Source organism: Actinomadura physcomitrii (assembly GCF_008923205.2).
Taxonomy (GTDB): domain Bacteria; phylum Actinomycetota; class Actinomycetes; order Streptosporangiales; family Streptosporangiaceae; genus Spirillospora; species Spirillospora physcomitrii.
This window is the reverse complement of sequence record NZ_WBMS02000028.1, coordinates 46931-104006: the sequence shown is the minus strand read 5'-3', so window position 1 is coordinate 104006 and position 57076 is coordinate 46931. Positions and strand designations below refer to the sequence as shown.

Below are 57076 nucleotides of genomic sequence, written 5' to 3'. Positions count from 1 at the left end.
AGGAAGGTGATGAACACGGGCGCCAGAATCGCGGTCTCCACGACGGCGTTGCCCGCATCCCGCCCCCGGTTCCTCCGCGTGTTCACGCTGGCCCCGGCGTGGTGAACCGCTCACGGGCACCGCGTACGGTCCTGGACACGGTGATGTCGACGCCCGGCAGCAGCGACGGGGCGTGCCCGGTGACCCGTACGACGATGGTGTTGGCGCCGGACACGGTGGCGGTGAGCGTTTGCAGGACGGGCTCGTGGCGGGCGAAGGACGCGGCGGCGGCGCGTCCTTGTGTGAAGGTGCCCTGGCGGGCGCGGGCGACGCGGAGCCCCTCTTCGGCGGCCGACTGCGCCACGTCGCGGGCGACCGACACCATCACCGCCTGCGCCAGCGCCAGGAACAGCAGCCCGACGGCCGGGAAGGTGATGGCGGTTGCGACCGTTGCCGATCCCGCGTCCCTTCGCCGCCGTACTCGGCGGGGCCTGTTCACGGGCCGGTGGAGCCGGGGATCTTGTTGATCCAGCCGTGCACCTTGCTGGAAACGGCCATGTAGACGACGAAGGCCAGCCCGGCGAAGCCCGCGACGATGATGATCGTCTCCACCACCCCCGAGCCGCGGTCTCCCCGGTCGCGCAAGGCGGCAGCGAGGCGGAGGCCTCGGTCGTGGACAGCGAGCGCGGCACGGATGGCCACAGCGTTGAGTGTGTTCATGATCCCCCGATGTGTGAAGGCTCCGGCGGCTCAGCCGGACGCCAGGAGTTTGGAGAAGAACGGGAAGCCGACCAGGATCACGAAGCCGAGCATGAGCAGGCTGGTCGGTACCCACATGGCGGTGGTGCGGGAGTTGGCCTCGGCGCGTGCGGCGGCGGACGCCTCGTGTCGCATTGAGGTGATCTTGGCGACCAGGACGTCATGCATCTTCGCGCCCTCACTGCCGGCGATCTCGGCAGTGTGAGCCAGGTCGATCAAGTCGCGGACGCCGATCTCTTCGCCGAGCCGGGCCAGTGCACGCCAGGGTTGTTCCTGGCCGTGGCGGGCCCGCGTCAGCGCCTCATGCACACGCTGGAACGGCCATCCATCGGTGATCTTCGCTGGATTCTCCAGCGCGGCGTTGAGCGCAGCGCCGGCCTCCCGTTCCAGGACGACGAGCTGCAGGTACGAGGTGAAGGCGTACCGGAAGTCGCGGCGACGCTGACGAGCCAGTGATCGCACGTTCCAGTCCGGCGCAAACCACAGGACCGCAGCCAGGATGAGCCCGGTCAGCAGCGGGAACGTCCACGGCAGCGAACCTCCGGCCGCAGCGACCAAGCCACAGAAGACGGGCGGTACGGCAAGCCCGGTGACGAGTAGCGCCAGCTTGTCGAGCATGAAGCGCTCGACCGGACGGCCGAGCAACGCCAGATCGGTGCGCGGAATCGCGAGCGCTCCGGCGGGACGCGTGAAGCGCTCGGTCAGCCATCGTCCGACCCGGTCGGCGGTGTCCGGGGAGTCAGCCGGAAGGGGGCGAAGCAGCGTGGGTTGGATACGGGCCAGCGCGGCGTCCAGGCGGGGAGGCGCAGAGCTCAACTCGCGTACGAGCACGATGAGGCCGACGGCACCCAAGCATCCGGTCAAAGCAGCAGCGACGGTCACAGCTCTGCTCCCGCCGAGGTTGGCATCGGCTGGGTGGTGTGCATGAAGCGCGCGCCGGTCGACAGGACCGCCAGCCGCCGCATCCACCACAGGCCGGCCCCGTAAATCGCCGCGACGACGGCCAGGACCGTCTGCCCCAACGCGGTGCCATAGGGATCGGCGAACGTCCGGGAGGACGCGAACAACGCGCTCAAGCCGACGACGGACGCCACGATCACGATCAGTGTCGTGCGCAGTCCGGCGCGTTCTGCCTCGACGTCCCGGCGCACCAGCACCTCGTGCTCGACGGCGTCGGCCAGCAGGCTCAACGCTTCCCGCGTCCCCGGTCCACGACGGTGGGCGGCCAGCACCAGCGCGCACGCGATCAGATCAGCGATCGGATCGTCCAGCTCGTCAGCGAACGACCGAAGCGCGCGCTCGGTATCGGCATGGTTGTTCAGCCGCTCGGCCAGCACACCCACCGGCCCGCAGATCGCCTCCGGCGCGATCCGGGCACTGTCGGCAAGGGCCTGCTCCAAGCCGCGGCTGGCGCCCATCATCTCCGCCAGCCGCCGCGACCACTGCGCCAACGCCTCCAACCGCGCGATACGACGCTGCGACTCACGTCCGGACAGCATCGGTGGCACCGCGTACGCGCCGGCCCCAGAGGCAACGGCCGCGACAAGCCATCTCGTCACAAGCAAGACCACCAGAACGAGTGCGGCTGCGGCGAGCATGCGGTTACGGCGCCCTCGCCACGCGGATGAGCTCCGAAGGGCTCGCAGTCGCGACGGGGGACGGGTCGGCTGTTCTCGGGTGCTGCCTCCCCGGAATCCCGCCGCTATCGCGAAGACGGCCCCGGCGGCGCACAGGCCGGCGAGGACGGCAAGCAAGATCATCACAACCAGCCCCCGGTGGTCGTGGTGGACCTGAGCGATGCGGGATCGAAGCCCTGCCCCGCCAGCTCGTCCAGCAATGCGGTACTGATGCTGCCTCCCGCCGGCGTGGCACGCCCGTCGGAACCCGGCGCGAACACCAGGTTGCGGGTCGGCTCGGTCGAATCCGCGGGCGGGCCGATCTCCATCACCTGGGACACGAACCGTTCGTTGCTCGCCTGGTCGCGCTGCAAGTAGACGATCAGCGGTTCGGCGAGCCCGAACATCAGGTGTACGTCGTCGGCGTCCAGGCCGAGGTCGGCGCGGCGTCCGAGCTGGACGACGCGGCTGAAGACGTGCTCGGGGCGGTGGACGTGGAGTGTGCACATCGAGCCGCGCGCGCCCGAGTACATCACCTCCAGCATCGGCGCGAGCTCCCCGTGCCGGGCCTCGCCCACGATCACCCGATCGGGGTTGAGCCGCAGGCACGCCGGCACAAGATCTTGAAGTCGGACCTCGCCCGTCCCTTCGGCGTTGGCTTGGCGGGCCTCCAAGGCGACGACGTCGTGGTGGCGGTGCGCCAGGCGCGGGTCGTCCAGGAAGAGTTCGAAGTCGCTTTCCAGCGTGATGATCCGCTCGTCGGGCGCGGCTTCGTTGGCCAGGGCGCGGACGAGCGTGGTCTTGCCGGTGTTGACCTCGCCGCACACGATGATGTTGCGGCGTGCCTTGATGGCCGCTCGCAGGAACTGCTCCAGCGGCTCGGTCAGAGTGCCGAGGCGGGTGAGCTGGGGCAATGTGACGTCCACCAGGCGGTGCACGCGGATCGCCAGGTGCGGGTGCCGCGACACCCAGCCGACGACCGCGAGCCGCACGCCGTCGGAGATCGCGACGTCCAGCAGCGGCGAGGCGTGCGAGAACTCTCGGCCGGTGTTCCCGCGCCGCGCGAGCAGCTGCACCCATTCGATGAGGTCGTCATCGGTCTCGGCGACGGGCGGGCCAGGCCTCTTGATGCCGTCGGTGTAGGTGACCCATGTCTGCCGGCAGCCGTTGACGACGATGTTCTCCACATCGGAGCGTTCCAGGAACGGCTGCAACGGACCGAGGCCGAAGCGCCGGTCGAACACCAGCCGTGCCAGTTGACGCTGTTCCTGCGCAGAGGCGATCCGCCCCGCTCCCGCATGTTCGTGCGCCCACGCCTGTACCTGGGCGTCGATGAGCTGGCGTGCCCGCACTCGGTCCACACCCTCTCCGAGCACGTCCACCAACTGCGCCGATATCTCCCGCAACGCAGCCCACATGTCGAGTGCGTCCTCGGCCGACCGTTCTCGGAAAGCGGTCCCTAAGGAAGCCGGAGGGACCTGTTGGAGGGGCTGTGGCCTCATGGACGTCCAGCCCGGCCTGCTCACTGGCGCCCTCCCGTAACCGCCGGGACGGCCTTCCCTGGAACACCCTCAGCGGTGGACGAGCGCATCCGCCGGCCAAGGCGGCCCAACAGGCGCATGAGCAGGGAACCCTCGAAGGACCAGCGCGGCCGTGCGCCATCGGAAAGGACACGAGCGTGCGCCGGCGAGTACGGGAGCTCGCCCAGCACCGGAACGCCAAGAGCCCGCTCGACCTCAGCGGCATCGTAGGGGCCGTCCGCGATCAGGCACAGTCCCACTGTCTTGCGGTCGCTTGGCAATTCCTTCAGCGCGTCCAGCCGTGGTGCGGCCGCGTCGACCTGAGAGAGCGTGGGCTTCAGCACCATGACGATCCCGTCAGCAGCTCGCAGCATCTCGGTCGGTGTGTCCGTTCCGCCGATCTGCCCCAAGTCCGCGACAACGTCGCCGTCCCGAGCAGCCGCCGCTTCGGCCAGCCGGGGCCACAGCGACTCCAAACGCGCCCCGTGCCGCGGATCGCGGACACCGTGCAGCAGCTCGACCCGGTCGTCGTCCACGATCGGCACGACGTACTCCTCGAGCGGAACGGGTCCGGATCCCGTGCCGACGGCCATCGCCAGCCCCAGCAGCCCAGGTCCCGCAGGCTGGCGCATGCGGTCGGCCATGAAGCCGGGCAGGACCCGCCGGCCCATCGGATCGCATTCGGCCAGGAGCACCCGGCCAGGCCATGTCAAGGACAAACCCAGCGCCGTGGTCGTGGCCCCTGGGGATCCACCAGGTGAGATCACGCAGTACAGGGCCACCTTCACCCGTTCCTTCCGGTCACGACGAGTACGACGAGCCCGGCCGCCGCTTGGCGGGCCACCGCGGAGCTATCGGAGTCGTTCACCTGAAGTGACACCGACATCGCGCCCTGCTCGTCCGGCCCGTCCACCTGGTCCACCACTGCGGGGACGTCCCGGAGCCTGGTCACCTGACGGCTTTGCGCACTGGCCTCCTCCGAAGGCTGGTCCTGGGACCCGGTCGTGAACACCACCCGGACCTGCCAGCCCGGCGCCAGCCCAGGCGGTACCGTGCCCGACTTCAGCGGGACGGTCACCAGTGCCTTCCCAGACGGCGGGCTCTGACCTGCGGCGAGCTGCGTGGCGGCCAGCAGCGATCCCTTCCGCAGGCCGACCGCCGCCCGGCGACCGACGACCTCTCCGAGCTGGTGGCCCGGAACCGTCGCGACGGTGGAGTCCACCGCCACCTTGGTCACGGCCAGATCGGCTTTGGCGATCTGGCGGTTCATCGGGACGTCGCGCGCAAGCCGCACCACCGCGACCCGGTTCCCGGACGCCTCTACCAGGTAGACGTTCGCGATCACGGCGATTACCACGAGCGAGACCCCGAAGGCGATCCATCCCGGCCGACGTTGACGCGCCAGCCGCCTCGACGGCACCTGCGTCCGGCCGCCTGACTCCTTCGGCAACCTCGGCTTGTCCAGCGTCCTCGTACTCGCCTTCACAGCACTCCTCATCCATACAGCGCCTGCGCTTCGGCGACTCGCAACCGGAATGTGGTCGACCGGCTCAAGGGCGGCAGCACACCACCCGACCCGTCTGAACCCCGCCACGTTCCGCCCCAGGTCACCGTCACCCGCACCCGATACGCATGGCCGGGCTCGTGCAGCGACGACCGCGAAAAGGTGTAGGAGCAGTTCGTGCGCTGGGACGCGGCCGGACGCGCCTTGTCATAGGCGGTACCGCGCCCAGAGCAGCGGACGGCCGGCTCGCCGTTACCCGGGTCGACGGTCATGCTCCGCGGCCGGGCGGTCACCTCGACCCAAACGCCACGAGCAGAAACGCGGCCGTTCAACGGATGCCAGTTCGTCACCCAGAACCATTCCGGTAAGCCCACCAACCCGTGGCGCCCACGAGGCGGAGCCGTACGCACCACTGGCGCCGGAATCGGCATTCGAGCCCACTTCGCCAACGCCAACTGTGCCGGCGATGGACCGTGTCTCCTACCGCTCCCGTGCGGTCGCGCCGGCTCGCAGACCTGGACGTTGTCGCTCAGCGTGCGGCAGTCGTGCGATTCCATCTGGTCTGATTCCTCGACCGGGTGGTGGCTGGATTTCGGCTCCGAGCCACCGAAACTTGGAGCGTTCCCGTCGTCACTTGCTCCGAACTTGTAGCTGTAGATGTTGGTCGTCGGCGGAATCGGATCCTGAGGAGGTGGCGCGAAAGGGGATGTCAGGGCACTCGTGAAGAGGAGAAGAGCAGCATTCAAGTCAGCAACCTTCCCCGAGTTCGATGGACTTGCTGACCCGCCAGTTGCCGTCGCTTCCTTTTACGAGCAGTGCCTTGGTGTGGTCTTCTCTGATTCCGCGATTGACTTTCTTGTGCGTGGCGGCATTGATGAGCCCTGCGTTTCTGGTGTCCTGGCAGTCGAGAATGGTCGCATTGTTGCCGTCGACTTCGACACTCGTCACGTGCGGGATGACTTTTCCGTAGGTGGTGAGATGCTGCCTCTTCATCTCATCGATGCGTTTCAGGACTCGCGAGAGTTGTGGCTCGGCCATCAGAGTTGAGAGTTGCTGCCTTCGCGTATCGCTCGGCAGGGAGTCCGCGCGGTCGAGCATTGCGACGAAGTTCTTGTAAGTCGACTCCGCTGCCCTCTCATCAGCGCTGGCCGATGCCGTTCCGGCTGTTGTGGGTTCGGTCGGCGATGGGAGGGCGACGGCCTCCTGGTGGCTGCTGCATCCGGACAAGAGCACGATGGCGCTTGCCGCGCCAATCCAGCAGAACCGAGCTGCCATCTGTCGACCGATCCAGAGCAAGTCCCAACCTCCCGAACCTTGATCATCGGCATGCGCTCTCGCGGGCCGCTGGAGCGGCGCCACGATTGTGACATCGAGCGATTGTAAGGGTGAATGAAGGAGCGCTTCTTCAAGTCGCACTGTCGCGAGGGTAAATCCCCGTATATCTGAGTCCACATCTGGCGACTTGTGGCGCGAATTGCTCCATATGCCCTTGATGTGAAGGGGCCTCGGGAACGCCTTCGGATCACATCCCCGCGCTGGGAACGATGGTCTCCACGGAGACGCGCCCAGCCCTGATCGCGGCGGCGAGCTCGGCCTCGGCGGCCTGCCGGCCCGTGTACAGCCGCCATGCCGCTACGCCCTGGGCTTGCGCGAGGTCCTGGACGGACCGGCCCTTCAGCCGTGTCGTGACGATGAGTTCCGCATCCGCGGAGGTGATGACCCCTTGGCGAGCCGCGTCCCACACCAGAAGGGCCGGCTCGACCTCGGTGAAGGCCCTGCGGTCGGGCAGCTCGCACGGGTCCGCGGGCAGCTCGCGCATCGCGCGGCATCGGGCGCGCAAGGCTCCCTTGCGCGCCCACTTCAGCAGGCGGCCCACGATGTGCGGGCTCTCCAGATCGACGCGCGCCAGCTGCGCGACGAACTCGGTGAGCATCTCCGACACGATGTCGTCGATGAGCTGGCTCGGGCTGATTCGGATGACCTGCGCGGCCGTGTTCTTCAGGCCCGGCATCGCCACCCCGACGCACCCGACCACCCATGCCGGATCGCCAGCCCGAGCCCGACGGACGAGCACGCGCCAGACCGCGTCCTTCAACTCGTCGGACGCGTCCGGCGCCAGAACCAGCTCTCGGAGTTCAGCCAGATCCACAGTCCGGGCGGGCAGGCCGTGCCCTACTGCCTGCCCGTCCACGGCCAGCGGGCGCGGACCCGTCGTCAGCAGGTAGAAGGAACGCTGCGCCACGTTGAGCGCCCGTCCGGTGCGCACCCCCGCGGCCGTAGCGGCGAGGTTCTGGTCGTGGTTCTTGCGGTTGGTCATGACGCCCCCGAAGGTCGTGACGATTCGATGGCGTCAGGTGTCCTCGGGGGCGTGAGCACCGGATGAGCGCTCCATGAGCAGGAGGCGGTGCTGACGATGTGCTCATGGAGTGTTCAGATCCACTGTGACCTGCATGAACACGGTCGGCGGCAAGCGTCAACGCCGGCCAGGTAAAGCCGCTCACGTGCTCAGATCGTCGCTGACCTGCGTGTTCATCGAGCCCGAGATTCCTTGGTAAAGGATCTCCGGCGGATCCCGTTCTGGGAGCCGGGCGCGCTGCCCACAGGATCGGGCCGGTCCTGCGCGCCGAGCGCAGATGCGGGCAGCGGACTGCAGCCTCGTCGCCTGGCGACTTCTATCGGGCGATCCGGCCGCTGCGGTGAGCGCTCATCGGTTGTCTTCGTTGGCCGCTCTTGTAGTGCTGATCGTCACTCTGTAGCGGCGTGCGGCTCCGGCCGCCAGCAACAAAGCAATCCCAGTGAACCCGGCGACCCGCGCAAGGAAGGTCGGCGTACTGCGAGCCGTGTCACATGACGCGTCGATGCCCTGATTCATTTGTCCGACCAGGCCGCCGATGTCGTTGATCGGCGTGTACGAGTCCATGGTTCGGTGCGGCCGCAGCGCGGAACCACATGAGAAGGGGACGCCGTTCACGGTGTAGTGGACCGGCCAGAGACCGAGGATGAACGCCAGGGCCACGACGGCCAGGCCAGTGAGGGCGAGCAACATCGACAGCTTCACGCATGGATCCTCTAGCCAGACTGCCGCGTCTTGATACCGCAGGCCAGAACGGGCCACCAGGCCAAGCAGGACATGGGGCTCGCCCTACCCCGACTCCCTTCGGAACTTCAGCCGGGACGGTGGGCTACTGACGAAACGCTTTGATCAGCGACAATGCGAACCCCCCGCACCACCGGATTCCACGCTAAGCAAGATCATCTTCCACTTGATAGCCCGGAGCCGTCTCCGACTGCCTCTCGGACTTGTGACTGTCGCTGCTTAGCGGCTTCCCCAGTGCGGCCAGCTCCGGCGCAGAGCCGCCGGCGAGTCCTGGAGCCGTGGCCACAGTCGCAGGCGGTAGTGGTCGGCCGCGGGGGTGTTTGTCGACGGGTCGCCGAACCCGCGGCCGGAGACTCGCATGCGGTATCGCCCCGCCGGCAGGGAAGCGCCGCTGATGTGTTCGGTGCCACCAGAGGGCTCGAAGGTGATGCCGCCGGTCGGGGCGTCGAAGTCGAGGTCGACCTCGTTGTCCCACTCGCTGGTGTCGGCCGGTGGCTCACCGGTCCAGATTTCCACTCGCATCGGGGTCTTCCAGTTCCACTGACCGGGTGTGATCAGATCGACCAGTCCCCGAGAGGCCCCTACATACCGCCTGGAGTCCTTGGCGTCGGCCAGTGCTTCAAGGTACGGGCTGGTATTTGGATCATCACCCCAGTCGACGTGGGAGTAGATGTAGACCTGACCGTGGTCGGCGGCGACCGCCAGGTCCTGAGCACTGATCATCTCGGCAGCTGATGTCACGGCATGAAGATAGAGACGGCCAACGACGGCCGCGGCGCAGACACCGATAAGAGTCGGCGCGGATGGCGGACAGCGCACCGAGAGGGTCTATAAGGGGCTGGCCAACGGAAGGCGTGTTGGACCGCTACTGTGCCGCGCATGACCGGCCTGAATGATGCTGATCGCGAGTGTGTCGAGGTGTATCTGCTGACGTTGCACGAGCCCTATGAGGAGGAACGGCACCCGGTGCCGATCAACGCCACGATCGTGCACGCCGCCACGCTCCTGCATCCGTCGGTGCCGCAGCCCGACGGCGGCCGCATGTACCGGTGCCTGACCGAGTTCCCCGGCCGCAGCGCCGGTTGCGTGGTGCCGCTCTCGACGCTGACCTACGAGCTGAACGGCGGTCGGCTGTGGGGCGCAGTAGGTGATTGGGAACGGGTGACCGACGCCGTGGTGGCCCTCGCGCGTGCCGACCGGTGCGATGCGATGCCGCTGGGATTGCCGCAGGTGTCGGCGGCACTGCTGGCCGGCGGCCCGCACACCACGCTCACGATGCACCACCCGGACGGGACGGGCACCGAGTATGGGGGCGCCGACCGCATGGAGCGCCTGCGCGAATTGGAAGGGCACGTCCGAGCGTTCGTGGCGCGGGCGCCGTTCTGGCCAGGAGATGGTCTGGTGGCGCCGGCTCCGTTCGCCGGACCGAGGCCCTACCGGCCCTACCGGCCGGACGCGCACGGGTGGCGCTGACCCGTGATCCGTCGGGCCGGGGCGCTCCTGCGCGCCTGTCCCTCCGGTCCCAGCAGTCACAGAAGACTGGCTTCCGTAACGACAACGACCCCGGAGCTTGCCGCTCCGGGGTCTGATTCGTCACTGTGGGGCTACGACTTTCGTCTGTATCCCAGAGTTGGGCGGTGGGTTCCAGAGAGCAGCGGAATCCTCATCGCGCAGGGTGGCGACCCGATGCGCTACCTCCTCCCGAGCCCAGTCTTGTCCGGGTGCCTTACGGATGTAGGGGCTCAAGCCGGTGATCTCGCGGACCTGGATCAGAGTTGGGAATTCGTCCCACGACCGGACGTCCCATCCGTAAGTGTCGGTGAATTCGCGGAGTTCTTGCTCGCTGTGTCGGTTGAAGTGCCGCCGCATGTAGTGCGGCTGGATCAAGTCCCATTCGCGCGGGCCGTGCGCGACGTGGTCCCAGTCGCCAAGGACGATGTCACCGCTGCGAAGTCGGATGAGGTTGTTGGAGTGGGCGTCGCCGTGGATCAAGCCGGGGCTGAGCGGGGGAGTTAGCGTTGCCCAAGCGCTACGCAGTTCGTCGATGCGGTTCGTCAGCCATGACCGGTCTTGCGGCGTCATTCCGTCCGGATGTTGCTCGATAGCGGAAGCAACGCTTGCCAGCGGGTCGGTCAGCCGGCGCAACTCCAAGGGAGGGGCGGGCTGCCCGTGCAGAGCACGCAATATGCGCCCCAGTTCGGCGCCAGTGCCCGGAGGTTCTTCGACGGCATCGAGGAGTTGCCACACGGATACGATGCGGTCCTCGACGCGGAAGGGGAGCAGGTCGTGCGGCTTTACGCACGGGAAGTCGCGCTGCGCGAGCCATCGCGTTACTTCTACCGATTGCCGGATCCGATCGAACGCCTCGGGGCTGCCGGCAATTCGAACAAGTAGTCGCGCCGCAGGCAGCGCGATGGCGGCGTTGCTGTGTTCATGCAGCATGCGGGCGTCGTCCACAGATGCGCCGCACAGGTCAGCGACTGCTCGCACTATCGTCTGGACGCCGTTGGGCAGTGCCTGCATGGCGGCTACCGTTCCCGGCCTTCCTGGGAGCATGCCGCCAGCACCGGCCGCGCAGCCTCGCGCAGTCCGGCAACAGCCGGGTGGCCTTTGTGGGGCTTGAGTGCAGCGAGCATCTGGTTGACCCGGACGCAGACGCGCCGCGAGGAGATCTGCGACGCCAGCGCCAGCATCTCGTGTCCTCGGGCGCAGGCCTGTTCGATGTCCAAGCTCTGTGCGTGGGCGATCGAGAGAACGCCCAAGGTGAAGGCGCGGGGACGCGGGTCCGCGCGTACCGACAGGCTCTCCTCAGCGGACCGGACGGCGTCGCGCCCCATGCCGAGGTTCACGTAGCAGCGGGCCTCCTCATGCCGCAGGTGTCCCCAGCCGTAAGCACCCATCCAGCTTGGTTCTTGTGCGCTTCCGGCCCGCTGGTAGGCGTCCCAGACGTCGCCGAGAATCCGCTGAGTTCGGGCGCGATCGCCGGTGAGCGACCAGGCGAGCGCCGCCTTCGTGGTCAGGAACGCCCGGCTCAGCGGCGGCGTGGCCCGGGCGATCCCGACCGCGCCTTCGGTGTAGGCGAGCGCCTGCTGCACGAAGCCGGCCTGCTGTGCCGGCCTGGTCGCCAGCGCGGCCTGGTGCATCTCGTGCTCGCCCCGGCGTGACAGCACCCATGCGGTCAACGACGGGTCGCCGGACTCGTTCGCCATGCTCGCGGCCCGGCCCAGCAGCATCAGCGAGGCGTCGAGGCGATCGGTGTCCAGGTTCATCGCCGAGACGCGCATGGCGAACTCGGTGGACACGGCGAACAGGCTCCGGCGCACGGCGTCAGGCGCGTGGCCGTGCAACCGCGGCTCGATGACCTGGGTCAGGTAGTCGGTGGCCTGTCGGCGGATGCGCGTCCCTCCGAACTGGCGGTCGGACGTTACGAGTGCGCTCAGCATGCCCCGGATCGCCTCGACATCTCCCGCGCTGGGCTTGGGCGGGTCCGGAAGCTCGGGGCCGTCCTGGAACAGGTCGTCCTCGTCCATGTTCAGTGCCCTGGCATACAGGATGCGATAGCGCTCGGTGATCCGGACGACATCGCCTTCCTCCCAGCGCTCGATATAGCGGCGCAGGCTGCGGATGCTCGGCATCTTGTGCGGATGGTCGGCGGCGTCCCGCAATTCCTGCGCCATACGCGATATGTCCCAGCCCAGTGCCCGCCGCGCACGGCGCATCCGGGCTCGCACCTGTGGGGTCGTCTCATAGGCCATGAGCGTGCACCTCGCCACCTACCAGCCGCTGGGTGAACGTGAAGATGTCGCCAGCTGTCGAACATTGTCGGCTAGAGCCACGACGACCGCCACGAGTTCACTAACGGTGACCCAATCGTCACCAGAGCAGGGAGTGGTCGCGTGCATCCACCCTCGGCGAACGCAGGCCGCCCCGAGCGCCGCGTCGAGCCGCCTGGCGTCGCGAGGCACAGAGCCCCGGCGACGGGCGTGATCGGCCTCTTCCCTTCCATGCCGGACGACACCTCGTTCGACCTGCCAGCGGTTCCGGACGCGGAGGCGCCACCGGAGCAACTACGCCAAGTCCTACTGCAGCGCTTGAGGAAGCAATTTCCTCATTTGTGTGCCTGGTACGGAGAGGCGACGAGGCACTGGTGGGCCATGCTCGGTGGCCGGCTTGTCGAACGGGAGACGGCGGCTGCTCTCGCCGAGACCATCGCTCGATGGCGGGCGGGAGATGCAATCGAATGAGCCCACCCACAGGCCGGACGTGCTCGGCCCAAGCAGGTGATCGGGCGGTCGAGCACTCCGGGCCACGGCGTCTCGACCGGCCTGCTCTGGGCTGCCCTGGCGCGCTGGTAGCGGGCCACGGCGTGCCCGTCCGAACCGTTCCGAGATTCGCGCATCCGGGCTCGGGTCCCTCCCAGAGTCATCCACACCCATCCTGATGAAGGCCACGACCATGTTCACCGAAACCTCGGACACCCTCGTCCTGGAACCGACCTCGCAGGCTCCTGAAGCGGCCCAGCGTTTCGTTTCGGCCCACATGAAGATGTGGGGCCTGGACGACTTCGACGGACGCCTGGTGGCGTCAGAGCTGGTGACGAACGCGTTCCTGCATGGTGCCGGCGCCATCGTCGTGCGGCTGTTTCGGGAGGAGACCAAGGGCCTGCCCACGGTCGAGGTGAGTGACCAGGGCGCGCGGCTTCCTACGCTCCGCCAAGAGAACTACGCGGCTACCTCCGGACGCGGTCTGCTGATGGTGGCTGCCGTCTCCGCTGCGTGGGGTGTGCGCCCGCCCCCTGCCGGCGGGAAAAGCGTCTGGGCGCTCCTAGCGATTTGACCGTACAAATCGAATCACTCATCTCTACCCCGTCCTCTGGACGGGTCAGGTTGATTAATCGGTGTAGCTCCCATTGCCCCTTGCTCGCGAGGCGAGATCACAAAAGGCGCACCCGATAGCGTCGACTTGACGGACAGTAGCGAGCTGAGCACTAATCAATGTACGCCCGTCTGCCCTGCGGCTGGGAGACGGGAGGGCAACAGCAAAGGCGAGAAGGGAACAACGTGGCAACGAGAAATTGGAACCTGTGCTCGGCAGCAGAATGGATGTGGGGGCCGGAGCCGATGCGGTGGCGTCGAGTGTTCTCGGGCCGAGCAGACCAGGTGAGCTCCGCACGACAGCTGGCGGCGGCCCTGTTCGCGGGAACCGGGCGCGAGGAGGACGTGGCGGTGGTGGTGGCTGAGCTGGCCAGCAACGCGGTCCGGCACACGCGGTCGGGTTACGACCGGGGCTGGTTCGGGCTAGAGGTCACGCTGCAGGACGTGGCCTACATCGCGGTGACCGACCTGGGGGGCGGCTGCATCCCGACCATCCGCTCGGAGCAGCCGGGCTGCGAGCCGCGGGTGAACGGGCGAGGGCTGCTCATGGTCTCCCGGCTCGCGCTGTCGGTCGGCATCCACGGCAGCCCGGAGACCGGTCATACCGTCTGGGCGGACCTCGACCTGCGCGGCGGCTCCACCGCCTCGCCAATGCAGGAGACGCCGCTGGCCTCGTGAGGGAGGGCCCAGCCTGGGGTTAGCAGGCTGGCCCCTCGAGGACAGAGTAGAGCAGGCCGCAGTGAGGCCGAGGCCTCGTCCGCACACCCGGTGCTTGCCGGGCGGCGGGCGAGGCCCGTCCCTCTTCATGGCGCTTTGCCCGCTCCAGGGCCCGCGGCGGCGGTCGAACGGCGTCGCGTCTTTTCGGGGTTCTGTTCGGTCTTCTTCTCGGTCTTCTCCTCGGGGTTCTGGCTATGACAAGAAGGGTCGAGCAGCCGGATTGATGCAGGTCAGCGCGCTGTTGCATCTTCTGTTCGTGAGCCCGACTCGTCACCAGGGACGACTCCTGGTAATAGTCCGCGCGGGTGTGGTCGACGGCATGACGCAGCTTCCCTCCCAGGCTCTCCACCTGCTGATGGGCCGGCCGTCTCCCTGGTCATACCTGCATGCATGCCGGCTCCCTGGATGCCGGCTCTCGGCAGCGCTCGCGCTCGGCCTCACCTCAGTTGCGCGAGTCGCGGGGGTGCGGCGGTCCTGGATGATGTCGCCTCGCCGTTCCGCCGCCTTTTGCTGAGACGTATTCGCCGGAAGATTGCGGTACGGCGCGGTGATCGGCGGTGGGTGCGGTTTCGTATTGTGAAATAAATGTTTGCGGTTGCTTGGGTTTGGGCGCGGGTGGTCGTGATTGGTTACATCGTTCAGCCGTCGAGGTGATTAAAAAAGTGGCCGCAGGTGCTTGCTCATCGTTGCGGTGTCGAGAAATGGTCGAGCTCCCGATGAACGGGAACGGCGCCGAAACACGGTCGCCGGAACGAATGGAATGGGAGTCGAAATGGCCGCGAAGAACATCACCACCGGAACGGCGACCGGGAAGGCGTCATTGGCGCGCAGGGGGCGGCTGACGATGTGGCGGGTACGTCCCGGCGGAGCGCGCCCGGCGGGGGCGGCTGGCGCGGTGTGGGACGCGCTGACGGCCAACCCGGGGGCGACGGTAGGAACGATCGCGGCGATGGCGGGTGTCAGCCGTGCGACGGTGGCGCGCACGCTGACCGCCCTGGAGGGCGACGGGCGCGCGGTGCGGACGCGCGGCGGTCGCGACGGCGGTAAGCAGCAGCCCGACACCTGGCACGCGACCGACGCCACCGGGCCCGACGCCACCGGGCCCGACGCGACCGGGCCCGACGACGCCGCGCCCGCGAACACGGAAGCCGACGCGGCGCCGACCGGCCCCGCCCCGGACGTGTCCGCCGACGGGCCGGAGGAGGTCCCCTCCGGCGGGGCGAACGGTGGCGGCGGCACGGACGCCGAGGAGATCGACGCCACCGCCCCCGGCGCTGCGACCACGGACGCGGATGGTGGTGAGGACGCGGAAGCAAAGTTGGACCCGGCGGCGGTCGCGGAGGCGCGGGACGCGCTGACGGCGTTGCGTGACGGGGTCACGGCGGCGCTGGCGGCGCTGGAGGCCGGGGACGGGAACGCGGCGCTGGTGGCGGCTGAGGGTGCCTACAGCGGTTCCGGGCTGGTGCGGCGGTTGGTGCGGGCGGCGGCGCGGGGGCCGGTGCGGACGGCGTCGGGGCGGGTGCGGTCGCAGCCGGGTGCGATGCGTGCGAAGGTCGCCCGGCACCTGGACGCGCACCCGGATGCGGCGTTCACGCCGCATGAGGTGGCGAGGGTGATTGGTCATTCGGCGGGGGCGGTGTCCAACGCCTTGGACCGGCTTGCCGAGGCCGGTGAGGCCGAGCTGGTGTGCGAACGTCCCCGCCGTTTCACCACCACCCACCGCGCCGCGTCGGGCGCCGCCAACTGCGCGCCTCACACCGCCGGGCGCTCTGCGAAAGCCGCCGCGTCCGCCGCGCGCTGACCGCCCACCAACCGCCACGGGGGGGCGCCCTACCGCCTGCCCCCGCACCACCACCGCAGCCAGGAGGTATGTGATGACCACCGTTCCCGCTACCGCGTCCACCACCGCCCCGCCGATCACCGGCCCCGCGTCTACCGCCGCCGTAGCGTCCAGCACTGGCTCCACCGTGCCAGGCGCCGCGCCCGCCGCGTCGCCGTCAGGCGGTCGCCTGGGGCAGGGGGAGCTGCGGCGCCGGGTCGCCGGTGTGCTGGCTGACCGTCCGCAGACCGTGTTCACGCCGGGTGAGATCGCCAAAGAGCTGGGGCGGTCGGCGGGTGCGGTCGCGAATGCGTTGGAGACCTTGGTTGGGCGCGGGCAGGCTGAACAGGTGTCGGGGCGGCCGCGCCGCTACGGCGCCACGTCCACCACCCGGGACGCCCTCACAGGCAGCAACGGCACCGGTGCCGGGACGCGGCGGTCGGCGCGCACCGCGCCGACCGCCCCCGCGACCGTCGCAAGCACCGCGACTGGCAGCCCGGCACCCGGTGCCACGTCCAGCGTCGGTAGCGGTGCGGGGGCGGGTGGAAAAGCGGCGGCGCGGTTCGGGCGGGGGCCGGTGGTGCGTCCGAACGGTCAGACCTACCACCCGCGCCGGTTGGCGGACCTGCCGGACGTGGCGGCGCTGCGGCGGTTGCGTGAGGCGTCGATCGCGGCGCTGCTGTACGGACCGCCCGGCACCGGGAAGACGTCCCTGGTGGAGGCGGCGTTCCCGGACCTGATCACGGTCGCCGGTGACGGTGACACCGCCGTCGCCGACTTCATCGGCGAGTACACCCAGGCCCCGGGCGGCGGTTACGAGTTCGTCTACGGGCCCCTGGTCACGGCGATGACCGAGGGCCGGTGCCTGTTCATCGACGACGCCACACTCATCTCGCCGAAGGTGCTTGCAGTGGTGTATCCGGCGATGGACGGGCGCCGCCAGATCACAGTGAAGTCCCACAAGGGCGAGACGATCACCGCCAAAGAGGGCTTCTACGTGGTCGCCGGTCACAACCCGGGTGTACACGGCGCCGTCCTGACGGAGGCCCTCGCCTCACGGTTCGCCGCACAGATTCAGGTGTCCACCGACTACGACCTCGCGACCACGCTGAAGATCGAACCCCGCGCGGTGCGCGTCGCCCGAAACCTTTCCCGCCGTCAGGCCTCGGGTGAGATCGGGTGGGCGCCGCAGCTGCGCGAGCTGATCGCCTTCCAGAAGATCACCGAGGTACTCGGGGCCGAGGCGGCGGTCGCCAACCTGCTCGGGGTCGCGCCCGAAGAGGACCGTGACGCGGTCGCCGAGGTCATCAGCTCGGTCTACGGGCGCGCCGTCGCCCCGCTGGCCCTCGGCCGCCAACTCTGACCCGCACCACCCGCCCACGCACGCCGCGCCCGCCCAGGCACCCATTCACCACTCACCAGGGGGAACACATGACCGCGCACATCGTTACCGCACCCGCTACCGGCCCGACCACCACCACGGCAACCGGCCCCGCACCCGCCCCGGGCCCGGGCGCCGCCGCCCCGGCGCCCGGCGCCGCGCCCGCCGGGGGCGGTGTGCGCGGGCAGTGGCTGCGGTTGTCGGCCGCGTTCACCGACGCCGTAGCCGACCTCACCGACCGCGAAGACCTCACCGTGCAGTGTGCGCCCGGGCTCGGGCGCGGCGCGCCGGGGTGTTTCGTGCCCGCGCTGGCCACCATCGAACTGGACGGTGCGCACCTCCGCCAGCGGCCCGAGACGTGCGACCCCACCCGCCCCGCCGATCGGGCCCGGTACGCGGCGCTGTGGGGCGTGCTGGTGCACGAGGCCGCGCACGCCACCCACACCCGCTGGGAACCCCAGACCGGCGCGCCCGCCGCTGCGATCGACGCGGCCATGGCATTGGAGGAGTCGCGGATCGAGGCGGCGCAGGTACGGCGCCGTCCCGCCGACCGGCCCTGGCTGCGCGCCTCAGCCACCCACCTCATCCTCAACGACTTCTTCGCTCCCACCACCTCAACCCGCACCCACCCGGCGCCCGCCGCCTCGACCGGTGCGACCGGCACCCCCGGCCCTGCCGCCGCCTCTGCGAGCGCACCGTCCGCTAGTACGCCGTCCGGTGCCGGGGGTGCCGCTGCGGGGGCGGCGGTGTCCACGCCGGGGGCCGCGATGACGCCGTGGAACGCCGGACGCGCCGCCGCGCTGCTACTGGCCCGCACCGCCGCCGGAATCCTCACCACCGCCGAAACCGCGAAGCTACGCACAGTCGTGGTCGAGGTGCTCGGTGAGTCACGGCTCAGCGCGCTGTCGGCGCTGTGGCACATCGCCCACACCACCCCCGACACCGACGGCGAGGCGATGCTGGAACTCGGGCGCCGGTGGTGCCGGATCATCGGCACCCGCCCCGATCACCCCGCACCCACCCCGCCACCCGGCACGCCCGGCGCCTCCGGCGACCCCTCACCTCTGGTCAAGGCGGTCGGCGACACTCTGATCGCCGTGCACAACGCGCGCGACACCGCCGCCACCGCACCCGGCACCGCACCAGAAGTCACCGCTACCGACCGAGGAGAAGAACGCCGGCAAGAGAAGAACGCGCGCGAACAGGCGCAGCGGGCGGCGCGGCGGGTGTTCGCACCCAGCACCACCCCGACCACCGGCGTGGCGCCACCGCCATCACCGGCACCCGCACCCCCACCCCCGCCGAACAAGCCGCCGCCCGCCGTCTGGCCCGGCAACTGCGCGCCGCCGCACACCGCGACCGCGTCACGACCCGCACCACCTCCCCAACCCCGCCCGGACGCCTTAGCATGCGCGGCGCCCTCGCAGCCGAGGCACAGCGCGCCGCCGGGGCCACCCCGACCGCCGAACCCTTCACCCAGACGATCCGCCGCCACGTGCCCGCCCCGCCGCTACGAGTCGGGATCGCCTGCGATGTGTCCGGATCCATGAACGCCTTCGCCGCTCCCGTCGCCTCCGCCGCCTGGATCATCGCCCGCGCCGCCGCACACGTCCCCGACGCCGTCTCCGCCTCCGTCATCTTCGGCGCCCGCGTACGGGCCCTCACCCAGCCTGGACGTGCCGCCGCCACGGTCCCGGTATTCGCCGCCAACGACCCGCGAGAGGACTTCACCACCGCTATAGACGCCCTCGACGCCGCCCTGGACCTGACCCGTCCCGGCGCCGCCCGCCTGCTGGTGATCGTCTCTGACGGCCGTTTCAAAGACGACCACCCCGCCCTCGGGCAGAAACGTCTCGACCGGCTCACCACGTCCGGGTGCGCGGTGCTGTGGCTCGCCCCCGACCAGCACGCCACCGTCATGCGCGGCGCCCACCGGCTCACCCTCACCGACCCTGCCCAGACAGCCGAAACCATCGGCACCGCCGCCACCCGCGCTCTCCGCAGCACATAGACCCCCGCCGCGCCCCGCCCGGGTGCGAACCCGGGCGGGGCGCGACCAGCACACCGATCGGCACCCCGCCGAACCGCACACCTGCACGGAGACTCCATGGCCGACCACACGGCGCACATTGCACCCGCGTGACACCGACCGGTACCGGGCCGCAGGGCCCGCATAACGCAACCAGGTGACCGCCACAACGTGCTCGTGCGCCCCCGCCTGAGTGGAGTTACTGGTGGTCGGCGCAGGTCGCCGCTATGCCAAGGGCCGCGTGGCGCCTGGAAGGCGGCGCGAGCCGACACCCAGCATTGACTCCCACGGATTGGCTCTCCAAGGATTCACCGCCCGGAATGACTCGACGGCAGCACCACAGGCCAGCAGCCGGCTCAGCCGAAGGACGAGTTGGCCTTGCCGCCGTCGACCTCACCGATCAATGAAGGGATTACCGATGGACACCACCCCGAGTACCGCCTACGGCCCCGAGCCCCACTCTCTTCTCGACCACCTTGAACTGCTGGGCGAAGCCTTGCAGCGCGTGGTGATCACCGACCGTACCCGGCACCCGAATGCCTATCGGCAGATCAGCGACGAGCTGATCGTCGCCGTCCGCAACACGCTGGGCGCCGCCGAGCCGATTCTGGGCGCTCGAGACGTCCTGGCCGCCGCACTGCGGGATACCGCCGCGCGTCAAAGGGCGGCCCGACACTGCCCCCACACCGGCACGGCTCCTTGTTGCCACCACGCGCACCGGGTCTCGACGTCCCCGCTGGACATGGCCACCCGCGCCTTGGTCGGAGACGACAGTGCGTGAGCCGAACCACCGGGCTGGTGCTGGCCAGACGCTGACGTCACGCGACCACGACCCATCGCATCACCACGGAAGACAGACACCGATGACCGACACTCTCAAGGACATGGCCCGCGCCCTGGCCGGCGACTTCGACTTCGACCATGTCGACTACACATGGGATGACAAGCGGGAACGGCACGAACTGACCATCGTGGTGGCAGGAAACAAGTACGAGGTCCTGCTGCAGTACATCGTTGCTGCCCGCACTGACCCGCCGCCGGTACCCGGCGATGAACTCGCCTCGTCCGGAAGCAACGCGTTCGCCTACGAGGTGTTCGCCGAGTGGAACGACCAGGGCCGCCGTGGATACAAGCGGGTCGCCCTGTGCGACGACGACACGACGGTCCTGGCGCTGCTCCGGGGCCTGCGCGCCGAGTACGCTGCTCGCGAGGGCTTCCCGCTCAACGTGCCTGAGCAACCGGGCTGGGCAACAGACGGCTAGAGCCGGAGCAGAAGGGAAGAGCGTCGGCGGCCCGAGCAGGCCCTGCGCTGCAGTGCGGGCCCTTGATCATGTTGATATCTGCAACGCTCCGTCGCTCGAAGACGAATCAACTGGGGACGGGCTGGTCTCGGCGCTGATGATCTGCTTGACCTTGCGGCGGTCGAGGCCGTACTTCTCAGCCAGATGCCGCTGTGACAAGGGGCGGCCGGGGCCGTTGAGGCTTGCCTGGTATTCGGCCAGCACCGCTTGCTCCACGGTCTGCTCCACTTCGGCGCGCCCGGGAACCGGTTGCTCCAGCGTGGTGCATTGCCGGGGTCCGGCGTCGGTGCAGCGCCGTATCGCGTTGCGGATAAGGATCATCAGCAGTTCGAAGGAGCCGATGAGGGCGAGCGCGGGCCATGCGCTGATCAGGGCCCCGATGACGCCGTGCGCGGCGCCGTGCGCCACGTTGGCACCGACGGTCGCCACGATGCCCGCTGCCAGGCTCCACCGCGCCAGCGCGGGGCGCCGGACAGCTGCGGCGCCCGGCGTCCAGTACGACCATTGACGCGGCCCAGATCAGCCCGTCCACGGTGACGGGCACCAGCCGCGCCGTCAGGCCGTCCTCTCCGTGGGAGCGGGTGAGTTCGAGGATGTGCTGGTAAGAGATGACCGCGGCGACGCTCGCGACCGCGATCACGGCGAGGGCCGTGGTGGCCTGCGTCAGACGGTCGGCCCATACCGCCGCCTGCTGTGCCCGGTCGGGGGAGCGTGCCCAGTCTTCTTTGCGGCTGTGTGCGTTCATGAGCGTGTTGCGGTGGGGCGGGTGAAGCCGAGGAGGCTGGGACGGGTGTAGGGCTGGATCTGCACGACGGTGCCGGTGTGGGGTGCGGCGATCATCTTTCCGGAGCCGATGACCAGACCGACGTGTCCGGGGTTGGCGGTGGAGGTGCCGGGTCCGGAGTTGAAGAAGACCAGGTCGCCTGGTTGTTCTTGGCCATTGGTGATGTGGTGGCCTTGGCGCCATTGGTCGCCGGAGACGCGCGGGATGGTGACGCCTGCGGCGCGGTAGGCGGCATAGACCAGGCCGGAACAGTCGAAGGCTTTCGGGCCTTCGGCGCCCCACCTGTACGGTTTGCCGAGTTGCGCACGGGCGAACGCGATCGCGGCGGCCGCCTTCCCTGGCGGCATCGCCGCGAAGACTCCAGGGATGGCGCATCCGCCGCCGGCCGTCTCGTCTCCTTGTGCCGCGTAGGCCCGGGCTTGGCGGAGGACGAGGTCGACGTACTGGTCGGAGTGGTTGTACTGGAAGAGCGCGGCGCGGATTTTTCCGGGCGCGCCGTTGTGCTTGAGGTAACGGGCAGCGGCCGGGATCGCGTCGGCCGGGTCGTAGATGTTCGTTCGTCCGTCTTTGTTTCCGTCGACCCCGAATGCTTTCCAAGTCCCGGCGAGGAACTGCATGGGTCCTGCGGCGCCCGCTGAGTTGGTGCCCGAGCGGATGCCCGAGCCGGGGCCGCGACCGTGGTCGGACTCGACCTTTCCGACGGCGGCCAGCACGTTCCAGCCGATTCCGTACTCGGCTCCGGCCTTGCGGTAGAGGAGCAGATACGCAGGCGGAATCGCGGCGGCGGAGCTACCGGGCGGAGGCTGACAGACGGTCTGTCCGGAGCTGGGGATGATGGCGCTGATCACCGCGACGAGCATGCCCATCAGCACGAGGACGCCGACGAGTCCCCCGATTGCCAGTGGCATCAGTAACCCGCCGGATCATCGTTGTTGGCTCGGGGTTGGTCGCGCCGGGTGACGATCGTCCACAGGTTCGCCAGGTCGACAAGGCGGTATCGGGGACCGGTGGCGCCGCCGGCGGGCTGCCAGACGGGTCCGGCGGGCCCGTCGACCGATGTGGTGGGTGTGTGAACGGCGGTGGCGACCGGTACCTCGGGTGTGCCGAGAAGGCGCCGGAAGTTGGCTTCTCGTTTTGGTGAGGGAAGCCAGAACAGGACGGGTGTGGTGGTGCCGGTGGCTTCGGCGAGGTCGGCGTAGCCGCTGAGCTTGGCCACCACCCGGGCGAGGGTTTCGGTGCCGGTGTCGTGCTCGAGGAAGAAGTCCAGCGTGCTCGATGCGCCGTCGGCGCGGGTCTGGGTCCAGCGGCCGAAGGCATCCGGCCGGGCGAGATCGCCCCACAGGGCCGCGCAGCGCTGTTCCGACCACCACTGCTCCACAGCGCCGGCTTGGCGCCGAGCGCAGACATGGAGCGAGACGAAGAACTCGTTCACGCCGATCTGGTGTGCGAGGCGAGGCGAGACGGCAATGGCGGTGGCGGTGTCCTGCCGGTATCCGAACTCGGTAATGTTCTGGCCGTGCTCGACGGCCAGGACGTGCGCGCCGACGGGCCCGAGGACCCAATGCCAGGGTTTGGAGCCGACGGGCGTCCAGGGACGGAACCGCAGGAGTGCGTGGTGGCGGTGCAGGTGGTTGAGGCGCTGCCGTGCCCGCTCCGGGGTGGGAAAGAACAGCCGGGTGAGTTGCCCGGTGGTCAGGACGCGGTGTTCCCAGACCAGGGTCAGCACCTCCCGGTCGCGGGCGGTCAGCCGATAGGCCAGCTCCGCGACCACCTCTGCGGAAACACGTGGCGCACGGATTTGGCTTCCGCGCAGCCGAGTGCTCGTCGTGTGCGGTCGGGTCATCGCCGCTCCTCCGCAGGCGGTATGACAGGCGCGGTCATTGTGGCCGCTCCATCAGGCAGTTCAGGGGAAGCGGACGGTGCGAGCGGGAAGGCGTCCAGGTCCCGCAATCCGACTTCAGGGATCGAGCGTGCGGTGTGCTGCGGTGAGAATCGTTCGCGGGATGCGTGGCGGACGGCGGTTGCTCGTCCGGGGATGGGGTCGGGGAGCGGGCGGGTGCGGAAGGTGAAGGCCGGGGTTGGGGCGTTGCCGTCCATGAGTCGGGCGGCGGCTTGGTAGGCGCCCAGGTGGGAGAGGTCGTGCGGGAACAGTAATGGCGTGGTGTGGCGGGCGAGGTCGGCAGCGTCTTCGGGCGAGGCGGCGAAGTAAATCTTGTTGCGGGCGTCGGCGGAGACGGCTTCGCGGAGATCTTTAGGGAGCTGGGAGAGGTGCTGGTGGGCGATGGTGAGGCTGAATCGGTAGGCGCGGGCTTCGGCGAGGATGTCGCTGATCGAGCCGGGCAGGTTGAGGAAGTTGTGGGCTTCGTCGATGTAGGCGGCGGCGTCGGGGCGGTCGTCCTCGGCTTGGGCGGAGCGTGGGGTGATGGCCTGCCAGGTGTGGGCGAGCAGGAGTGATCCGAAGAGGCGGACGGCGTCTTCGCCGAGGACGCCTTTGGGGAGGCGGGCGAGGATGAGGCCGCCGGAGGCGAGGGTGTCTGCAAGGTCGACGGTCGACGTGCCGCCGGACAGGGTGTCGCGGATGAAGGGGCGAAGCAGGACGGCGCGGAGTTTGTTCATGACTGGGCTGATCATGGAAGCGCGTGCGGCTGGGGTGAGTTCGTCGTAGGCGGCCCAGAAGCCGCGGAGGAGTTCGTCGGTGAGGCGTGAGGTGACACGGGCGCGGTAGGCGGTATCGGTCAGCAGGGTGGGGATGTCGCCGAGGGTGGCCCGGGTCCCGTTGACGCGGGTGAGGGTGAGGCAGGCGGAGCGGAGCAGGTCGTCCAGGCGGGGTCCCCAGGCGGAGGTGAAGCAGCGGCGGAAGGTGGTGACGATCGACTCGGCCGCGAACGCGGCATCGTGGCCGGCGAGGACGTTCAGGCATGGCGGCCGTCCTGGTGCGGCGGGGTCGAAGACCGCGGTTCGGCCGATGGCGCGTTCGGGGAGGCGTTGGAGGACGTCGGCGATCAGGTCGCCTTTGGGGTCGATCACCAGAGCGCCGCGTCCGGCGGTGGCGTCGGAGAGGATGAGGTTGGCCAGGAAGGTGGATTTGCCGACGCCGGTCTGGCCGAGGACGTGCAGGTGCTGGCGGGCGCCTTCCACGGTGAGTCCGACCGGCCGCGGGGCACCGGCCTCGGAGTCACCCAGGATGCGGACGCCGTTGCCGGAGACAGGGACGGCCGGTGAGGGCGCGACCGGGCGAGCACCGGCCCGGGTGACGCCGGGTGCCGCCAGGTCGTAGGGCAGGTGCGCGATCGCGGCGAGTTCGTCGACCGACAGCAGGTAGCCGCGGTGCAGGCGCCGCTCGTCCAGCCGTGCGGCCGGGTTGTGAAGTCGGCGGCGGCGCAGGTACTGGTGGCCGGAGGTGAACAGCGCGAAGGTCGAGGCGGTCTCATGGGCATGCGCGCGCAGCCATCCGTTGTCGATCTGGTCGGGGTGGCGGCTGGCGACGCCGTACAGGATCTGGACCTCGAAGCGGGGCCGGGCGGCTTTGCCGAGGATGGCGCGCAGTTGTTCGGCGCGTTCGGGATGCTGCCGGGTGAGTTCGCTGGGGTTGCGATGCCCGGACATTCCGGGCGTGAGCAGGTCGAATAGGTGACCTTGCGTCGCGGTGGACCGTGCACCGCGCAGCGCCGAGGCGGCCCGGTAGGCCTTGGTGAGGCGGTGGCCAGTGGCGGGGCGGGCCAGGATCTGCACAGCCAGGTGCTCGCCCTCGGCCAGCCCGGACGCTGCGCCGAGGAGCCCGCGTAGCGGGTCGGCATCGTGGTCGCTGGCGAGCGGGAAGTGCTCGGGCCGGGCTAGTACCAGACGCCCGCCTGCTGCCTTGTGCTCCTGGTCGCGTGGGAGTGGCGAGGTAGCCGGCTGGGTGGTGAGTGTGGCGCCGGGCCAGGACGCCTGGATGGTCTTCTCGACCAGACCAGGCGGGATGCTGCCGGGAACCCAGACGTGGAAGCGGACACCGTTGTGGTCGGCGCGGTACTCGAACGCCAGGTGGGGCTGCCCGAAAGCCAGGCGTTTCCAACAGGGCAAGGTGAGGCCGATGAGGCGGGCCCACCAAGCGGCGGCGCTGGCCGGCTCCACCTTCGGCGGCACTGCCACCTCGACCAATCGCGCGCCGAGGGCGAACCTGCTGTTGCGCCAGTCCCACAACAGCCAGCGGGCACTTGTCCAAGCAGCGGCAGCTCCCACGATGCCCAGCGCGGCGATGGGGCCGTACTCGGCCGCCAGTTCGACGAGCCTGTGCGGCGGGTCTGCGAGGTCCGAGAGCAGCCTGTGCACGCCGGTACCGCTGGTGGCGTCCGGCAGGATTGCCGTTCGGATCATCACTGGTCGGCCTCCGTGTTCATGGCTGCGGTGGTCTTGTGGTGTTCGGTGCGCATGGCGAGCTCAGCGGGGTCGGTGGTGACGAGCCGGTGTTCGTTCGGACTGGCGATGGCGGTGAAAGCGGCCCGGTCTGACCCGGCACCGGTGCCGCACAGCAGTCCCTGGCCTCGGTCGGCGGACAGCAGAAAGGTCTTCTCACCGTCGGTGAGGTCGAAGGCGTCGGTGATCTGGTCGATGGCCTGGGGTGCTTGGCGGAGCAGGATCTGGGTGGCGGAGTTGGCGATCACGGCGCGCCCCAGGTCGGAGGAGAGGAGGTCGCCGGCGTCCTGGGTGACGACGGCGAGTCCGGCCCAGTGTTTGCGGGCGGACTTGGCGAGCCGGTAGAGGAACCGGGCGCCCTCGGTCTCGCGCATGAGCGTCCAGGCTTCGTCGACCACGACCAGGCGGCGCCGCCGGTCGTCGGGATTGGCGACGGCCCGCCAGATCGCATCCAGAGCCAGCAGCATCCCGACGGTGCGGACCTCGTCGGGCAGGTCGCGCAGCGAGAACACCACCAGGTGCCCGGCGGGGCGAGTGGTGGTGGGGCCGGCGAACAAACCGCGGTAGGAGCCGGTGACGAACGGCACCAGCCGCGCCGACAGATCGGCTGCCGTGCCTGCGTCCGGCGCCTCCGTACGGGCGAGGGCGTCGAGTTGGGTGGTGAGGTCGCTCAGCACGGGTGCGGGGCGCGCCCAGGTGCGGGGGTCGGAGTTGATGCTGCGGGCTCGATAGGCGGCAAGGATCGCGCGGTCCAGCACCGCCCGCGCGACCGGGGTGAGCGGCTCTGCCAGCATGGCCGCAATGAGGGTCTGCAGAAACAGGGCGCGGCGGATGAGGGTGTCGTCGTCCTTGTCCTGCGGGAGGTCGAAGGGGTTGAAGCAGACGCCGGGAGCGCCGAGAGCGATGTGGGTGCCGGCGACGTGGTCGCACAGGCGCTGGTATTCGTCTTCGGGGTCGATGACGGCGACGTGGACGTCCTGGTAGAGCAGCCGGAGGGTTTCGAGTTTGGTGAAGTAGGACTTGCCGGCGCCGGAGCGGGCGAGGGTGACGGAGTTGTAGTTGTCCTGGGCGAACCGGTCCCAAAGCAGGACTCCGGCGGAGTAGGCGTTCAGCCCGTACAACACTGGTGTGTCGCCCAGCGCCGGTTGCAGGTCGGGTGAGGTGAAGGGGAAGGAGGCCGCCAGGGCGGCGGTGTCGAAGACCCGCCGCGCCCCGACCGTGTCGCGGGCGAGAGGCAGAGTGGTGGTCCAGCCCTGCAACGCGCGGAAGGTGGTGGGCTGTGCGTCCAACAACAGGGACGCGGCAAGCGCGCGCACCCGCTGCACCTCGCCCTCCAGCACGCCGGCGCCCGGGGCGTGGACGGTGAGGTACAGGCCGACGCGGAAGAGGCGGCCGTGGCCGCGAGCGAGAGAGGCGGCGAGTTCGGCGGCGTCGTCTGCTGCGGCTTCGGCGGCGAAGTCGGCCAGTCGGCCCTGCTGGGCGTTGGCCCGCGACGTCGACTCCAGGCGGGCGAGTTGCCGACGCAGCCGCTGTGCGGCGACCAGCGGTGGAACCGGGTCGATGTGCAGGGAGACGTCGAGGCGTCCGGGGTAGGTGAGCAGCGGTTCCAGCCAGCCCGCGCCGACCTCTCGCGGGTAGCCGGTCACCACGAATGACGCGCACAAGCCGGCTGGCAGCTCCAGCGACCGGGCGTTGACGCGCACCGCCGACGGACCCAATCTCGGAAGGCCCAGGCCATCTCCATGGCCGTCTTCCACAAGGCCATTTCCGGGGGCGGCCGGGGCGGTGAGGCCGAGCGTGCGTGCGAGTGCGCTGAGTGAAGGTCGCATCATGCCTCCTGCCGGTGAGTGATCACGTCACAAAGAGTGGAGTTATCCACAAGATGGGCCTCTCCTGGGGACAGTGATTCGGTTAGGACGGCGATGGCGCTGTCGGCGTCGAGGACCTCGGCCGGGACGGCAAGGGCGGCCAGGCTTTGCGCCGCTTCGGCGGCGCGTCGCAAGGCGACTGCAGCGGCTGAGTCACGTCCCACCCGGCGCCGTTCGTGCTGCCGCCACGCCAGGACGGAAGAAGGGGGTGAAGCTGGGACGTGGCCGATGATGACGATGAGTACGTGCCGGATGAGCAGGTCGTGCGTGTCGCCGAGGTCGGTGAGGAACGCGGCATGCTCGAACGCGGCCTGCTCCAGAACCGGATCCGGAAGGGCAGGTGCGTGCTGGCTGAGGTGGTCGGCCAGCCCGGTCAGGTCGACTGGGCTGGCTTGGATGAGGATCTGGACGGGCGCGTCCAGGGAGTTGAGCCAGCGGCCGAACACCGCCACCAGCCCGGCCTGCTCGCGTGGCGTCCGCAACCCGAAGGCGAGCGTGCCGGCGCGGACGATGATTGCGACACCGCCGTCGGCCAGTTCCAGTGCACCGTCTTCGCGGACGGCATGCACGGGTAGCCGCAAGGGTTCGGGCAAGCGTCCGCGCATCCGGCACCAGGCCGGTGGCGGCTGTACCGACTCTGCGGCGGTGACGCGTTCTTTGGAGGCACGCAGGTGACGTAGGGCGGCCAGGATGTAGCGATCGAGGTTCATGCCGTCGTGGCGGGCGACCGCCAGCACGAATCCGACCGCCGCGACCGGGACCAGCAGCGCCGCTAGCACTGGGAAAGGCATCAAGGGGCCGAGGGTGAAAAAGATCCAAAGGGTGGTGGCGGCGGTGCCGGCCAGGATCGCCAGTTGCCGGGTGGTGAGTCCGTAAAGGATCTTGTCGGGCTGGTCGACGTCGGCGGGGATCTTCACGCTCATCGGCGTTTCGGCATATTGCTGGTGGCGAGCGGTCATCGGTGCCTCCGGGACTTCGGCTGGTCGATCCACAAGGTCAGCTGTCGGCGCGGGACAGGCCGTCTGGGCATGCCGGGGATCATCAGCTGTCGCGACCGCGCCGGCGCATTCGGCGGCGCTGATGTGCTCGGAGTGGACGGCCGGGGAACTCGGGTTACGGGGATCGGCAGAGCCAGTTGCCTCGGCCGACGCGCCCTGGGCGTGGTGGCAGGCGCGGGTTGGGCGGGGCTCGGTAGCGCCAGCTGCATCGGGTGGTGGGCTCCTTGCCTATCGCTGTTGGACTCGGGGCCGGACGGTCGTCCTGGTGGCATCGGGATCGCTCCTGGTGGCATCGGGATTGCCCCGCCGGGCAGCGCCGGCGGCTCCGCGGAACTCGGTAGCTCCAGCGGTGTGCGTGAAGCACCGGGCAGCGCCAAAGCAGCGCGAGACGGGCTGGGCAAGGCCGGCCCTGGACGAGGGGTCGGCGGTGGGAACGGAGGCGACGGAGGTGGCAGTGTCGGCGGCGGTGTTGGTGGAGCAGGCGATGGGGTTGAGAAGTTGCTCGCGGGGCCGCGGCGGTTCATCAGGGCGCCCAGGCCGCGGTAGAGGATGAGGCTCTTGACTAGTCCGGTGAGCAGGCGCGGCTGGGCCTGCCGCCAGATGGTGCGGGCGACCCAGGCGGGGACGCGGACCATCACCCACAGCAGGCATAGCGCCAGCAGCAGGTCGACGGTGCTGTTGGAGGCCAGGCCCGGGAAGTGGCCGTCGGTTCCCTTGACGCTGGAGAACATCAGCCGGAACGCGGTCGCCAAGATCAGCGACTGGCACACTCCGATGGCCAGCACCCCGGTGATGCTGCGCCACCACAACCGCGCCAGCCCGTCGGTCGCCGGCAGGGCATGGAAAATCAACGCCACCGGTGCGGCGGCGATCAACACCATGGTCAGCGCGATGCGGACGATATAGATGAACCCCACGCACAGCGCCAGCACCACCACGCCCAATCCGATCAGGATCGTGAACGGCTGCGCCGGGACCAGATTGGCGACCACGTATCCGGCGATCACCTTGGCGACCCGGCCGGGGTCGACCGCCTCGGCCCCGGCTTTGAGGAACGCGCCGGCCAAGCCGTTGGCGAACGTGATCCCGTAGCCGATGACGATGAGGCTGAGGTTGGAGGCCAAGAACGCCCCCAGCAGCCGCGCCACCAGCTGCCCGGGCGTGAGCTCGCCGCCGGGCAGCGAATGCCCGGCCATGAGCAGCACTCCGCCGACGGTGATGATCAGCACGTAGCAGGTGTTGGCGATGGTCTGCGCCACACCCCACAGGTCCTTGGCGCGCGCCATGTCCGGCGAGTCCAGCGGCGGGGTGGCCAGGACCGTCTCGGCCAGCAGGTTGAAGATCGGCTTGGCGGCACTGGTGACCAGATCAGCGAACCAGCCGTTCACCGCCTGCTTGGCCATGCACCCCATGTCCATGAACCCGCACCCGGAACCGTCCTCGCCGTTGGCCGGGTCCTGACCGCCCGGAGTCGCCGGAGCCGGCGAGCGCCCCGGCGTCGGTGACGGCGCCGGACCGCCGGGCGGCGGAGCAGGCTCGGAAGGCGGCTGCGATGCGGGCGCTGGAGAGTGCGGCGGCGCGGTCTGCGGGGACGGGGACTGTGGCGGCGGGGTCTGTGGTGCATCCGGTGACGGGTTGACCGTCGGATGTGGCGCAGGGTCAGCGGCTCCCAGGGCCGGACAGGCTCCTGCATACACCAGCGCGGCGGCCATCAACACGATCAGCGGCGCCGCCGCCAGGGTGAACGCCGCAGACCTACGCGTCCAGGCGGGTCGGCTAGCGGTTGCGGTCACGAGGGCGTACCGACGATGCTCTGGAGCATCTTCACCAGCAGCGGCGCCAGCACCGCGACCGAGTACCCGATCGCGGCGTACCGCAGGGTCTTCTTGGCCGCCTCCACCTCGCCGGGGTCGCCACCGGCGAGCATGTAGCGGACCCCGCCGATCGTGGCGAACAGCGTCGCCAACCCCACCAGCAGCCCCACGATCACATTCCGCAGGTTGTCGATCACCTCCTTCAGCGAAGCCGCTGCGGCGAGGTGCGTGCTGGCATCGGCCACTCCGGGCACCAGCAGCGCGGTCGCCGCGCATCCGGCCGTCCACACCAGCGACGCGGCCACCAGCCGCCGCCGGGATGGTCGGGGCCTGCGTTCGGCACCGGGGGCGATGAATGTTCGGACGGTGGTGGACAGGCCTGCGGCGGGCCGCCGCGGATGGCGGTCGATCGGCTGTGGGCTTTTGCGGGTGCGCATGGCAGCGTCTCCGGGACGAGTCGGTGCGGATTCGGCTGCCAGCCGGATCACCAGGAGCGGTGCGGCCCTGGGCTTCGGGTGTCCTCCTTGGCTGGACACGAGTGACGGAATGGTGCGGCGGGGACCGGGTTCTGGCCGTCCGCCCGAGGCCCGCACCGTTCACCGGTGATCTCGACTGGCACCCATGAAGCACCGCCCAGCAGCCCAGAATTCAGAGATCGGCCGCATTTCTTGATCAATCTTTGAAGCACTGATAGAGCGGTTCCTTCACCCGGAAACCCCACCCGACAACAAGTTCACAGCTTCTCGGCGGCCACGCCCCAGCGAGCACACAGCCCAAAAGCCGGTCCCGTCATCTTGACCAGATACTGACGCAGCAGATCCTGAAAACCAGGCTGTTCAGCGGTGCTTCATAAGTGCACGGGGATCGGGTGGCCGCCACGGGTCACCCAGCACATGAATTGCACACCGTCCGACCCGAATCGCTTGCCGAGCAGCAATAATCGCCCGATTCAGCGGCGAATGGTCCCATTGACCGTCTGGCTGTGCTCGGACTCTCCCGAAAACAACCCGACGGCTCGAACCGACGCTCACCCGAAACGGCCCACGTCAGCCACCATCTGCGTCCGGCACCGCCAAGCCGTCGGCCGCGAGTTGGCCCGCCACCTCATCGGCACCTGCACGCGCGAAGGCGACCTGGTCGCCGAGGGCTTCACCACCAGCGAGGCCACCCTGACCGCCGCCGCAGAACTGGACCGCCGCGCCATCGCGCTGGTCCCGCACTTCCCGCTCGCCCAGCACATCGGCACCCGCCTGCGCGCCACCCTGAACACCGCCCAGCTGGGACGCGTGCAGATGCGCCCGACACGGCCCGACCAGATCACCCGCGGGCTGGCCGACCGGCTCGGCGACGTCGCCCTGGTCATCGCCGCGCCACCGCCTTATGAGACCGGCGGACGCCCGCCGCGACAGCCCACCGAACGCGAGTGTGCGGCGTGCCGGGCCGAGCTGTGGATGCTGACCAGCCAGCAGCTCGGGCTGTTCCTGGCCGGAGCGTGGCGAGTCCTGCGGCCCGGTGGCGTCCTGGCGGTCATCACCACACTCCACCACCACGCCGGACGCCTCATCGACCCCGCGCCCCGCATCATCGGTCACGCCCAACGCGTCGGGTTCCGCTACGCCCAGCACGTCATCGCCCTGCGGGTCCCCATTGACGGCGACGCCTTGGTCGTCCAGGCCGGCCCCGCCGATCTGGCCCAGCTGCGCGACACCGGTTCGGCGTCGCTGCCGCCCACCGTCAACGTCCACGCCACCGTCTCGCTGTTCACCAAACCACCAAGGATTGCGGAATCGGACGGTCCCGAAGGCCCGAACGGCGGGAGGACGCGATGAACCACCAGCCGACCCGCAACGAGTTGACTCGACGGGAGTTCCTGGCATCGGTGCTGGCGACCGGGCAGCGCCCATCCCGGCTGCAGCGCCACGGCCGCTACACGCCCGAGTCGATGCGTCACCCGGGCAAGATGCTGCCCGCCATCGCCTCCACCGTCATCGACGCCTTCACCCAGCCCGGAGACCTGGTCATCGACCCGATGTGCGGGATCGGCACCACCCTCGTCGAGGCCATCCATCTCCGCCGCGACGCCGCCGGCATGGAGTACGAACGCGCCTTCGTCGACCTCACCCTGAACAACCTCCGCCACGCCCACGCGCAGGGCGCCACCGGTCGTTACCAGCTGGCCTGCGGTGACGCCCGCACCATCGCCACCGTCTATAAGGAACTGCGCGGAAAGGCAGCGTTGGTCCTGACCTCACCGCCCTACGGCTCCCACACCCATGGGCACATCCGTTCCAGTCGAGACAACGGCGGTGGCAAGGTCCTCAAACGCCACCACCGCTACTCCACCGACCGCGGAAATCTCGCCCACCAGCCCCTCTTGGGCCTGCTGGACAGCTTCGGGCGCATCCTGGCCGGCAGCGCCCTGCTGTTGCGTCCGTGCGGTGTGGTCGCGGTGACCGTCCGCCCGATCCGGGTCAAGGGCGAGCTGATCGATCTGCCCGGCATGGTGATCGACACCGCCGCCCGCAACGGCCTGATCCTGGCCAGCCGCTACGCGGCGCTGCTGGCCGGGCTGCGCGGAGGCCGACTGGTCAACAGAGCCTCGTTCTTCCAGATGCTGGAGACCCGCCGCGCCCGCGACCGCGGTCTTCCCGCCTGCGCCACCGCCCACGAAGACCTGCTGCTCTTCCACCGAGCCGCCGACCTTCAGGGAGACCGGTGATGGCCCGCACAACCGACCACGACCGGAGACCCGATCGGGTCAGCGAAATGCTGGCGGTACTGCAGCTCGGCCTTTGCGGGCGGTGCGGGCGAGCCCGCTATGCCACCCGAGCCGATGCGCGCCGGGCCGCCCGAATCGCCGCTCCCGGGACCCGGCTGCGCGCATACCGGTGCGGAAACGCCTGGCACCTCACCTCAACCAATGCGCCGCAGTTCGTCGCTCCTCCCGTCACTGTCGTTCGGGTCTTCGGACCGCGCTGGCAGCGGGGGCTTGACCGGCGACCCGGAGACAAGGGTGCATACCGACGCTCCGGACTGCATGGCCACGGGCGTCCGCAGGATGTCGCGTGCCGCCCAGGCCACCGGGACTACACCAATCCGCTGAAGGACGCTCATGCACCGCACGACGCTTTCACCCCCCGCTGGGGCGGCTCGGGTGCCGGTGGCGTGCGGTGAGAGGGCTGACTGCGGCGGAGATCCATTCGCTGCCCGCCACCATCGACCTGGTCACCGCGGGACGGGTGTTCGGGGTCGGACGCACCAAGGCCTACCAGCTCGCCCGCACCGGCCGCTTCCCCTGCCGGGTGCTTCAGGTCGGGCGCAGCTACCGCGTCTGCACCGCCGACCTGCTCACCGTCCTCGGGCTCGCCCACGACCGGCCGACCCCGGACGGGCCGCCTGCACACCATCAGAAAGAGAACTGAATGACCGCTCAAGGAAGCACGTTCAAGACCTGCGGATGCCGCAACGACGACGGCAAACGCCTGGGTAAGAACTGCCCGAAGCTCCGACGCAGCAACGGCCGCTGGAGCAGCACCCACGGAACCTGGAAATACCAGCTGGAACTCCCGCTGACCGCCGCAGGCGTCCGCCGCAACCCGCTCCGGAAGGAAGGATTCACCCGCCAGGAGGACGCCGAGGCCGAACTGAACCGGGCCAAGGAACTCCTGGCCATCGCCGGCGCCGACGAGACCGCGCGAGTGCAGATCGCCGACCTCATCACCGCCACCGTCCGGGCCACCAAGCAACTGCCCGAACCAGAGGAGGTGCGGCGCAAGATCCGCACTGGGCAGGACCTGTCGCGGTCGGTGACGGTGGGGGAATACCTGGACCAGTGGCTGGCCGGGCGCCGCAACCTGCGCGAGGGCACCCGCCGCAGCTACGCCCAGCACATCCGCCTCTACCTCAACCCCCACCTCGGGCACATCCCACTGAACCGGCTGCGGGTCGGCGACGTCGACCGCGTCTTCGACGCCATCGACGAACGCAACCAGCAGGTCGCCCGTGCCCGCGAAACCCTCGACCCCAAACTGCGAGCCAAGGTCAAGGGACAGCGGATGGTTGGCGCGGCCACCAAGCACCGCATCCGCGCCACCCTGCGCTCAGCGTTGGCCAAGGCGGTCCGCGAGCGCCTCATCGACATCAATGTCGCCGCCCTGGTCGAACTCCCCTCGGGCAAGGCACCCAAGGCGCTGGTGTGGACCGACGAACGCATCACCCAATGGCAGCACGACTTCGCCGCGCACATCGAGACGATGAACGCCCGTCGCCGACGCCTGTCCCAACTCGAGCCGCACAAACGGATCGGACAGAACATCAACCGCCTGGACGCCTACATCGGCGCCCCGCGCCCGTCACGCGTCATGGTGTGGACACCCGCTCTGACCCGCACGTTCCTGGACCGCGCCCGCGGGCACCAGCTGTACGCCCAGTTCCACCTGATCGCCTTCCGTGGCCTGCGACGCGGGGAATCATGCGGGCTGCGCTGGGCCGACCTCGACCTGACCTCCGGCACCGCGACGATCCGATGGCAGATCACCCAGATAGGCCCCGACACCTTCGAAGGCAAACCCAAGACCGACGCCGGAGAGGCCACCATCAACCTCGACAAGACCACCATCAAGGAACTCCGCGCCCATAAGGCGAGACAAAACACCGAGCGCCTCGCCGCCGGCGACGCATGGACCGAGACCGGATTCGTGTTCACCACACCCACCGGTAGCCCGGTCGACCCCAACGATGTCACCGAGCAGTTCGAGCAACTGTCGATGGAGGCCGGACTGCCACCGGTCCGGCTGCACGACCTGCGCCACGGCGCCGCCACCTTCCTGCTCGCCGCCGGATACGACCTCAAAGTCGTCCAAGAGACCCTGCGCCTGTCATCCCTGGCCATCGCCGCCGACATCTACACCAGCGTCCTGCCGCAACTCGCGCAGCAATCGGCCGAAGACGCCGCCGCCGTCGTCCTGGGCGCCCACCGCCCGCGCCGCCGACCAGCCAGCGCCAAGGTCACCGAGATACCGACAGCAGACCACGGAACGGCCGAGAACGAAGGCGACACCACCGAACCAGCGGCCGCAGCCGACGCGTCCTAACCAGCAACTCGCTGGCCGCCTGGCCGTTGGCGCGCGGGTATTTCGGCTGACGCCAGTCAGCCGAAATACCCGCGCAGCGCCGACACGCAGGCGGCCTGACGGGTGCGGTCGTGCGGGAAACCGGCGAAGGCACTCCCGACCCGCCCATGCCGGTGTCCGCCGTCCCTGGGCGTTGCTTGTGAACATGCTGCCGGTGGCGTGGACGGAGACGATCAACGTGCTCGCGCGGCTTGCCCTCCAGCTGCGGAACCACGGCTTCCGCAGCTCGGCGCGTGACGGAAACTCCAGGGTCGGTGGGCCGGCCGCCGACCGTCCAGGGAGATGCCCGCTATCGTGCCGAGACGGATGGCGGGGTGCGGGGAACCGAGGAAGCCGTCACATGACGCCGTGCCTCGGCGTCCGGCGCCAGCGGGGCCGTCGAATGAGTCCTCGCGCTCGCCTGGTGGGCCGAACCCGACGATGCTCGACCACCCGACCAGTGACCGAGCTGAAACATCGCCGCCAACCCCGCAACGGCGATCATGCCGGTGATCGCAGGCGCCGCCCGTCGGCGATCGCGTTGCCGGCGGTGGCTGACACGTGGCTTGATACGCCACGGTTCATCAGGCTCCAGCGGATCGCGCCGACACGGCGTGGGAGGTCGGCCGTTCATCATCGTTCCTGGCTGCCGATGGCGCCCATTCCGCCACAACCAGGCACGCCGCGCGTAGCGATGAATACGTTCGCAGTTGCGCTCCAGAAGCCTCACGACTTCCATAGCCTTCGCCGTGAACACCGATCGCCCGCACCGACCTGATGGCCGCCACATGATCTCGGCCCGACGGTAGTTCCCGAAGCATGGGCCGGTTCAGATAGTGACGTATGTCTTGTTCGACCTCAGTTCGAAGAAGCGTTCGTTCAGAAGCTCGACGAGGTCGTCAGTATCTGTAAGCTTGTCGAGGTCAGCGCAGGTGATCACTGTAATCCGGACCTGATTGGCGAGCTCCAGATGGATCGCGTCATGCGCCCGGTTTCCCGGGGTGCCGCTCAGCCCTGTCCGGGTAACCAGCAGCCCGTCGGTCCCCGAGCTGTAACGGATCTTGGCGGCGAAGTCACGGATCTCGCTCGCGGAGGTGGATCGCTGCTCGTTCTTGCACTCCACCGGCAGGTACAGGTCGGAAAACGGGAGACTGCACACACCCGAATGGCGGATCCAGAGGTCTTTCTCATCGCTCCGGGTGTGGTCGAGAATGTTCTTGGCCCGAATGGTGACGCCTGGGATCTGGCTGAGCAGGTAGTCGGTCAAGTGCTGGAGATTGTTGCCCTTGGCGGTGGTGTTCGCGGCGTTATCCATTCCCGCGAGCTCTCGCTGGATACGCGCCAGATCGTAGGCGGTCATCCGGCCTGGTGCACCCATCGGTTGCGCCCGCTGTTGAGAAGCGCGGCGAGGTTGATCCGTGCAAGGGTCTCGGCTCCAATCGTTGCGATCGCAGACCCCGAGCTGATGCTCCAGTCGGGCTCCTGTGAACCGTTGACGACGATTAGTCCAAGGACGCACTTGTGGGCGGCTAGTGTCGCTTGGAGGCGTTTCTTGGCAAAGGCCATGCTGTCGTTGCCTCTGCCGGTTTTAAGTTGTCGTTTAACCTGGATTAGTACCGGGTTCAGGCTGGGGTGGGGAAGCCCGTCGACCCAGACCGCTAGGTCATACCCGGTGTCTGGCGTCTGATCGAGCCTCTCGGGGAGGACTCGCGCTCCCTGCTCCTCCAAGATGCTGGCGACCTTCGTCTCAAAGGTGACACCGGCAGTGAAGGTGGATCCGCTCTGGATAACAGGGACCGATCTGAGACCGGTGCCGGGATCAGCCGATTGCGCCTCGATCAGCGCGTGGAGGGTCTCGATTAGGCGGGTACCAGCTGCCTCGTGATCACCTTTGACCACGATTGTCGGCAGGTCTTGGATCACCGGTCCGATACCCGTGGCGGCATCGGCGTTCGTCGCCAGGATGACCACCGGCAGGCCCCGCCCCAGGGCCGCGCCGATCTCTAGGATGACCGCAGACCCCACCTGTGGCCGGTCGACAACCGCGACCAAGGCGGTGCATCTGCTCAGCGTGGAGGCCAGGCCGCGGGCCATTCCCCCTTCGGGCAGTTCGGTCCACTGCAACGGCTGGAACCCGCCGCCGCCGAGCATCAACGACACTGGCCGAACGTCTGTGCCCAAACCTGCGGAAAGGAAGACGAGAGGGGGGCGGGAGTGGATCCTAAAAGAAGGTTCATTGCCGCTCACAGGCGTATCATCCTCTCCTCCGCCGGGGCCGAGCCGCGATCTCGATTTCGCTGCGTTATCGAGTCTTCTTCAGGCCCGGCCACGAGAGCGATCAGCGCCGCTGCCGGGATGAATGTGGCGTAGTGCAGATATCAACAGTGACGGCCCCGATAGTTTATCATTCCGAGTTACCCGTCTTAACATGGAGAAATCCAGGCGCTTCGACGGTGCAGCGAATTCCGGTCGCATCCCACCAGAATATTATCTGGTCGGGAGTCGCGAGCGTTGAACAGTGGTGCGAGTGTTGATCTCACATGTAGAAGGCATAGCGGCCTTGTGGGCGGTCTCGCGGATGGAGATGGCGAAGAATCTGCCCGACTCGATCTGCGGTGCGCAGGGTGATCGGCTCTCGTCCGTCGAGTTGGGTCTGATTCCAGTTCATCTTGGTGAGTGCGAGCAACTCTTCGGCCAAGTATTCCGGGCTGGACTCGGTCTGGATCATGCGGAATGGCAGGGGCGTCGGGATGTACATGCCGGGATAGGTCCCGTAGAAGGGGACACTGCCTCGGGTGTAGAGGACGTGCTGGCTCGCGTCTAGGCTGAGCAGGGTGCCCCGTAGGGGCGGATGCGTGGCGAGCCGGAACAGCCGTACCGGGTCGTGGCCGGGGAACCAGATCAGCTCAATGATGTCGATGTCCGCAGTGTCGGCAGCCGCGCGGAATCCGGCGATCTCCTCAGGTGTGTATGAGGAGGTCTTGTGCAGTACGACGCGGGCGGGCAGGTGGCGATGCTCCTTGCGGTAGCGGCCGAGTGCGTCGGATAGGAGGGTGTGGGCGTCGTTCTCGTTGAGATGGGGTTGTTTGTCGTGGTGGGAGACCTTGGCGGGGGCTCCGCGTACGATGACGCCGTCGCCGCGCTGGTTGAAGACCTGGGCGACGCTGGTTTCCAGGGTGGTGTGGTTGCTGCTGCGGTAGAAGGTGACGCCGACATAGCAGCTGTCGAGGTCGGTGGATTTGCGTGGTAGGCGCCAGGGTACGCCGCCGGCCTTGTAGTAGAGGGCGGTGTGCAGGTTCCATGCCCGTGTGGCTTCGTCCTGAAGACGCGGCTTTTCTTTGCCGGGCGGCACGTAGGAGGAGTCCCAGGTGGTGCGTCGGATGAGCTGGATGGGGCGGCTGTAGCGCATGGCTGCCGCTTTGAGGAGGGCGCGGAAGTCGTCAACCGGTTCAGCGGGCGGTGCTTTCTTCCAGGGGGCCTCTGGATCAACCTCGGGTACGGGCCGTTCGGGGAGATGCTCGGGCCGGGCGATGAGGACGACGTCACAACCGGGCTCTTCGTCGAGAACGTCGAGTTCCGCAGCGTAGAGATCCACGGCGGCCTTGACCGCGGCTTGGGGCGGCAGGTTGGCCAGGTGCTTGAGATCACGGTCGCGGATTGGCCGTTCCAGCCGCGAGTCCCACACGAGTGTGGAGCGAAAGCCCGTGCTGGTGTCGAAGCCGGGGAAAGGGACGAATAGCCGCCCGAGGCGGCTGTCCTTGGCGGCGATGGGGCGACGGGAGCCATCCAACCAGCGGCGCAGGCCTTGGATGGACGCGGGAGCACCGACGATGCCGACGCGGATGGTACGCACAGCGGTGTTGGCGGCGTCTGCGGGCCCGTAGTCGGTGATGCCGTGACGCGGGTCTATGTGGCGGGCACCGCCGCTGAACTCCAGCGGTGGCTCGTCCAGGACGGTCAGCTTCACTGCTTCACCTCGAACAATGCCAGCTCGTCGGCATCAGGAGATTCCTTGCTGGCCGAGTCGTCGGTGTCAGTCTCGCGGGTGTCAGCCAACCATGAGGCATCGTCGATGGCCCGGTTGGCGGTGAAGTCCAGCAGGTTGCCATAGGTCAAGATCGTCTCGCGGGGAACGAGGACTCCTTCATCACCCTTGAGGTACGTCGCCCACATACGGGTGTGGCCGCAGACAGCAGGGTTGCGGTCGAGTTGTTTGATGCCGGTCAGATACTCCGACAGGAACAGCGAGTCGCGGTAGCCGTCACGGGTGTAGTGGAAAGTCGGGCTCAGCGCGCAGTACCATTCGCCGCCAAACTGGAGGAATTTCCATTCCAGGGCGGCGTGTTTGCAGTAGCTGATCTCCTCTGGCTTGTTCTTCTTGAACTTGGGGTGAAACACCGATCGCGCTCGCCCGCTCGCGCCGCGGATCTGGCGCTGCCTGAGATCGGCGGTGGCCCGAAAGTAGACGATCTTGCGCCCGTTGTGCCAGTCGCAGTCGACGTTCACGTCGCGTTGCAGGGCGTAGTTGAGGAGTTGCACGAGCCAGCGCTGCCGGTTGGGATCACTGGCCCATTCCGCCGTCTCGATCGCGTCGGTGGCGCCTCTGGTGACATGGCCGAGCGTGGTCTCCTGCGGGGGCAGCCAGCTATGGAGGTATCCGCGTCGCAGGATGAAGTCGCGTCGCAGGTCCGCGGTGCCGCTCTCCTGCTGCTGGGTGATCACCTCGCGAGGATCGGTGATAGTGGTCCGAGCGCGATAGAGGAGCGCGGGGATGGTGACCTTGAGGAGATTGCTGGTCAGGCTCTCCTGTCGGTCGTCGGCCACTGCAACGTGGGCGTGGCCGTGCGGATCGGCGAGGTTGAGCAGCCGGTGGGATGTGCTGTGGTCGAAACTCTGCGTGCGCTTGTCGAAGTCGATGCGCCCTGAGGCGCGATGGCTCGGGTCGGCGAACCAGCTTTGGATGTGCATCCACCACGCTTCGCCGGTTTGCGGGTGAGAGCAGATCAGCAGGACGGGATTGTCGGCGCTCATCCAGTAGTCGATGTCAGCTTGTTTGCAGAGGTAGTGGAAGCTCTGGTCGTTCTCTCCGGGGAAGGGGCGGTCGCTTGCCTTGCTCTGGACGAAGATCACCCTGTTGGCGACCTCCCCTGTCGACGGGTCGCGCAGCTCGATCTCTCCGTCGATCCCCGCATCAAGGGTTCCGGTGCGCTCGTGCCACACGAAACCCATCCGGTTGACCATCTGGTGGATGAGCGCAACCCCGCTGTCACCGATGTGCGATCCCAAACCGATCTTCTTCACCCGCGCCTCGCCGGCGAGTCTGGACCACGTGTCCTATGCTTCTGAGCCGAGTTCGGATTCGACATCCCGCCCCCTGTCGCGCTGACCCCGAATGTTACGCCGTTGGTCTGACAAAGCAGGAAGTCCAGACGAGCTGGCTACTGGTCTCCGGGGCGGATGTGATTGCGCTTCCGTCAGCGGTGAGCGCGGCTGCTGGGACGGAGCCAGTGTTGTCTGCTCAGGATCGGCGGAACCCGCCGTTTCGTTGGTGCTGATCACGCGGACAGCCAGGGCAGCAATCCATGACTGATCGTTGAGTCCCGATTCGGCTACCGAAGCAGGGGCTTTCCGTGGCGTCCATGCAACCGGTCACCTGGCTGGACACTGGCCTGGACGGCCACCTCTACGCAACGCGGGCAGCCGTCCAGGCGGCCAGGAGCCATCGCGAGGATCGTGCACCAGTACGTTGACCATGATCTTGCCGGTGGAGATGTCCAGACGGCTTGTGTCCAGGCCGCGCCAGCCCGGCAGGATCTGCAGGTAGAACCAGCCGAGCATGTCGAACGCGACGACCTAGAACACCGAGTTGAGGGCGACCAGGACGGCGGCGGCTTCGCAGTCGCCGCAGGCCAGGTCGTTCCAGATGATGACCATGGTGATGCAGCGGGCGAGCCTGACGATTACCCCGGAGGCCCGACTGAACCCGGCCTCACGAAGGCGGTGCCGTGAAGCGCGATCAGCATGGCCCGATTACCCTCTCGGCGGCGAGGCGGGGCGTGGCACCTCAGTCGCCTGCGCCTGGATGCGAGCCTGCGGATTCGCGCCTGCGGAAGAGTAGTGCTGACTGCTCTGGCGGCCCTGGCCGCTGGTTCTGTGGGGTGACATAACCGGCTTGAGCGGGCGACGAGTACCCGGGGTTCGGGGTGCTACCAGCGCCGATGCAGGGCCCGGATCGAGCCGCCGAGCCGCCACCGAGCTGCCACGGGGACAAACTGGGACAGGTCGGGCGCTGGACAAGCTGGGCAAATTCACGTTTGCCCTGGTCAGGGGTGGTGGGTCGCGTGGGACTCGAACCCACAACCTACGGATTAAAAGTCCGGAGCTCTGCCAATTGAGCTAGCGACCCGTCCAGCAAGCGTACCGAGAGCGGGGTGGGGTTCGCGACGGGGTTACCGGGCGGGGGTTAGGCGGACCGGGAGGTGCTTGAGGCCGTTCTGGAAGTTGGAGGCGAGGCGGACGGCGGGGCCGGTGCGTTCGATGCGGAGGGGGAGCAGTTCGCGGAAGACGGCGCGCATCTGGGTGCGGGCCAGGTGGGCGCCGAGGCAGAAGTGGGGGCCGAAGCCGAAGCTGACGTGGTCGTTGGGGGTGCGGGAGACGTCGAAGCGGTCCGGGTCGGGGAAGACGGTCTCGTCGCGGTTGGCGGACGCGTGGTAGACGACGACCTTCTGACCGGCTTCGATCTTCTGGCCGGAGAGGGTGACGTCGCGGGTGGCGGTGCGGCGGAAGTCCATGACGGGCGGCCAGTAGCGGAGCATCTCGTCCACGGCGGTGGGCAGGAGGGACGGGTCGGCGCGCAGGCGGGCGAGTTCGGACGGGTGGTCGAGGAGGGTGAGCAGGCCGCCGGGGATGCTGTTGCGGAGCGTCTCGTTCCCGGCGACGGCGAAGAGGAAGAACATGTTCTCGAACTCGTGGTCGGTGAGGCCGCCCTCGAGCATGCGGGACATGATGTCGGCGGTCGGGTTCTCCTTCTTGACGGCCGCGAGCGCGTGGGCGTAGGCGAACATGTCGGCGAGCGCGGTGTAGGAGCGCGGGTTGACGGGGCGGCCGTCGGGGTGGGTGAACGAGGTGGGGCGGTACTGCATGGCCTTCTGGGCCATGGGGCTCATGGACGCGGCGTCCGCGGTGGAGAGGCCGGCGTACTCGTCGTCCTGGTAGCCGATGACGCGGGACGCCCAGTCGTACAGGAGCCGGCGGTCCTCGTCGGGCACGCCCATGATGTGCGCGAGCGTCCATACGGGCAGGTCGGCGGCCAGTTCGACGAAGTCGGTCTCCTTGTGGAGGGCCGAGGCGATGAGGGCGCGGGCGCGTTCGTCGATCGTTTCCTCCAGGGCGCGTACCGCGCGGGGGGTGAAGGCGGCGGCGACGATGCGGCGCAGGCGGGAGTGGTCGGGCGGGTCCTGGTTGAGCATCATCGCGCGGACGAACGCGAGGTCCTCGGGCGTGTCGGGGTCGCGGATCTGGGTGGCGCCGAGATGGGACGAGAACAGTTCGGGGGAGCGCAGAACGTGTTTCACGTCGGCGTGCGAGAAGACCGCCCAGTAGCCGGTGCCGGCGGGCCAGGTGCCGACGGCGGGTTCGGGGATCCAGGCGACCGGGGATTCGGCGCGCAGCTTCCGGAACACGCCGTAGGGGACGCCGGCGGCATAGGTGGCGGGATGGAAGATCTCCTCGTGCATGCCCACAGCGTGCATCATGACGGTGTGACGGTGAAGCCTGAGGACGCTGCTGGGATCCTTCGTGACAACTTCGCGCCCTGGGTATTGGAACTGGGGCTCGTCGTAGAGGAGGTGGGGGACGGGACCGCGGTGCTGCGGTTGCCGTGGTCGGATCGGCTGGCGCGGGAGGGCGGCGCCATGTCGGGGCAGGCGCTCATGGCCGCCGCGGACACGGCCGTGGTCATCGCTGTGGCGGGGGCCAAGGGCGGCTTTGTGCCGATGACGACGGTCCAGCTCAACACGGCGTTCATGCGGCCCGTGGTGGGGACGGACGTGTCGGTGACGGTGAAGCTCGGCAAGCTGGGGCGGACGCTGGCGTTCGCCGACATCGTGATGACGGCGAACGACGCGACCGTTGCGCAGGCCAGTGCCGTTTACGCGATCATCGGGTGATATGACGAGAACCGAGACGGTGCAGGTGCCGGACGGCGAGTTCCGGCTGCACGTGTGGACGCCCGAGAGCGGGCGCGGGCCGGGGATCCTGCTCATCCAGGAGATCTTCGGCGTGGGCGATTACATGGAGGCCGTCGCGGGCGACCTGACGGCCATGGGCTACGTGGTGGCCGCCCCGGACATGTTCTGGCGGATCGAGCCGAACTGGACGACGAAGCACACCGAGGAGGCCCTGCCCAAGGGAATGTCCATGGTGTCGCAGTTCGACTGGGACAAGGGCCAGGACGACGTGGAGGCCGCGCTAGGGGCGCTCAAGGGCCTGCCCGAGGTGGACGGTCGGGTCGGCGTGCTCGGGTTCTGCTTCGGCGGGACGCTGGCGTACCTGCTCGCCGCGCGGGCCGAGGCGGACGCCGTGGTCTCTTTCTACGGCAGCGGTGTTCCAGGTGCGCTGGGGGCGCTGGACGCGGTGCGGTCGCCGTTGCAGTTCCACTTCGGCGGGTCCGACGACTACATCCCGAGAGAGGACGTCGCGGCGGTGGAGCGCGCCGTCGCCGGACGGGACCGGATGGAGATCCACGTCCAGGAGGACGGCGGACACGCCTTCCACAACCGGAAGGCGCCGATGTTCTACCAGCCGGAGCCCGCGGACCGGGCGTGGCGGCTCACGGAGGACTTCCTCCACCGCCACCTGCCCGCCTCCTGAAACGGCGCAGTCAAGGGGGTGTCACCCCGGCGGACAAGGCCGCCTGGTCGGCGGCCTCCGCCGGGTCGCCCGCGAACTATGCGCCAATGGGCGCCACGCGCATCGCGGCGTGCGAGCGTGCCGGGGCGGGTGCGGTCATGTGGTGGAGGGTTCCAGAGTGAGGCGGGACAGTTCCTTGCGGGAGGAGATGCCGAGCTTGGGATAAGCCTTGTACAGGTGGTACTCGACCGTCCGGCGGCTGAGGAACAGTTGCGCGGCGATCTCGCGGCTGCTGATGCCCTCGGCGGCGAGCCGGACGACCTGGAGTTCCTGCGGGGTGAGGCGGTCGAGCAGCACGGGCGCGGTGGGCTCCGACGCGGAGCCCGACTCACCGGTCGCGCGCAGTTCGGCGCGCGCGCGGTCCGACCAGGGCTTGGCGCGGAGCCGGTCGAAGACCTCCATCGCGGAGCGAAGCGGTGTACGGGCGTCCGAGCGGCGGCGTGCGCGGCGTAGCCACTCCCCGTAGAGGAGTTCCGTGCGGGCCTTCTCGAAGGGGCGCGTTGCCTTTTCGTGCAGGCGGACGGCCTGTGCGTACGCTTCTTCGCTGTCGTCCAACAACCCCTCGCACCGCAGCGCGATGGCGGATGCCCACGGCTGCTGCACGGCATCGGCCCAGGTACGGAACCGGTCGAACGGCGCGCGCGCCCGTTCGGGCTGTGCGGCGCGCACGGCCGCCTCTACGAGGTCCGCCACGGCGAGCATGGCGTCCGCGCTGTAGCGGTGGTGCACGGCCTCGAGGTGGCGGAGCGCGTCGTCGTAGCGTCCGAGGCCGAGTTCGAGGAGGCCGAGCGCCTCATCGGTCCGCTCCGGCATCTCGTGCAGCCGCGACTCGTCGCCCTCCACCGCGGCCACGCGGGCGAACACCGCCGAGAGCCGCCAGTCGCCGCTGGGCAGGCCCGTGTCGCAGGCCAGCGAGATCGCCTCGATCAGTGTGGCCTCCGCGTCCGCGTGCAGGCCCGTCGCGACCTGTGCCTGCGCCTGCGTCCGCAGCACGCCCGGCAGCGCTCCGATCAGGCCGTTCAGCCGGCAGCGCGCGGCCTCGGCGGCGGCCAGTTCCAGCGCCGCCTCGTCGTCGCCGAGGATCAGCGCGAGCCCCGCGGCCTCGTCCAGGCCGGCGGCCCCGGCCGGCTCCGGGGTGGCCGCGCGCGCCACCGCGACCAGCCCGGCGAGCAGCGGGACCCCGTGTGTCAGGTCGTCCCCGGCGAGGTGCGCCAGGCCGCGGACCACCGCGTCGTCCGGCAGCGCTTCGGCGGCGCGCAGCAGCGCCGGAGTCTCTCCGGAAACCCAGGCGTACGAGGCGCCCGTTCGCAGCATCGCGGCTTTGTCGTCTGGCTCCGCATAGGCGGCGTGCTCCACCATCATGCGCGCGGCCGCGGGCCTGTTACCGCGTTCGTACTCCACCACCGCGCGCACACGGCCGAGCCTGGCGAGCTCAGCGGAGTCGTCGGTGAGCGTGCCCGCTGTGGACGCGAGGTCTTCCGCCTCGTCCGGACGTCCCGCCTGGAGCATCATGTCGGCTGCGGCGCGCAACCGTGCGGCCCGTGCGTCACGGGCGGGCGTGAGGTCCGCCGCCTGCTGGTAGAGCCTCGCCGCAGTGACGTAGCCGGTGCGTTTCCGCGCGCGCTCTGCGGCGGCCTGCAGATCCACTGCGACGTCCTCGTCCGGCCCGAGAGCCGCCGATGCACGGTGCCGCGCGCGGCAATCGCCGTCCTCTGAGGACGACGCCAATGCCTGATGCACGGAGATGCGGCATGCCGCTACAGCGCCTTGGTAAACGGCTGCTCTGATGAGGGGGTGGCGGAAGGCGATGGAACGTCCGCTCACCTCAACCAGCCCGTCCCGTTCCGCGTGTACCAAGTCCTCTAGGCCGACCCCCAATTCGCGCGCGGCGCCCAGCAGGCTCGGCATGTATCCGCGTCCTTCGGCCGCCGCTATGAGCAGCATCAGGCGGGTCTTGTCGGGAAGTTCGTCGATCCGTCTCTGGAACCGCGCGACGACGCGATCGGCGACGGGCAGCGGGCGGGGCCCGTCCGGCAGCCGGTCCCCGGTCATGCCGAACTCGCGCAGCGCCAGCGGGTTGCCGTCCGCGTCGTGCACGATCCGATCCCGCGCGTCCCGCGACACACCGTGCTCGACGAGGAACCGCACGGCGTCGTCGCGCCCCAGCCGCCGCAGCGGCAGCTCGGGGAGGCCGGTGCCGGTGAACGCGTCGTCCCGCGCGGCGAACAGCATCACCACCGCCTCGGCCGCGAGCCGCCGGGCGGCGAACAGCAGCGCCTCGGCCGTCGCGCCGTCGAGCCACTGGGCGTCGTCGACCAGGCAGAGCACCGGGCCGTCCTCGGCGAGGTCGGCCAGCAGCGTCAGGACGCCGAGGCCGGTCGTGAACCGGTCCCGGCCGGCCGGGACGTCACCGAACGGCCCGTAACCGCTCAGTGCGGCGTTCAGAGCCGCGGCCTGCGGTCCGGGAAGGCCCGCCAGGCGGTCGCGGACGGGCCACAGCAGCTGGTTGATCCCGGCGAACGCGATGCCCGACTCCACCTCGATGCCGGTGACCCGCAGGACGCGCGCCCCGGCGTCACCCGAAGCCAGTTCCGCGGCGTGCTCAAGCAGCGCCGACTTGCCGATGCCCGCCTCGCCGCGCAGGAGCAGCGCACCGCTGCGCCCCTCGTCGCGCGCGCCTGCGAGCAGCGAGGAGATCCGCGCCTGTTCGTCGTTCCGCCCGTAAAGCACGAATCCAAAGTACGGGGCGTACTACCGAAACCTTACTGATTCGCCGTGCAGCGGCCCGCTCGTAGCTTCTTCACCAGTGAGAACGCCACTTGGAGGACGTCATGGACGTACTGTTCGAGAAGCTGTCGGCCGGGAAGCTGGAGCTGTCCAACCGTCTGGTGATGGCCCCGATGACGCGCAGCAGAGCCGTCCACGACGGCAAGGTGACGGCCCTGCACGTTGAGTACTACGCGCAGCGGGCCGGCGCGGGCCTCATCGTCACCGAGGGGACGCAGCCGAGCGTGCGCGGGCAGGGCTATGTCTGGACACCAGGGCTGCACAGCGACGAGCAAGTGGAGGCGTGGCGGGCGGTCACCGAAGCCGTTCATGCGGAAGGCAGCGTCATCTTCGCGCAGCTCATGCACGCGGGACGCGTCGGGCACCCCTCGCTCTATCCGGACGGCGGGCTGCCCATGGGGCCGTCCCCGATCGCCACGGGCGAGAAGATGTGGACGCCGGACGGCATGCTCGACCACCCCGAGCCCCGTGAGATGACCCTGGACGACATCGCCGAGGCCGTGGCGGACTTCGCCGCCGCGGCACGCAATGCCGTCGCCGCCGGGTTCGACGGAGTGGAGCTGCACGGCGCCAACGGCTACCTCATCCATCAGTTCCTGGGGGACGGCAGCAACCGGCGGACCGACGCGTACGGCGGCAGCGTCGAGAACCGCATCCGCTTCGGCGTGGAAGTGGCGAAGGCCGTCGCGGACGCGATCGGACCGGAACGCGTCGGGTTCCGGGTGTCGCCCGGTAGCGACGCCAACGGCGTCAGTGAGAGCGACACCGACGACCTGTACGCCGCACTAGTGGAGGCACTGGCGCCGCTGGGGCTCGCCTACCTGCACATCTTGGAGCTGGGCGACCGGGAGCGCACGCGCCGCATCCGTGCCGCCTGGCCCGGCACGCTCATCCTCAATCCGCACCCGTCGCCCGAGTCCTTCCCGTCGACGCCGGAGGACGGCGTGGAGGCGCTGAGGGAGGGTGTCGCGGACGCGATCGCGTTCGGGGCACTGTGGCTCGCCAACCCGGACCTCCCCGCCCGCATCAAGGCCGGCGGTCCCTACAACGAGGCCGACCCTGCCACCTTCTACGGAGGCGACCACGGCGGCTACACCGATTACCCCGCCCTGTCCTGAAGGGATCTGCCTCGCAAGGGCACGCTTGGGTCTGGACAAGCCTGGTCCGAACGGGCCTCAGGCCGAGGGCCCCGCGCCGGTGTCGACCGGTGCGGGGCCCTCGCCTGTGCGCGCGCTTGGGCTTGCGCCCCGGCGTGTGCGTCCGTCCATGTTCGGCTTAGTAGCCGGGCCGGACGATTCCCCGTTCTGGACGGGCGTCTCACGGCGGAGTTATCCACAGAACACGGTTCTGGTTCCGTTGTTCGGGCGGGGCTGGTCGACTGGAGCGGTCGCGGGATCCGAAGGCGGTTTCCGCTTGCTAGAAGGGGATAGATCAATGGCGGTGAAGGTGTTAGTTGCGTCACTTCCCTCCACCGTGTGGCGGATCGGGGACGCTGCGTTGCCGGATCCGGCCATGGAGTGGGGATTGACTGCGGCCCCTCCCGGGCCTGTAGTCCGAAAGAGATTCATGTCCGGTGCCCGGAGGGAGTCCCGTGTTCCGCAGGTCCGGCAGAACGCGTCTCGCGCGCGTGCTCCCCGCTCTCGCCCTCGCGGCCGCCGTCACGGTGACCGCCTCACCCGCCGCCCGCGCCCGTACCGGCCCTGTGCCGTCCACCGCGAAGGCCCCGACGACCGCCAAGTTCCCCCGGGACTTCCTCTGGGGCGTCGCCACGTCCGGCTTCCAGGGCGAGGGCTCGTTCCCCGACAGCAACTGGACGCGCTACATAGAGCGGAAGGCGCCCGGCATCAGCGACCCGTACAAGAAGTCCGTCGACTTCCTGCACCGCTACCCGGGCGACATCGACCTCGCGCGCAAGCTCGGCGTGAAGGTGTTCCGCACCTCGATCGAGTGGGCCAGGATCGAGCCGAAGCGGGGCGTCCGCGATCCCAAGGCGATCGCCTACTACGACGACCTCGTCCGGCGGATCCGCGCCGCCGGCATGCGGCCGATGATCACGCTGGACCACTGGGTGTACCCCGGATGGGTCGCAGATCAGGGCGCCTGGGACGCCCCGGAGACGCAGGCGGACTGGCTGCGCAACGCCCGGTTCATCGTCCACCGCTACAAGCACCAGGGCGTCATCTGGATCACGTTCAACGAGGCCAGCGCCTACATGTACAAAGAGCTGACCATGCGGCCGATGAACCTCGGGCAGCTCGCCGCCATGCGGACCGCGCTCACCAGGACCCACCGCGCCGCCTACGACATGATCCACAAGCTCGACCCGGGCGCTCCCGTCTCCACGAACGTCGCCTACGGGACGGCGCTGAACGGCATCTTCGACGCCGCGCTCTTCAACGACGTCACCGACAAGCTCGACTTCCTCGGCATCGACTACTACTACGGCGCCAACGCCCAGAACCTGACCGCCGGCTACTCGCTGACCGGCGAGTTCTGGAAGATCGACCCGGAGCCGGAGGGGCTGTACTACGTCCTCAAGAGCTACCAGCGGCGGCTGCCGAAACTGCCCGTTTACGTCGTCGAGAACGGCATGTCCACCGACAACGGCAAGCCCCGCCCCGACGGCTACACGCGGAGCGACCATCTCCGCGACCACATTTACTGGGTGCAGCGGGCGATGGCCGACGGCGTCGAGGTGATGGGCTACAACTACTGGAGCCTCACCGACAACTACGAATGGGGCAGCTACGAGCCGCGCTTCGGCCTCTACACGGTGGACGCGCTGACCGATCCGTCCCTGAGCCGCCGGCCGACCGACGCCGTCGCGACGTATCGCTCGATCATCGCCGGCCGGGGCGTCCCGGCCGGATACGTGCCGGTCCGCCGGCCGGGCTGGTGCTCCGTCGAGGACCCGGTCGCCACCTGCTTCGGCACGACCCCGACCCCGCCCGCCACCTACCGGGCCCCAGCCCGCTGACCCGGACACCGAGCCGCGCTGTCGCGAAGGGCGATGCCGACCGCCGGCTCCCTGCCCGTCGCCTGTCGTCCCGTCGCCTGTCGTCCCGTCGCCCGCCGTCCGTCGCCCGCCGTCTGTCGCGCGCCCGGGGCGCCGACCGTGGTGACGGAATGCGGTCGGGGACGCGGCGCGGCTGCGGCTGGGATGTGGCATGAGCTGGGGTTTCCGGGGTACCGGCGCGGTGAGCGCTAGGAAACAGGGGTTCGTGTGGGGGATGTGCAGGCCGGGACGAGGCGCGCGGGCAGCGTGCCGAACCTCGGAGTGGTCCGGGGCAGCGGATCGCCGGGCCCGGGCGGTGCCGGGGACGGCCTGCTCCTGAGCCTCAAGCGGGCCGCCGCCGCGCTGCGCGACGCCGGGGTCGAGTACGCGCTGGCGGGCGGGTTCGCGGCGTACGCGCACGGCGCCGCCGTGTCCACGCACGATGTGGACTTCGTGGTGCGGGAGCGGGACGTCGACGACGCGCTCACCGCGCTCGCCGGAGCCGGCATGGGGCACATGGACAGCCCGGAGAACTGGCTCGCCAAGGTGTGCGACGGCGAGCACCTCATCGACCTGATCCACACGCCGTCGGGCCGTCCCGTGGACGGCGCCCTCCTCGGACGGGCCACGGAGATGGCGGTCGGCGCGGTGTACATGCCGGTGCTGCCCGCCACGGAACTGGTGATCATGCGGTTGCTGGCGTTCAGCGAGACGGCATGCGACTTCAGCGGGTTCCTGCATGTCAGCCGGGCGCTGCGGGAGCAGGTCGACTGGCCGTACGTGGCCGAGGAGACGGCGAAGTCGCCCTACGCGTACGCCTTCCTGACCCTGCTGTCCCGGCTCGGCGTCATCGAAGGGAGCGTGCCGTGACCGAGTACCTGCCGGCGCACATCCAGGAGACGCTCGCCTCGCGCGCGCACGAGCTGGGCATCCGCGTCGACGTGCGCGGGAACGTGGTGCATCTGCGCGGCGAGGTCGCCAGCGAGGACCAGCGCCGGGAGGTCGAGGAGGCCGCCCGGGCGGCGGCGGAGGGGCACGAGATCTGCAACGAGGTGCACGTCGTCGCGGTGCCGGAGCCCGAGGGGGAGGAGTGGCTGTCATGATCCGTGTGGCGGCGGCCGGGGACCTGCACGTCGGGGCCGACATGGCCGGGGCGTACCGGGGACGGCTCGGGCAGCTGGCCCGGCAGGCGGACGTGTTCCTCGTCGCGGGCGACCTGACCAGGCACGGGACGGTCGAGGAGGGCCGGGTCGCGGCGGGCGAGCTCCGGAATCTCGGCGTGCCGGTAATTGCGGTGCTCGGCAACCACGACTACCACTCCGACCACGAGGAGGAGATCGCCGACGTCCTGCGCGAGGCGGGGGCGATCGTGCTGGAGGGGGACGGGACGGTCGTCGACTGCGACGGGGCGCGGCTCGGCGTGGCGGGCGGCAAGGGGTTCGGCGGCGGGTTCGAAGGGAAGTGCGCGAGCGACTTCGGCGAGCCGGAGATGAAGGCGTTCATCCGGCACACCAAGTCGTTCGCCGACCGGCTCGGCACCGCGCTGCTGGAACTGGACGCGGACGTGCGGGTGAGCCTGACGCACTACTCGCCCGCCGAGGACACGCTCGAGGGCGAGCCGCCGGAGATCTACCCGTTCCTCGGCAGCTACCTGATGGGGGAGGCGATCGACGCGGCGGCGCCGGCCCTGGCGATCCACGGGCACGCCCACAAGGGGACGGAGAAGGGGATGACGCAGGGCGGTGTCCGGGTGCGCAACGTCGCGCTGCCGGTGATCCAGCACGCCTACGCCCTGTACTACCTGGAGATCCCGGAGACGGCCGGAGCAGCGGGCGCCGGACGCGCCGAGGAGCGCGTCTCCGCCTGGTGACCCCCGCCGGGGGCCGATGCCCGTCCCGAGACCTGGTGAGCGCCCGGAGGTCTAGTGATCGTCCGCAGTCTGATGATCATTGGGGTGGGTGGCCGCCTGAGGCTGAATGATCGTTTCAGGGCCGGTGGTCGTCTGGGGCCTTGGTGATCGTTCGGGGTCTGGTGGCCGTCCTGGGGACCGGTGGCCGCTTGGGCTCGGTGGTCGTCCGGGCCGGTGGTCGTCTGGGGTCTGGTGGCTGTCCCCGGGCTGGTGATCGTTTCAAAGTCCGGTGGCGGCCTGGGGCTGGTGGTCGTTCGAAGGCGGGGGCGTTCTGGGCTGGTGATCGTTACTTAGTCCGGTGGTCGTCTGGAGACGGTGGGTGTTCGGGGTCAGGGTTGCAGGAGGTCGATGACGGCTTGTTCGACCGGGCCCTGGGTGGCCAGTTCGCCGGGGGAGGCGTCCACGCCGAGTTTGGTAAGAACCGGGGCGATCGTCCGGCCGGACTCGTAGAGGGAGATGATGCGCGGGTCGATGTAGGAGACGCGCGCCACGGCCGGGGTGTTGCCGAGGTAGGCGGCGACCTGCTACCGCCGCGAGCGCGTGCTGTCGGCCGCCGTCAGGCTCAAGGACGTGGTCGTGCTTCTCGCGGTCGCGCTGCTCGCGCCACGCCTCGTGGTACAGGTACTGGCGGCGCCCGGCGGCGTCGGTGCCCATCGCCTGGATGTGGCCGTCGGCGTCCGGGCAGATCCACACGTCCTGCCAGGCGGGCGGGATGACCAGGGCGCGGATCCGCTCGCGCTCGGCGGGGTCGGACAGGGGGCGGCCGTCCGGGCCGAGGTAGGTGAAGCCCTTGCCGCACCTGCGCCGCGCGAAGCCGGGTTCGGAGGGGTCGCTGCGCTGGAACTCCATGGGCGTCTCAGCCGGGGTGGATCTCGCCGCCGGCGGGCACCAGCGTCTGGCCGGTGTAGTAGGACGACTGCCGGTTCGCGGCGAAGAAGACGTAGGAGGGGGCGATCTCGTCGGGATCGGCGGGGCGGCCCATCGGGGCCTGGCCGCCGAAGCCTTCCACGCGCTCGGCGTCGAAGGTGGCGGGGATCAGCGGCGTCCAGACGGGTCCGGGGGCGACGCAGTTGACGCGGATCTCGCGGTCCATGAGGTTCTGCGCGAGGGAGGTGGCGAAGGTCATCGCGGCGGCCTTGCCGGCGGCGTAGTCGATCAGCGTCTTGTTGCCGCGCAGCCCGTTGATGGACCCGGTGAAGACGATGGACGAGCCGGGCCCCATGTGGTCGAGGGCCTCCTGGACGGTCCAGAACAGCGCGTACACGTTGACGGCGAACGTCCGCTGGAGCTGGGCGTCGTCGATCTCGCGGACGTCCTTGACCGGGGTCTGCGTGCCGTGGTGCAGGACGAGGACGTCGAGTCCGCCGAGATTGCGGACGGCGTGCTCGACGGTCTCGCGGCAGTGCCGTTCCTCGGCGTGGTCGCCGCCGAAGGTGAAGCAGCGGCGGCCTTCGGCCTCGACGAGGGCCTTGGTGCGCCGGGCGTCGTCGTCCTCGTCGAGGTAGGTGAGGGCGACGTCGGCGCCCTCCTTGGCGAACGCCACGGACACCGCGCGGCCGATGCCCGAGTCGCCGCCGGTGATCAGCGCGAGCTTGCCGTCGAGGAGGCCGCTGCCGGTGTACCCGCGCATCTCGTCGCGCGGTTCGGGCGTCATGTCCCCCGTGTGGCCTGGGTAGGACTGGCTCTGTGCCGGAGGTTCGGTCATGCACCGACGGGTGCCCGGGGCGTCCTGCGGCAAACGCTCGCCGTATTGTGACTCCCGAGTAACATCGCGCCCGGGCAATCCGCCGGGGTGTGAGCAGAACACCGGGATGACGTCTGGGTAACATCATCCCGAACCACATTCGGTCCCTCACGTAAGGTGCTGCTTATGGACCTGAACGGAGTTTCCGCCGTCGTATCCGGTGGCGCGAGCGGCCTCGGTGAGGCCACCGTGCGCGCGCTGGCCGCCGAAGGCGCCAAGGTCGTCGTCGCCGACATGAACGAGGACAAGGGCAAGAAGGTCGCCGACGAGGTCGGCGGCGTCTTCGTCAAGACCGACGTCTCCAGCGAGGAGCAGGTGCAGGCCGCCGTCCAGGCCGCCGTCGACACCGGCGCCCCGCTGCGCGTCATCGTCAACAGCGCCGGCATCGGCTGGGCCTCGCGCACCGTCGGCCGCGACGGCTCCCCGCACGACCTGGCGTCCTACGAGACCGTCATCCGGGTCAACCTGATCGGCACCTTCAACCTGATGCGGATCGGCGCCGCGGCGATCGCCAAGACCGAGCCCGCCGACGCCGACGGCGCCCGCGGCGTGGTGATCAACACCGCGTCCATCGCCGGCATCGAGGGCCAGACCGGGCAGATCGCCTACTCGGCCTCCAAGGGCGGCATCATCGGCATGACGCTGCCGGCCGCCCGCGACCTCGCCGCGATCGGCGTCCGCGTCAACACCATCTGCCCCGGCATCATCGACACCCCCATCTACGGCGAGGGCGAGGCCGCCGACGCGTTCAAGGCCAAGCTGTCCGCGCCGGTGCCGTTTCCGAAGCGGATGGGCAAGGCGTCGGAGTTCGCGCACCTGGTCAAGTCCCTCATCGAGAACGACTACATGAACGGCGAGACCATCCGTTTCGACGGTGGCATCCGCTTCCAGCCGAAGTGAGGCACTGAATGACCGACGCTGTTCTCACCGAAGAAGACGGCGCCGTCCTCGTCATCACCATCAACCGGCCGGAGGCCCGCAACGCGGTCAACGGCGAGGTGGCGAAGGGGATCGCGGCGGCGCTGGACGAGCTGGACTCCCGCAAGGACCTGTCCATCGGCGTCCTGACCGGCGCCGGCGGCACGTTCTGCTCCGGCATGGACCTCAAGGGCTTCCTCACGGGCGACAACCCGACCGTGGAGGGCCGCGGGTTCGCCGGCATCACCGAGCGCCCGGCGGCCAAGCCGCTGATCGCCGCGGTGGAGGGCTACGCGCTGGCCGGCGGCTGCGAGGTCGCGCTGTCCTGCGACATGATCGTGGCGTCCCGGGACGCGCAGTTCGGGCTGCCCGAGCCGAAGCGCGGCCTGGTCGCCGCGGGCGGCGGGCTGCTGCGGCTGCCGCAGCGCATCCCGTTCCACATCGCCATGGAGATCGCCCTGACCGGCGACAAGTACCCGGCGGAGCGGATGGCCGAGCTCGGGTTCGTCAACCGGCTCGCCGAGCCGGGCGGCGCGCTCGCCGCGGCCAAGGAGCTGGCCCTGAAGGTCGCGGAGAACGCCCCGCTGGCGCTCGCCGCGACCAAGAAGGTCATCGTCGAGTCCGCCGACTGGTCGTCCGCCGAGGCGTGGAAGAAGCAGCAGGACATCACGCTGCCGGTCTTCACCTCCAAGGACGCGCAGGAGGGCCCGGCGGCCTTCGCCGAGAAGCGCAAGCCGAACTGGAAGGGCGAGTGACCGCCTTCGGTGACCGCCTCGGAGTGACCGCTGTCGCGGCGATCGCCTTCCGTCGGTGATCCGCGGGCGGTGACCGGAGGGACGCGCTCCGGTCACCGCCCGCGGCGTGCCGGACGCCCGGGGCCGCAACGGCTCCGGGCGTTCGCCGTTCCCGGGACCGGTGGGGTGCGCGGGACGGAAGCGGCCTGTTCCGGCCGCCTGGAAAGTCCCTCTTACTCGGAAGTAAGTCTTCCCGTACTCTTTGCCGTGCGCTTGAACTGATCTTGGGAGCTTCTATGGGACGGAACGCGGTATCCGCCGCGGCCCTGGCCATCGCCTGCGGTGCCGGAACGCTCGCCCTCGCCGCCGCGCCCGCCCAGGCCGCCGCCGGGTGGAAGAACGTCGGCGGCGCCGGGCTGAACTACAACGGCAGCCTCGACCACGTCGACTTCGGCGCGACGAACGCCGGCTGGGCCGTCGGCGCCGCCGGCTCGTTCTTCAGCCCTCAGGCGAAGATCGCCAAGTGGAACGGGTCGGCGTGGGTCGCGCAGGCGAGCCCGGTCGGGTTCACCCCGACGGACGTCGCCGTCGCGAGCGCGAGCAAGGCGTGGATCATCGGCTACAACCTCGGCGGCACCGTCGGCCTGTACTGGAACGGCACCACGTGGAGCAGCGTGACCTACCCGCTGGTCGGCCTGCCGAGCCAGGTCGCGGCCGCGCCGGACGGCACCGCCTACTCCCTCGCGGGCATCGACGCGACCGCGGGCGGCCTCAGCGCCGTCCTGCGCTGGACGGGCACCGCCTGGGTGGACGCGAAGGTCCCGCTGCCCGCCTCGTCCGCGATCACCGCGGTGGACGTGAAGTCCAAGAACGACGTCTGGCTGGCCGGGACGACGTCCGCCACCGGTACGTCCGTGACCGGCCTGGTGATGCACTACGACGGCACGGCGTGGAAGCAGATCGCCGTACCGGGCTCCCTCGGCGTCCCCGCCTACCAGGGCACTCTGTACAAGATCGTGGCGAACTCGCCGACGAACGTGTACGTGCTGCGCGTCCGGCAGAACGCCCAGATCACCAACGCGATCCTGCGCTACGACGGCAAGACCTGGAAGACGATCAACACGCCGCTGAACACGGCCGGCATCGGGCTGTCGGCCGACGGCAAGGGCGGCGTGGTCATGCTGCCGATCACCACCGGCACCCGGACCCAGTACATGCACTACAACGGCACGTCCTGGACGACCCTCAACGGGCCCGCCCGCACCGGCACCGTCCAGGCGTCCGACGCCGACGCCCGCCCCGGCACCACCGCGGTCGTCAGCGCCGGCACCGCGACGCAGCCCGACAAGAAGGTCCCCTTCGTCGAGTACTACAGCTGACCCCGCGCCGCGGCGCCCCCTGAGCCGCGGCCGGGCCCGAACGCCCGTCCCGTCCACCCCCCGGGACGGGCGTTCGCCTGCCGCGGTCGTTGACTTGTGGCGTGTCGTGGTTATGAGGCGCCTCATAACCA

At 69.3% G+C, this 57076-nt stretch carries 53 protein-coding genes, 1 tRNA gene and 3 pseudogenes (1 of these 57 only partly in view); 23 read left to right on the top strand and 34 right to left on the bottom strand.

Annotated elements, in window-relative coordinates; all coding sequences use genetic code 11:
- The 12 genes from F8568_RS30330 to F8568_RS30275 all read right to left on the bottom strand — a co-directional run.
- A protein-coding gene (locus F8568_RS30330) for a TadE/TadG family type IV pilus assembly protein (protein WP_160573807.1) crosses the window boundary here: on the bottom strand, positions 1-41 show its 5' end (the start). The gene continues 349 nt to the left of window position 1, outside the view; 41 of the gene's 390 nt are visible here — the first part of the coding sequence; the start codon lies at positions 39-41; its stop codon lies off the left edge, out of view.
- A gap of 41 nt (positions 42-82) precedes the next feature.
- A complete protein-coding gene (locus tag F8568_RS30325) occupies positions 83-478 on the bottom strand; it encodes a pilus assembly protein (protein WP_151597112.1) in 396 nt (131 codons plus the stop codon).
- On the bottom strand, positions 475-681 hold the full coding sequence (locus F8568_RS30320) for a hypothetical protein (protein WP_151597111.1): 207 nt from the start codon (positions 679-681) through the stop codon (positions 475-477). Before F8568_RS30320 ends, F8568_RS30325 begins: the two co-directional genes overlap by 4 nt.
- Positions 682-729: 48 nt before the next feature.
- Positions 730-1620 (bottom strand): type II secretion system F family protein, encoded by an 891-nt coding sequence (locus F8568_RS30315; protein WP_151597110.1) that lies wholly within the window; start codon positions 1618-1620, stop codon positions 730-732.
- The gene (locus tag F8568_RS30310; RefSeq protein WP_160573806.1) at positions 1617-2336 is read right to left on the bottom strand and encodes a type II secretion system F family protein; all 720 of its coding nucleotides are present in this window, start codon (positions 2334-2336) and stop codon (positions 1617-1619) included. The genes F8568_RS30315 and F8568_RS30310 overlap by 4 nt, the downstream gene beginning before the upstream one ends.
- Positions 2337-2497: 161 nt before the next feature.
- A complete protein-coding gene (locus F8568_RS30305; protein ID WP_160573805.1) occupies positions 2498-3715 on the bottom strand; it encodes a CpaF family protein in 1218 nt (405 codons plus the stop codon).
- A 161-nt stretch (positions 3716-3876) separates the two neighbouring features.
- Complete coding sequence (locus F8568_RS30300; RefSeq protein ID WP_151597107.1) at positions 3877-4569, bottom strand: hypothetical protein; 693 nt, start codon at positions 4567-4569, stop codon at positions 3877-3879.
- Between the two features lie 89 nt (positions 4570-4658).
- Positions 4659-5231 carry a hypothetical protein gene (locus F8568_RS30295; RefSeq protein ID WP_151597106.1) on the bottom strand — a complete coding sequence of 191 codons (573 nt, stop codon included), beginning with the start codon at positions 5229-5231 and terminating at the stop codon, positions 4659-4661.
- Positions 5232-6125: 894 nt separating this feature from the next.
- Complete coding sequence (locus F8568_RS30290) at positions 6126-6794, bottom strand: YajG family lipoprotein (protein WP_151597105.1); 669 nt, start codon at positions 6792-6794, stop codon at positions 6126-6128.
- A gap of 106 nt (positions 6795-6900) precedes the next feature.
- Positions 6901-7695, bottom strand: coding sequence for a hypothetical protein (locus tag F8568_RS30285; RefSeq protein ID WP_151597104.1), 795 nt, complete (start codon positions 7693-7695; stop codon positions 6901-6903).
- A gap of 387 nt (positions 7696-8082) precedes the next feature.
- Positions 8083-8436 carry a hypothetical protein gene (locus tag F8568_RS30280; RefSeq protein WP_151597103.1) on the bottom strand — a complete coding sequence of 118 codons (354 nt, stop codon included), beginning with the start codon at positions 8434-8436 and terminating at the stop codon, positions 8083-8085.
- A gap of 258 nt (positions 8437-8694) precedes the next feature.
- On the bottom strand, positions 8695-9216 hold the full coding sequence (locus F8568_RS30275) for a hypothetical protein (protein ID WP_151597102.1): 522 nt from the start codon (positions 9214-9216) through the stop codon (positions 8695-8697).
- A gap of 138 nt (positions 9217-9354) precedes the next feature.
- Here F8568_RS30275 and F8568_RS30270 point away from each other — a divergent pair, with 138 nt between their 5' ends.
- Complete coding sequence (locus F8568_RS30270; RefSeq protein WP_202125531.1) at positions 9355-9948, top strand: hypothetical protein; 594 nt, start codon at positions 9355-9357, stop codon at positions 9946-9948.
- A gap of 120 nt (positions 9949-10068) precedes the next feature.
- Here the strand turns inward: F8568_RS30270 and F8568_RS30265 are convergent, their stop codons facing one another.
- Complete coding sequence (locus F8568_RS30265) at positions 10069-10998, bottom strand: phosphotransferase enzyme family protein (RefSeq protein ID WP_160573804.1); 930 nt, start codon at positions 10996-10998, stop codon at positions 10069-10071.
- A gap of 5 nt (positions 10999-11003) precedes the next feature.
- The gene (locus F8568_RS30260; protein ID WP_151597100.1) at positions 11004-12230 is read right to left on the bottom strand and encodes a hypothetical protein; all 1227 of its coding nucleotides are present in this window, start codon (positions 12228-12230) and stop codon (positions 11004-11006) included.
- 685 nt (positions 12231-12915) lie between these two features.
- On the opposite strand from F8568_RS30260, the gene F8568_RS30255 reads away from it, so the two are divergent.
- From F8568_RS30255 to F8568_RS30220, 8 genes are all read left to right on the top strand, one after another.
- Positions 12916-13311: an ATP-binding protein gene (locus tag F8568_RS30255; protein WP_151597099.1), complete on the top strand. Its 396-nt coding sequence runs from the start codon at positions 12916-12918 to the stop codon at positions 13309-13311.
- Between the two features lie 158 nt (positions 13312-13469).
- Positions 13470-14027: an ATP-binding protein gene (locus F8568_RS30250; RefSeq protein ID WP_328601093.1), complete on the top strand. Its 558-nt coding sequence runs from the start codon at positions 13470-13472 to the stop codon at positions 14025-14027.
- 811 nt (positions 14028-14838) lie between these two features.
- A complete protein-coding gene (locus tag F8568_RS30245; RefSeq protein WP_151597097.1) occupies positions 14839-15867 on the top strand; it encodes a MarR family transcriptional regulator in 1029 nt (342 codons plus the stop codon).
- 73 nt (positions 15868-15940) lie between these two features.
- Positions 15941-17248: an AAA family ATPase gene (locus F8568_RS30240; RefSeq protein ID WP_151597096.1), complete on the top strand. Its 1308-nt coding sequence runs from the start codon at positions 15941-15943 to the stop codon at positions 17246-17248.
- 68 nt (positions 17249-17316) lie between these two features.
- Positions 17317-18816: a hypothetical protein gene (locus F8568_RS30235; protein WP_160573803.1), complete on the top strand. Its 1500-nt coding sequence runs from the start codon at positions 17317-17319 to the stop codon at positions 18814-18816.
- Positions 18813-19277 carry a hypothetical protein gene (locus F8568_RS30230; protein WP_151597095.1) on the top strand — a complete coding sequence of 155 codons (465 nt, stop codon included), beginning with the start codon at positions 18813-18815 and terminating at the stop codon, positions 19275-19277. The genes F8568_RS30235 and F8568_RS30230 overlap by 4 nt, the downstream gene beginning before the upstream one ends.
- A 436-nt stretch (positions 19278-19713) precedes the next feature.
- Positions 19714-20076, top strand: coding sequence for a hypothetical protein (locus tag F8568_RS30225; protein WP_151597094.1), 363 nt, complete (start codon positions 19714-19716; stop codon positions 20074-20076).
- Positions 20077-20158: 82 nt separating this feature from the next.
- The gene (locus F8568_RS30220; protein ID WP_151597093.1) at positions 20159-20557 is read left to right on the top strand and encodes a hypothetical protein; all 399 of its coding nucleotides are present in this window, start codon (positions 20159-20161) and stop codon (positions 20555-20557) included.
- A 66-nt stretch (positions 20558-20623) separates the two neighbouring features.
- Here the strand turns inward: F8568_RS30220 and F8568_RS48785 are convergent, their stop codons facing one another.
- From F8568_RS48785 to F8568_RS30180, 9 genes and pseudogenes are all read right to left on the bottom strand, one after another.
- Positions 20624-21025 carry a hypothetical protein gene (locus F8568_RS48785; protein WP_236009372.1) on the bottom strand — a complete coding sequence of 134 codons (402 nt, stop codon included), beginning with the start codon at positions 21023-21025 and terminating at the stop codon, positions 20624-20626.
- Between the two features lie 43 nt (positions 21026-21068).
- Positions 21069-21341, bottom strand: a pseudogene (locus tag F8568_RS51175) (DUF2637 domain-containing protein); the annotation flags it as partial.
- On the bottom strand, positions 21338-22288 hold the full coding sequence (locus F8568_RS30210; RefSeq protein ID WP_151597091.1) for a C40 family peptidase: 951 nt from the start codon (positions 22286-22288) through the stop codon (positions 21338-21340). The gene F8568_RS30210 and the pseudogene F8568_RS51175, both read right to left, overlap by 4 nt.
- Positions 22288-23223, bottom strand: a complete 936-nt coding sequence (locus F8568_RS30205; protein WP_151597090.1) for a replication-relaxation family protein — start codon at positions 23221-23223, stop codon at positions 22288-22290. The genes F8568_RS30210 and F8568_RS30205 overlap by 1 nt, the downstream gene beginning before the upstream one ends.
- Entirely contained in the window at positions 23220-25739 is a 2520-nt protein-coding gene (locus tag F8568_RS30200) for a type IV secretory system conjugative DNA transfer family protein (RefSeq protein WP_151597089.1), read from the bottom strand. The genes F8568_RS30205 and F8568_RS30200 overlap by 4 nt, the downstream gene beginning before the upstream one ends.
- Positions 25739-27481, bottom strand: a complete 1743-nt coding sequence (locus F8568_RS30195; protein WP_328601092.1) for a VirB4 family type IV secretion system protein — start codon at positions 27479-27481, stop codon at positions 25739-25741. The genes F8568_RS30200 and F8568_RS30195 overlap by 1 nt, the downstream gene beginning before the upstream one ends.
- 125 nt (positions 27482-27606) lie before the next feature.
- A complete protein-coding gene (locus F8568_RS30190) occupies positions 27607-28605 on the bottom strand; it encodes a PrgI family protein (RefSeq protein ID WP_151597088.1) in 999 nt (332 codons plus the stop codon).
- Positions 28602-30047: a hypothetical protein gene (locus tag F8568_RS30185; protein ID WP_151597087.1), complete on the bottom strand. Its 1446-nt coding sequence runs from the start codon at positions 30045-30047 to the stop codon at positions 28602-28604. Before F8568_RS30185 ends, F8568_RS30190 begins: the two co-directional genes overlap by 4 nt.
- Positions 30048-30433: 386 nt before the next feature.
- Positions 30434-30895 carry a pilin gene (locus F8568_RS30180; RefSeq protein ID WP_202125529.1) on the bottom strand — a complete coding sequence of 154 codons (462 nt, stop codon included), beginning with the start codon at positions 30893-30895 and terminating at the stop codon, positions 30434-30436.
- Between the two features lie 654 nt (positions 30896-31549).
- Here F8568_RS30180 and F8568_RS30175 point away from each other — a divergent pair.
- The 4 genes from F8568_RS30175 (at position 31550) to F8568_RS30160 (ending at position 35551) form a co-directional block, all read left to right on the top strand.
- The gene (locus tag F8568_RS30175) at positions 31550-32287 is read left to right on the top strand and encodes a site-specific DNA-methyltransferase (RefSeq protein WP_160573802.1); all 738 of its coding nucleotides are present in this window, start codon (positions 31550-31552) and stop codon (positions 32285-32287) included.
- Positions 32284-33177: a TRM11 family SAM-dependent methyltransferase gene (locus F8568_RS30170; RefSeq protein ID WP_151597085.1), complete on the top strand. Its 894-nt coding sequence runs from the start codon at positions 32284-32286 to the stop codon at positions 33175-33177. Before F8568_RS30175 ends, F8568_RS30170 begins: the two co-directional genes overlap by 4 nt.
- A gap of 451 nt (positions 33178-33628) precedes the next feature.
- Positions 33629-33880 (top strand): DNA-binding protein, encoded by a 252-nt coding sequence (locus tag F8568_RS30165; protein ID WP_328601091.1) that lies wholly within the window; start codon positions 33629-33631, stop codon positions 33878-33880.
- Entirely contained in the window at positions 33881-35551 is a 1671-nt protein-coding gene (locus F8568_RS30160) for a tyrosine-type recombinase/integrase (protein ID WP_151597084.1), read from the top strand.
- Between the two features lie 847 nt (positions 35552-36398).
- On the opposite strand, the gene F8568_RS30155 is transcribed toward F8568_RS30160, so the two are convergent.
- The 7 genes and pseudogenes from F8568_RS30155 to F8568_RS30125 all read right to left on the bottom strand — a co-directional run bounded on the left by F8568_RS30155 (position 36399) and on the right by F8568_RS30125 (position 43305).
- Positions 36399-36929 (bottom strand): hypothetical protein, encoded by a 531-nt coding sequence (locus F8568_RS30155; protein ID WP_151597083.1) that lies wholly within the window; start codon positions 36927-36929, stop codon positions 36399-36401.
- The gene (locus F8568_RS30150) at positions 36926-37720 is read right to left on the bottom strand and encodes a restriction endonuclease (protein ID WP_328601095.1); all 795 of its coding nucleotides are present in this window, start codon (positions 37718-37720) and stop codon (positions 36926-36928) included. Before F8568_RS30150 ends, F8568_RS30155 begins: the two co-directional genes overlap by 4 nt.
- A gap of 385 nt (positions 37721-38105) precedes the next feature.
- Positions 38106-39536: an argonaute/piwi family protein gene (locus tag F8568_RS30145; protein WP_151597081.1), complete on the bottom strand. Its 1431-nt coding sequence runs from the start codon at positions 39534-39536 to the stop codon at positions 38106-38108.
- Complete coding sequence (locus tag F8568_RS30140; RefSeq protein ID WP_151597080.1) at positions 39533-40870, bottom strand: DUF4365 domain-containing protein; 1338 nt, start codon at positions 40868-40870, stop codon at positions 39533-39535. Before F8568_RS30140 ends, F8568_RS30145 begins: the two co-directional genes overlap by 4 nt.
- Positions 40871-41305: 435 nt before the next feature.
- Positions 41306-41545, bottom strand: a pseudogene (locus tag F8568_RS30135) (ACR3 family arsenite efflux transporter); the annotation flags it as partial.
- 354 nt (positions 41546-41899) lie between these two features.
- Positions 41900-41975 (bottom strand) — tRNA-Lys (locus F8568_RS30130).
- A gap of 43 nt (positions 41976-42018) precedes the next feature.
- Entirely contained in the window at positions 42019-43305 is a 1287-nt protein-coding gene (locus F8568_RS30125) for a cytochrome P450 (protein ID WP_151597079.1), read from the bottom strand.
- Here F8568_RS30125 and F8568_RS30120 point away from each other — a divergent pair.
- Together F8568_RS30120 and F8568_RS30115 are read left to right on the top strand one after the other, a co-directional pair.
- Complete coding sequence (locus F8568_RS30120) at positions 43285-43737, top strand: PaaI family thioesterase (protein WP_202125528.1); 453 nt, start codon at positions 43285-43287, stop codon at positions 43735-43737. The genes F8568_RS30125 and F8568_RS30120 overlap by 21 nt on opposite strands.
- 1 nt (position 43738) lies before the next feature.
- Entirely contained in the window at positions 43739-44440 is a 702-nt protein-coding gene (locus F8568_RS30115) for a dienelactone hydrolase family protein (RefSeq protein WP_151597078.1), read from the top strand.
- A 135-nt stretch (positions 44441-44575) separates the two neighbouring features.
- On the opposite strand, the gene F8568_RS50685 is transcribed toward F8568_RS30115, so the two are convergent.
- Positions 44576-47209: an AAA family ATPase gene (locus F8568_RS50685; RefSeq protein WP_151597077.1), complete on the bottom strand. Its 2634-nt coding sequence runs from the start codon at positions 47207-47209 to the stop codon at positions 44576-44578.
- A 101-nt stretch (positions 47210-47310) separates the two neighbouring features.
- On the opposite strand from F8568_RS50685, the gene F8568_RS30105 reads away from it, so the two are divergent.
- The 5 genes from F8568_RS30105 to F8568_RS30090 all read left to right on the top strand — a co-directional run bounded on the left by F8568_RS30105 (position 47311) and on the right by F8568_RS30090 (position 52131).
- Complete coding sequence (locus tag F8568_RS30105) at positions 47311-48384, top strand: alkene reductase (protein ID WP_151597076.1); 1074 nt, start codon at positions 47311-47313, stop codon at positions 48382-48384.
- A 509-nt stretch (positions 48385-48893) separates the two neighbouring features.
- Positions 48894-50243 (top strand): glycoside hydrolase family 1 protein, encoded by a 1350-nt coding sequence (locus F8568_RS50680; protein ID WP_151597130.1) that lies wholly within the window; start codon positions 48894-48896, stop codon positions 50241-50243.
- A 246-nt stretch (positions 50244-50489) separates the two neighbouring features.
- The gene (locus F8568_RS30095) at positions 50490-51131 is read left to right on the top strand and encodes a nucleotidyltransferase family protein (RefSeq protein ID WP_328601090.1); all 642 of its coding nucleotides are present in this window, start codon (positions 50490-50492) and stop codon (positions 51129-51131) included.
- Positions 51128-51364, top strand: coding sequence for a BON domain-containing protein (locus F8568_RS47095; RefSeq protein WP_328601089.1), 237 nt, complete (start codon positions 51128-51130; stop codon positions 51362-51364). Before F8568_RS30095 ends, F8568_RS47095 begins: the two co-directional genes overlap by 4 nt.
- Positions 51361-52131, top strand: a complete 771-nt coding sequence (locus tag F8568_RS30090; protein WP_151597075.1) for a metallophosphoesterase family protein — start codon at positions 51361-51363, stop codon at positions 52129-52131. Before F8568_RS47095 ends, F8568_RS30090 begins: the two co-directional genes overlap by 4 nt.
- Positions 52132-52499: 368 nt before the next feature.
- Here F8568_RS30090 and F8568_RS48770 read toward each other — a convergent pair whose 3' ends face one another.
- The 3 genes and pseudogenes from F8568_RS48770 to F8568_RS30080 all read right to left on the bottom strand — a co-directional run bounded on the left by F8568_RS48770 (position 52500) and on the right by F8568_RS30080 (position 53824).
- Entirely contained in the window at positions 52500-52661 is a 162-nt protein-coding gene (locus F8568_RS48770; protein ID WP_236009371.1) for a hypothetical protein, read from the bottom strand.
- Between the two features lie 211 nt (positions 52662-52872).
- A pseudogene (locus F8568_RS50675) lies at positions 52873-53019 on the bottom strand (DNA topoisomerase IB); the annotation flags it as partial.
- A 7-nt stretch (positions 53020-53026) separates the two neighbouring features.
- Entirely contained in the window at positions 53027-53824 is a 798-nt protein-coding gene (locus tag F8568_RS30080) for an SDR family oxidoreductase (RefSeq protein ID WP_407924495.1), read from the bottom strand.
- Between the two features lie 216 nt (positions 53825-54040).
- Here F8568_RS30080 and F8568_RS30075 point away from each other — a divergent pair, with 216 nt between their 5' ends.
- From F8568_RS30075 to F8568_RS30065, 3 genes are all read left to right on the top strand, one after another.
- The gene (locus tag F8568_RS30075) at positions 54041-54814 is read left to right on the top strand and encodes an SDR family NAD(P)-dependent oxidoreductase (RefSeq protein WP_151597073.1); all 774 of its coding nucleotides are present in this window, start codon (positions 54041-54043) and stop codon (positions 54812-54814) included.
- Positions 54815-54822: 8 nt separating this feature from the next.
- The gene (locus F8568_RS30070) at positions 54823-55587 is read left to right on the top strand and encodes a crotonase/enoyl-CoA hydratase family protein (RefSeq protein WP_151597072.1); all 765 of its coding nucleotides are present in this window, start codon (positions 54823-54825) and stop codon (positions 55585-55587) included.
- Between the two features lie 275 nt (positions 55588-55862).
- On the top strand, positions 55863-56945 hold the full coding sequence (locus F8568_RS30065) for a hypothetical protein (RefSeq protein WP_151597071.1): 1083 nt from the start codon (positions 55863-55865) through the stop codon (positions 56943-56945).
- The last annotated feature ends 131 nt before the right edge of the window (positions 56946-57076 follow it).

Coding starts and splice junctions, on each gene's coding strand:
- F8568_RS30225 (WP_151597094.1), top strand. CDS start 19,714: ATGGACACCACCCCGAGTACCGCCTACGGCCCCGAGCCCCACTCTCTT.
- F8568_RS30310 (WP_160573806.1), bottom strand. CDS start 2,336: ATGCTCGCCGCAGCCGCACTCGTTCTGGTGGTCTTGCTTGTGACGAGA.
- F8568_RS30210 (WP_151597091.1), bottom strand. CDS start 22,288: ATGCCACTGGCAATCGGGGGACTCGTCGGCGTCCTCGTGCTGATGGGC.
- F8568_RS30260 (WP_151597100.1), bottom strand. CDS start 12,230: ATGGCCTATGAGACGACCCCACAGGTGCGAGCCCGGATGCGCCGTGCG.
- F8568_RS30160 (WP_151597084.1), top strand. CDS start 33,881: ATGACCGCTCAAGGAAGCACGTTCAAGACCTGCGGATGCCGCAACGAC.
- F8568_RS30190 (WP_151597088.1), bottom strand. CDS start 28,605: ATGACCGCTCGCCACCAGCAATATGCCGAAACGCCGATGAGCGTGAAG.
- F8568_RS30105 (WP_151597076.1), top strand. CDS start 47,311: ATGGACGTACTGTTCGAGAAGCTGTCGGCCGGGAAGCTGGAGCTGTCC.
- F8568_RS30080 (WP_407924495.1), bottom strand. CDS start 53,824: ATGACGCCCGAACCGCGCGACGAGATGCGCGGGTACACCGGCAGCGGC.
- F8568_RS30090 (WP_151597075.1), top strand. CDS start 51,361: ATGATCCGTGTGGCGGCGGCCGGGGACCTGCACGTCGGGGCCGACATG.
- F8568_RS30120 (WP_202125528.1), top strand. CDS start 43,285: ATGGAAGATCTCCTCGTGCATGCCCACAGCGTGCATCATGACGGTGTG.
- F8568_RS30070 (WP_151597072.1), top strand. CDS start 54,823: ATGACCGACGCTGTTCTCACCGAAGAAGACGGCGCCGTCCTCGTCATC.
- F8568_RS30170 (WP_151597085.1), top strand. CDS start 32,284: ATGAACCACCAGCCGACCCGCAACGAGTTGACTCGACGGGAGTTCCTG.
- F8568_RS30220 (WP_151597093.1), top strand. CDS start 20,159: ATGACCGACACTCTCAAGGACATGGCCCGCGCCCTGGCCGGCGACTTC.
- F8568_RS30180 (WP_202125529.1), bottom strand. CDS start 30,895: ATGCGCACCCGCAAAAGCCCACAGCCGATCGACCGCCATCCGCGGCGG.
- F8568_RS30265 (WP_160573804.1), bottom strand. CDS start 10,998: ATGCAGGCACTGCCCAACGGCGTCCAGACGATAGTGCGAGCAGTCGCT.
- F8568_RS30075 (WP_151597073.1), top strand. CDS start 54,041: ATGGACCTGAACGGAGTTTCCGCCGTCGTATCCGGTGGCGCGAGCGGC.
- F8568_RS30255 (WP_151597099.1), top strand. CDS start 12,916: ATGAAGGCCACGACCATGTTCACCGAAACCTCGGACACCCTCGTCCTG.
- F8568_RS30155 (WP_151597083.1), bottom strand. CDS start 36,929: ATGACCGCCTACGATCTGGCGCGTATCCAGCGAGAGCTCGCGGGAATG.
- F8568_RS30065 (WP_151597071.1), top strand. CDS start 55,863: ATGGGACGGAACGCGGTATCCGCCGCGGCCCTGGCCATCGCCTGCGGT.
- F8568_RS30245 (WP_151597097.1), top strand. CDS start 14,839: ATGGCCGCGAAGAACATCACCACCGGAACGGCGACCGGGAAGGCGTCA.
- F8568_RS30185 (WP_151597087.1), bottom strand. CDS start 30,047: ATGGCCAAGCAGGCGGTGAACGGCTGGTTCGCTGATCTGGTCACCAGT.
- F8568_RS30125 (WP_151597079.1), bottom strand. CDS start 43,305: ATGCACGAGGAGATCTTCCATCCCGCCACCTATGCCGCCGGCGTCCCC.
- F8568_RS30200 (WP_151597089.1), bottom strand. CDS start 25,739: ATGATCCGAACGGCAATCCTGCCGGACGCCACCAGCGGTACCGGCGTG.
- F8568_RS30150 (WP_328601095.1), bottom strand. CDS start 37,720: ATGCTCGGCGGCGGCGGGTTCCAGCCGTTGCAGTGGACCGAACTGCCC.
- F8568_RS30240 (WP_151597096.1), top strand. CDS start 15,941: ATGACCACCGTTCCCGCTACCGCGTCCACCACCGCCCCGCCGATCACC.
- F8568_RS30270 (WP_202125531.1), top strand. CDS start 9,355: ATGACCGGCCTGAATGATGCTGATCGCGAGTGTGTCGAGGTGTATCTG.
- F8568_RS30250 (WP_328601093.1), top strand. CDS start 13,470: ATGTACGCCCGTCTGCCCTGCGGCTGGGAGACGGGAGGGCAACAGCAA.
- F8568_RS30285 (WP_151597104.1), bottom strand. CDS start 7,695: ATGACCAACCGCAAGAACCACGACCAGAACCTCGCCGCTACGGCCGCG.
- F8568_RS30205 (WP_151597090.1), bottom strand. CDS start 23,223: ATGACCCGACCGCACACGACGAGCACTCGGCTGCGCGGAAGCCAAATC.
- F8568_RS30115 (WP_151597078.1), top strand. CDS start 43,739: ATGACGAGAACCGAGACGGTGCAGGTGCCGGACGGCGAGTTCCGGCTG.
- F8568_RS30230 (WP_151597095.1), top strand. CDS start 18,813: ATGAACGCCTTCGCCGCTCCCGTCGCCTCCGCCGCCTGGATCATCGCC.
- F8568_RS30235 (WP_160573803.1), top strand. CDS start 17,317: ATGACCGCGCACATCGTTACCGCACCCGCTACCGGCCCGACCACCACC.